This is a genomic window from Fusibacter sp. QWL-12 (assembly GCF_058683495.1).
Map to the genome: position 1 here is coordinate 2,706,788 of NZ_CM178745.1, position 57,671 is coordinate 2,764,458.

52 protein-coding genes and 1 other annotated feature (1 of these 53 cut by a window edge) are annotated in these 57,671 nt (G+C 37.7%); of the genes, 45 read left to right on the top strand and 7 right to left on the bottom strand.

Annotated features, from left to right (window positions below):
- The 19 genes from AC4PID_RS13010 to AC4PID_RS13100 form a co-directional block, all read left to right on the top strand.
- A protein-coding gene (locus tag AC4PID_RS13010) for a DUF5702 domain-containing protein (RefSeq protein WP_492132437.1) crosses the window boundary here: on the top strand, positions 1–377 show its end. Its footprint begins 1,603 nt before the window's first position; only the last 377 of its 1,980 coding nucleotides appear in the window; the start codon falls outside the window, past its left edge; it ends in the stop codon at positions 375–377.
- A 9-nt stretch (positions 378–386) separates the two neighbouring features.
- A complete protein-coding gene (locus AC4PID_RS13015) occupies positions 387–977 on the top strand; it encodes a hypothetical protein (protein ID WP_492132438.1) in 591 nt (196 codons plus the stop codon).
- A gap of 13 nt (positions 978–990) precedes the next feature.
- The gene (locus tag AC4PID_RS13020; protein ID WP_492132439.1) at positions 991–1,722 is read left to right on the top strand and encodes a protein kinase domain-containing protein; all 732 of its coding nucleotides are present in this window, start codon (positions 991–993) and stop codon (positions 1,720–1,722) included.
- Positions 1,723–1,790: 68 nt separating this feature from the next.
- Positions 1,791–1,946 carry a hypothetical protein gene (locus AC4PID_RS13025; protein WP_492132440.1) on the top strand — a complete coding sequence of 52 codons (156 nt, stop codon included), beginning with the start codon at positions 1,791–1,793 and terminating at the stop codon, positions 1,944–1,946.
- 343 nt (positions 1,947–2,289) lie between these two features.
- Entirely contained in the window at positions 2,290–3,168 is an 879-nt protein-coding gene (locus AC4PID_RS13030) for a Rossmann-like and DUF2520 domain-containing protein (RefSeq protein WP_492132441.1), read from the top strand.
- Positions 3,119–3,949 carry a 3-methyl-2-oxobutanoate hydroxymethyltransferase gene (gene panB / locus AC4PID_RS13035; protein ID WP_492132442.1) on the top strand — a complete coding sequence of 277 codons (831 nt, stop codon included), beginning with the start codon at positions 3,119–3,121 and terminating at the stop codon, positions 3,947–3,949. The genes AC4PID_RS13030 and panB overlap by 50 nt, the downstream gene beginning before the upstream one ends.
- A gap of 141 nt (positions 3,950–4,090) precedes the next feature.
- Positions 4,091–4,948 carry a pantoate--beta-alanine ligase gene (panC, locus tag AC4PID_RS13040; RefSeq protein ID WP_492132443.1) on the top strand — a complete coding sequence of 286 codons (858 nt, stop codon included), beginning with the start codon at positions 4,091–4,093 and terminating at the stop codon, positions 4,946–4,948.
- A 13-nt stretch (positions 4,949–4,961) separates the two neighbouring features.
- Positions 4,962–5,345 carry an aspartate 1-decarboxylase gene (gene panD / locus AC4PID_RS13045; protein WP_492132444.1) on the top strand — a complete coding sequence of 128 codons (384 nt, stop codon included), beginning with the start codon at positions 4,962–4,964 and terminating at the stop codon, positions 5,343–5,345.
- Between the two features lie 66 nt (positions 5,346–5,411).
- Positions 5,412–6,314 carry a UDP-N-acetylmuramate dehydrogenase gene (murB, locus tag AC4PID_RS13050; protein WP_492132445.1) on the top strand — a complete coding sequence of 301 codons (903 nt, stop codon included), beginning with the start codon at positions 5,412–5,414 and terminating at the stop codon, positions 6,312–6,314.
- 115 nt (positions 6,315–6,429) lie between these two features.
- Positions 6,430–7,152, top strand: coding sequence for a PHP domain-containing protein (locus tag AC4PID_RS13055; RefSeq protein WP_492132446.1), 723 nt, complete (start codon positions 6,430–6,432; stop codon positions 7,150–7,152).
- Between the two features lie 9 nt (positions 7,153–7,161).
- Positions 7,162–8,022 carry an RNase adapter RapZ gene (gene rapZ / locus AC4PID_RS13060; protein WP_492132447.1) on the top strand — a complete coding sequence of 287 codons (861 nt, stop codon included), beginning with the start codon at positions 7,162–7,164 and terminating at the stop codon, positions 8,020–8,022.
- A gap of 2 nt (positions 8,023–8,024) precedes the next feature.
- On the top strand, positions 8,025–9,005 hold the full coding sequence (locus tag AC4PID_RS13065) for a gluconeogenesis factor YvcK family protein (RefSeq protein ID WP_492132448.1): 981 nt from the start codon (positions 8,025–8,027) through the stop codon (positions 9,003–9,005).
- 149 nt (positions 9,006–9,154) lie between these two features.
- Entirely contained in the window at positions 9,155–9,577 is a 423-nt protein-coding gene (locus AC4PID_RS13070) for an NUDIX hydrolase (protein ID WP_492132449.1), read from the top strand.
- On the top strand, positions 9,577–10,524 hold the full coding sequence (gene whiA, locus AC4PID_RS13075) for a DNA-binding protein WhiA (RefSeq protein WP_492132450.1): 948 nt from the start codon (positions 9,577–9,579) through the stop codon (positions 10,522–10,524). Before AC4PID_RS13070 ends, whiA begins: the two co-directional genes overlap by 1 nt.
- Position 10,525: 1 nt before the next feature.
- Positions 10,526–11,755 carry an ABC transporter substrate-binding protein gene (locus AC4PID_RS13080; RefSeq protein WP_492132451.1) on the top strand — a complete coding sequence of 410 codons (1,230 nt, stop codon included), beginning with the start codon at positions 10,526–10,528 and terminating at the stop codon, positions 11,753–11,755.
- A 14-nt stretch (positions 11,756–11,769) separates the two neighbouring features.
- On the top strand, positions 11,770–15,252 hold the full coding sequence (locus AC4PID_RS13085; RefSeq protein ID WP_492132452.1) for a DNA polymerase III subunit alpha: 3,483 nt from the start codon (positions 11,770–11,772) through the stop codon (positions 15,250–15,252).
- Between the two features lie 18 nt (positions 15,253–15,270).
- Positions 15,271–16,230, top strand: a complete 960-nt coding sequence (pfkA, locus tag AC4PID_RS13090; RefSeq protein ID WP_492132453.1) for a 6-phosphofructokinase — start codon at positions 15,271–15,273, stop codon at positions 16,228–16,230.
- 43 nt (positions 16,231–16,273) lie between these two features.
- On the top strand, positions 16,274–18,034 hold the full coding sequence (gene pyk / locus AC4PID_RS13095) for a pyruvate kinase (protein ID WP_492132454.1): 1,761 nt from the start codon (positions 16,274–16,276) through the stop codon (positions 18,032–18,034).
- Positions 18,035–18,048: 14 nt separating this feature from the next.
- Positions 18,049–19,062 (top strand): aldo/keto reductase, encoded by a 1,014-nt coding sequence (locus tag AC4PID_RS13100; protein ID WP_492132455.1) that lies wholly within the window; start codon positions 18,049–18,051, stop codon positions 19,060–19,062.
- Between the two features lie 27 nt (positions 19,063–19,089).
- On the opposite strand, the gene AC4PID_RS13105 is transcribed toward AC4PID_RS13100, so the two are convergent.
- Together AC4PID_RS13105 and AC4PID_RS13110 are read right to left on the bottom strand one after the other, a co-directional pair.
- Positions 19,090–19,572, bottom strand: coding sequence for a DMT family transporter (locus AC4PID_RS13105; RefSeq protein ID WP_492132456.1), 483 nt, complete (start codon positions 19,570–19,572; stop codon positions 19,090–19,092).
- Between the two features lie 10 nt (positions 19,573–19,582).
- Positions 19,583–19,996 carry a DMT family transporter gene (locus AC4PID_RS13110; protein ID WP_492132457.1) on the bottom strand — a complete coding sequence of 138 codons (414 nt, stop codon included), beginning with the start codon at positions 19,994–19,996 and terminating at the stop codon, positions 19,583–19,585.
- 98 nt (positions 19,997–20,094) lie between these two features.
- Here AC4PID_RS13110 and AC4PID_RS13115 point away from each other — a divergent pair, with 98 nt between their 5' ends.
- Positions 20,095–20,817, top strand: coding sequence for a Crp/Fnr family transcriptional regulator (locus AC4PID_RS13115; protein WP_492132458.1), 723 nt, complete (start codon positions 20,095–20,097; stop codon positions 20,815–20,817).
- 70 nt (positions 20,818–20,887) lie between these two features.
- On the opposite strand, the gene AC4PID_RS13120 is transcribed toward AC4PID_RS13115, so the two are convergent.
- Positions 20,888–22,195, bottom strand: coding sequence for a GerMN domain-containing protein (locus tag AC4PID_RS13120; protein WP_492132459.1), 1,308 nt, complete (start codon positions 22,193–22,195; stop codon positions 20,888–20,890).
- Positions 22,196–22,352: 157 nt separating this feature from the next.
- Here AC4PID_RS13120 and AC4PID_RS13125 point away from each other — a divergent pair, with 157 nt between their 5' ends.
- From AC4PID_RS13125 to AC4PID_RS13135, 3 genes are read left to right on the top strand one after another with little or no spacing between them, the layout of a single operon-like run.
- On the top strand, positions 22,353–23,468 hold the full coding sequence (locus AC4PID_RS13125) for a coiled-coil domain-containing protein (protein ID WP_492132460.1): 1,116 nt from the start codon (positions 22,353–22,355) through the stop codon (positions 23,466–23,468).
- Positions 23,469–23,479: 11 nt separating this feature from the next.
- A complete protein-coding gene (locus AC4PID_RS13130; protein ID WP_492132461.1) occupies positions 23,480–24,154 on the top strand; it encodes a cell division ATP-binding protein FtsE in 675 nt (224 codons plus the stop codon).
- Complete coding sequence (locus AC4PID_RS13135) at positions 24,141–25,022, top strand: cell division protein FtsX (RefSeq protein WP_492132462.1); 882 nt, start codon at positions 24,141–24,143, stop codon at positions 25,020–25,022. Before AC4PID_RS13130 ends, AC4PID_RS13135 begins: the two co-directional genes overlap by 14 nt.
- Before the next feature lie 99 nt (positions 25,023–25,121).
- Here the strand turns inward: AC4PID_RS13135 and AC4PID_RS13140 are convergent, their stop codons facing one another.
- Positions 25,122–26,723 (bottom strand): peptide chain release factor 3, encoded by a 1,602-nt coding sequence (locus AC4PID_RS13140; RefSeq protein ID WP_492132463.1) that lies wholly within the window; start codon positions 26,721–26,723, stop codon positions 25,122–25,124.
- Between the two features lie 204 nt (positions 26,724–26,927).
- On the opposite strand from AC4PID_RS13140, the gene AC4PID_RS13145 reads away from it, so the two are divergent.
- Together AC4PID_RS13145 and AC4PID_RS13150 are read left to right on the top strand one after the other, a co-directional pair.
- Positions 26,928–27,704, top strand: coding sequence for a class I SAM-dependent methyltransferase (locus tag AC4PID_RS13145; RefSeq protein WP_492132464.1), 777 nt, complete (start codon positions 26,928–26,930; stop codon positions 27,702–27,704).
- A gap of 36 nt (positions 27,705–27,740) precedes the next feature.
- Complete coding sequence (locus AC4PID_RS13150; RefSeq protein ID WP_492132465.1) at positions 27,741–29,201, top strand: methyl-accepting chemotaxis protein; 1,461 nt, start codon at positions 27,741–27,743, stop codon at positions 29,199–29,201.
- Here the strand turns inward: AC4PID_RS13150 and AC4PID_RS13155 are convergent.
- Positions 29,187–31,076 (bottom strand): ABC-F family ATP-binding cassette domain-containing protein, encoded by a 1,890-nt coding sequence (locus AC4PID_RS13155; protein WP_492132466.1) that lies wholly within the window; start codon positions 31,074–31,076, stop codon positions 29,187–29,189. The genes AC4PID_RS13150 and AC4PID_RS13155 overlap by 15 nt on opposite strands.
- A 111-nt stretch (positions 31,077–31,187) precedes the next feature.
- Here AC4PID_RS13155 and AC4PID_RS13160 point away from each other — a divergent pair, with 111 nt between their 5' ends.
- The 5 genes from AC4PID_RS13160 to gatB all read left to right on the top strand — a co-directional run bounded on the left by AC4PID_RS13160 (position 31,188) and on the right by gatB (position 38,128).
- On the top strand, positions 31,188–32,423 hold the full coding sequence (locus AC4PID_RS13160; RefSeq protein ID WP_492132467.1) for an aminopeptidase P N-terminal domain-containing protein: 1,236 nt from the start codon (positions 31,188–31,190) through the stop codon (positions 32,421–32,423).
- Positions 32,423–32,680, top strand: coding sequence for a YkgJ family cysteine cluster protein (locus AC4PID_RS13165; protein WP_492132468.1), 258 nt, complete (start codon positions 32,423–32,425; stop codon positions 32,678–32,680). The genes AC4PID_RS13160 and AC4PID_RS13165 overlap by 1 nt, the downstream gene beginning before the upstream one ends.
- Positions 32,681–32,789: 109 nt before the next feature.
- Positions 32,790–33,035 (top strand) — a binding site (T-box leader).
- Positions 33,036–33,174: 139 nt separating this feature from the next.
- A complete protein-coding gene (aspS, locus tag AC4PID_RS13170; RefSeq protein WP_492132469.1) occupies positions 33,175–35,250 on the top strand; it encodes an aspartate--tRNA ligase in 2,076 nt (691 codons plus the stop codon).
- 8 nt (positions 35,251–35,258) lie between these two features.
- Entirely contained in the window at positions 35,259–36,716 is a 1,458-nt protein-coding gene (gene gatA, locus AC4PID_RS13175) for an Asp-tRNA(Asn)/Glu-tRNA(Gln) amidotransferase subunit GatA (RefSeq protein ID WP_492132470.1), read from the top strand.
- Positions 36,713–38,128 (top strand): Asp-tRNA(Asn)/Glu-tRNA(Gln) amidotransferase subunit GatB, encoded by a 1,416-nt coding sequence (gene gatB / locus AC4PID_RS13180; protein WP_492132471.1) that lies wholly within the window; start codon positions 36,713–36,715, stop codon positions 38,126–38,128. Before gatA ends, gatB begins: the two co-directional genes overlap by 4 nt.
- 299 nt (positions 38,129–38,427) lie before the next feature.
- Here the strand turns inward: gatB and hutG are convergent, their stop codons facing one another.
- Complete coding sequence (hutG, locus tag AC4PID_RS13185) at positions 38,428–39,420, bottom strand: formimidoylglutamase (RefSeq protein ID WP_492132472.1); 993 nt, start codon at positions 39,418–39,420, stop codon at positions 38,428–38,430.
- 203 nt (positions 39,421–39,623) lie between these two features.
- On the opposite strand from hutG, the gene AC4PID_RS13190 reads away from it, so the two are divergent.
- The 15 genes from AC4PID_RS13190 (at position 39,624) to mnmL (ending at position 56,187) form a co-directional block, all read left to right on the top strand.
- The gene (locus AC4PID_RS13190) at positions 39,624–41,078 is read left to right on the top strand and encodes a leucyl aminopeptidase (protein WP_492132473.1); all 1,455 of its coding nucleotides are present in this window, start codon (positions 39,624–39,626) and stop codon (positions 41,076–41,078) included.
- Between the two features lie 11 nt (positions 41,079–41,089).
- Positions 41,090–41,581, top strand: a complete 492-nt coding sequence (locus tag AC4PID_RS13195) for a ferritin family protein (RefSeq protein ID WP_492132474.1) — start codon at positions 41,090–41,092, stop codon at positions 41,579–41,581.
- A gap of 3 nt (positions 41,582–41,584) precedes the next feature.
- Positions 41,585–42,094 carry a GNAT family N-acetyltransferase gene (locus tag AC4PID_RS13200; RefSeq protein WP_492132475.1) on the top strand — a complete coding sequence of 170 codons (510 nt, stop codon included), beginning with the start codon at positions 41,585–41,587 and terminating at the stop codon, positions 42,092–42,094.
- A 118-nt stretch (positions 42,095–42,212) separates the two neighbouring features.
- Positions 42,213–42,938, top strand: coding sequence for a DUF2161 family putative PD-(D/E)XK-type phosphodiesterase (locus tag AC4PID_RS13205; RefSeq protein ID WP_492132476.1), 726 nt, complete (start codon positions 42,213–42,215; stop codon positions 42,936–42,938).
- Complete coding sequence (locus AC4PID_RS13210) at positions 42,931–44,202, top strand: ATP-binding protein (protein WP_492132477.1); 1,272 nt, start codon at positions 42,931–42,933, stop codon at positions 44,200–44,202. The genes AC4PID_RS13205 and AC4PID_RS13210 overlap by 8 nt, the downstream gene beginning before the upstream one ends.
- A gap of 15 nt (positions 44,203–44,217) precedes the next feature.
- A complete protein-coding gene (locus AC4PID_RS13215; RefSeq protein ID WP_492132478.1) occupies positions 44,218–45,075 on the top strand; it encodes a response regulator in 858 nt (285 codons plus the stop codon).
- A gap of 138 nt (positions 45,076–45,213) precedes the next feature.
- Positions 45,214–46,611, top strand: coding sequence for a Na+/H+ antiporter NhaC (gene nhaC, locus AC4PID_RS13220; RefSeq protein ID WP_492132479.1), 1,398 nt, complete (start codon positions 45,214–45,216; stop codon positions 46,609–46,611).
- Between the two features lie 153 nt (positions 46,612–46,764).
- The gene (locus AC4PID_RS13225) at positions 46,765–47,460 is read left to right on the top strand and encodes a Crp/Fnr family transcriptional regulator (protein ID WP_492132480.1); all 696 of its coding nucleotides are present in this window, start codon (positions 46,765–46,767) and stop codon (positions 47,458–47,460) included.
- Between the two features lie 18 nt (positions 47,461–47,478).
- Positions 47,479–48,636, top strand: a complete 1,158-nt coding sequence (alr, locus tag AC4PID_RS13230) for an alanine racemase (RefSeq protein ID WP_492132481.1) — start codon at positions 47,479–47,481, stop codon at positions 48,634–48,636.
- Entirely contained in the window at positions 48,617–49,837 is a 1,221-nt protein-coding gene (locus AC4PID_RS13235) for a M20 metallopeptidase family protein (protein WP_492132482.1), read from the top strand. The genes alr and AC4PID_RS13235 overlap by 20 nt, the downstream gene beginning before the upstream one ends.
- A 68-nt stretch (positions 49,838–49,905) precedes the next feature.
- The gene (locus AC4PID_RS13240; protein ID WP_492132483.1) at positions 49,906–52,008 is read left to right on the top strand and encodes a sensor domain-containing diguanylate cyclase; all 2,103 of its coding nucleotides are present in this window, start codon (positions 49,906–49,908) and stop codon (positions 52,006–52,008) included.
- 356 nt (positions 52,009–52,364) lie between these two features.
- Entirely contained in the window at positions 52,365–52,625 is a 261-nt protein-coding gene (locus AC4PID_RS13245; RefSeq protein ID WP_492132484.1) for a TM1266 family iron-only hydrogenase system putative regulator, read from the top strand.
- A 15-nt stretch (positions 52,626–52,640) separates the two neighbouring features.
- Entirely contained in the window at positions 52,641–54,056 is a 1,416-nt protein-coding gene (gene hydG, locus AC4PID_RS13250; protein ID WP_492132485.1) for a [FeFe] hydrogenase H-cluster radical SAM maturase HydG, read from the top strand.
- 10 nt (positions 54,057–54,066) lie between these two features.
- Positions 54,067–55,263 (top strand): [FeFe] hydrogenase H-cluster maturation GTPase HydF, encoded by a 1,197-nt coding sequence (hydF, locus tag AC4PID_RS13255; protein ID WP_492132486.1) that lies wholly within the window; start codon positions 54,067–54,069, stop codon positions 55,261–55,263.
- Positions 55,264–56,187 (top strand): tRNA modification radical SAM protein MnmL/YtqA, encoded by a 924-nt coding sequence (gene mnmL / locus AC4PID_RS13260; protein ID WP_492132487.1) that lies wholly within the window; start codon positions 55,264–55,266, stop codon positions 56,185–56,187.
- Between the two features lie 196 nt (positions 56,188–56,383).
- On the opposite strand, the gene AC4PID_RS13265 is transcribed toward mnmL, so the two are convergent.
- Positions 56,384–57,490 carry a PilZ domain-containing protein gene (locus AC4PID_RS13265; protein WP_492132488.1) on the bottom strand — a complete coding sequence of 369 codons (1,107 nt, stop codon included), beginning with the start codon at positions 57,488–57,490 and terminating at the stop codon, positions 56,384–56,386.
- Positions 57,491–57,671 lie beyond the last annotated feature (181 nt).

Below are 57,671 nucleotides of genomic sequence, written 5' to 3' on the forward strand. Positions count from 1 at the left end.
ATACAGACGTTAACGAATTGTTAAAAGGAAATGCCATCCCAATGATTAAGAGAAGTGAAGAATGGCATACGAGCTTAAATGGTTTATTGTCTCAAGACAGTGCCATAGATGACAAAAATACATCTGAAAGTCATAGTAAAACGCAATATGGTATTTATTATATGGATTACTTAAGATTGCTACTATATATGCAAGATGAATCTAAGACTGTTAATAGAGCTATGTCATTATTTGCACTTGAACTCTATGGATTGGAGAAAAAAAGTACTTTAGACGATTATTCTATAGGTCACCAACTTCAAATCGCTTGGGAAGATAATAGTGGATTTCATCATCAGATGAGACAGTATGTCCTTGTCAATCAGCTAACGGAATAAGAGGTGCTTGTGAAAAAATCTAAAGCGAGTGTGACCATTGAGGCGGCTCTTGTAATTACCATATCGATGATTCTCATAATTACATTGGTTGGATCAATTTTGAGTTTGTATATAGATGAACAGCTCGAGTTTGCATTTTTAAATGCTAAGAATGAACTAGAAGTTGCCAGTATGCCCTTTATTGGACACGAAAAAGTCATCCGAAGAACGATTAATGAAGCGATACTGTCCGAGATAGGCGCATGGCTCTATAATAGGGAATTAGAGAAGTTTGAAATCGATCAACTCATTCATAATTTAAAGGTGGAAGTTACTTTTGATGACCTGGGAATGGGACAATATAAGCTTGCCTACGATTATACATTGCCGACTTTTTTAGGTAGACATCAGTTTGCGCTTCCATTTTCACCAGCCGTTTATTCAGATGGTGATCAGAGAACAAACAAGACCGTATTTATCACCACCTATGGTGAAAGATTTCATAGATCAGAATGCCACTATCTTAGAAAGAGTAAGTTTGGGATCTCAATTGATAAAGCACGCGAGGAAGGCTATACGCCCTGTAAGGTTTGCTATCCTAACGAACCTATTGTTAATTAAAGGAGTAAATAGAATGCACAAAGATTTCTTAATTAAGTCTAAAATGAATGTGAAATCAAACACGAAATCAAAAGGTATTAATGCACTTTCCAATAATTGCTTTTCCAATATAAGAGTGGAGTCGAAAACAGGTTTGACTGTCATTGAAAAGTTTGTACACATCAATAGAGGACTAAATGAAATTTCTATTTTATCGAAGCTCAATCAAGCGATGTTCAATGGATTTCCTGTCATGTATGGCTATGAAATTATAGGAGATCTCATGAAAATTACCTGTCAGTACATTAAAGGAAAAACCCTGAGACAGTGGTTAGATATGCAAAATGAAAAACAAAAGCTGATTAATGCATTTGGTCTGGTTTTTGAAAATGCAACGAGAACCTTGTTTGCCTTGCATGATGCAGGTGTATTACATTTGGATATCAAGCCTGAAAACATTATTATAGATGATTACTATCATGTATACTTGATCGATTTTTCATTATCATCAACTTATGAAGATCGGCATCTTATAAAAGAATCATCAGGAACTTTTCATTATTTATCACCAGAAATGATGTTGCAATTTCAACGCATTGATTATGAGAGTGACTTTTTTAGTTTAGGAAAATCGCTTCTAGAAATCATACGTAAGAATGAAAGACGTATTTCAGATGAGCATTTGAAAGCGCTTTTAAAACTTTGCCAAATTGATCCAAATAAAAGAAAAAATAATATGAAGGATTTGAGAAAAACACTTGCATAAAATAGTATTATCGTATACAATTTAGATAAAGGATAATTGTATACAGTAATACGTTTTGGAGGTGGCTTATGAAGGAAGCAGTAAAAGAAAATCAATTTGACGTTACGTATTGTAAAAGATGTGGCGATGAAAAGAAAGTGAATAAGTTTGGTCTTTGTAAGTCTTGTGAATCAGAAGTGGATTATGAGTATGCAATGATGTATGAAACTAAAACTAAGGAATAGAAAAAGACTAGAGCAAAATAAAAAATGACTTGAACCTAAGGCACACCAATGGTGTGCTTTAATTTTTTTTTGATCCAAACATATTTAAAAATGCATCAACTGTTCTTTGAGCAACTCTTAATTTGATTTACAGAAAATACATAAAATTTTATTAATCTTAAGTAAGGAACTATGTTATAATGAACGTGATAGTACCCTTTGGGACTATACATGGATGTGTTATTTTTTACAATGAAAATCGGCTCTGAGCATTTGCCCGAGACTGAGAAGCATAATGAAATGGATGCTCTTTTTGTCTTGTGCAGAAAGAGTTTTTTGATTTTTTGTTACAGGAAGTGAAAAGATGAAGATCGCTTTTATTGGTGCAGGAAAAGTTGGACAATCATTGGCCATTTATTTAAAGAAACATCGATTTGAACTTGTGAGTTTTTATTCGAGAAACCCGAAGGCGTTGGAATTAGATGAGCGATTAGTAGATGCCTATGTCACAGATGATTTATATGGGGTAATTGGTAGTGCGGACATTATCGGTATAACCGTGTCAGATGACCAGATCAACTCAGTGATTACTCAAATCATGAATGAAGGTATAGCAACTGAAAATAAAGCATTTTTTCATACCAGTGGCGTACATTCTGTGGATGGTTTAAATCAGCTTTCGAATCATGTTTTTACGCTTCATCCACTGAGAGCATTTACCTCAATTGTGGAGAATACGGATGAACTGTCAAATGTCTATTATGGCATTGAAAATGAGTCGGTTATAAAAGCGTTTGGACTTGATTTGCTATTTCCACGACATATTAAAGTAGATAGCTCTAGTAAAGCACAATATCACGCTTCTGCTGTGATTGCATCGAATTATTTGGTAACCGTTGTAAATCTTGCCATCGACCAGTTAATGGCTCTCGGATATACGGCTGAGGTCGCTCAAAATGCATTATGGCCACTCATAACGAATACGATATCGAATATAGAAAAAGTTGGTGCTAAGTCGGCATTGACTGGTCCGATTGCTCGTGGAGACAGTGGCACAATAAAAATGCATTTAAACTCACTTTCACAGAAAGACCGTGAAACGTATATTGCCTTAGCCAGACAAACCGTTTCGCTTTCGAACCAATCAAAGGAAAAGAAAGACGAAATCATTTCTGTTCTTGAGGAGGATGATTATGACAAAGATCACAACATCAACTTTTTTAAACCACAAAATGAATCATGAGAAAATTACCGTGCTAACGGCTTATGATTATTCAATGGCAAGTCTTTTAGATGAGGCGGGAATTGAATGTCTGCTTGTAGGGGATTCATTGGGGATGACCATGCTCGGCTACGAGGATACGCTTGCAGTGACGATGGAAGATATGATCCATCATACAAAAGCGGTTAAAAGAGGGGCAAAATCTGCTATGGTTGTGGCAGATATGCCATTTATGAGCTATCATGTCAGCGATGAAGAAGCTGTAAGAAATGCAGCACGTTTTATAAAAGAAGCAGGTGCTCACGCGATTAAACTTGAAGGTGGCTTTAATGTAAAGACGCGTATAGAGGCAATTATCGCTGCACAAATCCCTGTAATGGGACACTTAGGATTAACACCACAATCGGTTAACGCCTTTGGTGGATTTAAAGTTCAAGGCAAATCGGAAGCGCAAGCAAAAAAGTTAATTGAAGAGGCAAAATTACTTGAATCCTTGGGTTGCTTTGCCATTGTATTAGAATGTATTCCAGCTAAATTAGCACAGTTGATCTCGAGTCAACTCAGCATACCAACCATTGGAATAGGTGCTGGAAGTGGCTGTGATGGGCAGGTTTTGGTCATTCAAGATCTGCTGGGCATGTACTCGGATTTAACACCGAAGTTTGTCAAACAGTATGCCAATCTAAAGCCAATCATAATTGACGCGGCAAAAGCATATGCAAGTGAAGTGAAAAGTGGCGATTTCCCAGAAGAAAAGCATACCTTCAAAATAGATGAGTCTGTTCTAGATAAACTTTATTAACGAAATATCGAAATGAAGTTAAAGAAGATAAGTTAAAGAAGATAAGTTAAAGAAGATAAGTTAAAGAAGATAAGTGAATCGTGTGAATCATATTGAAGTAATTTATAAAATAAATATTATAGATGAGATATGAGGTGAAGAATGAAAACAGTTAAAACCATATCTGAGGTAAGAGCTTTTGTAGATGAAAAGCGTAGAGCTGGAAATAGAATCGGTTTTGTACCCACAATGGGATTTCTACATGAAGGTCATGCCTCATTAATGAAGGCAGCTAAGGCAAAATGTGACGTTGTCATCGTCAGTATCTTTGTCAATCCAACTCAGTTTGGCCCGGGTGAAGACCTTGAAACATATCCACGTGATTTAGTAAGAGATCAAAATACCTGTGAAGCAGTTGGAGTGGATCTTATTTTTGCACCAGAGGCAACAGAAATGTATCCAGAAGGCTATTCAACTTATGTGGATTGTGAGGGTGAGATTACGAAGCAACTCTGTGGCGCGTCAAGACCAACACATTTTAAAGGTGTCACCTCTGTGGTTGCTAAACTTTTTAATATCGTTCAACCTGACTTTGCTTTCTTTGGTCAAAAGGATGCACAACAGGTAGCAGTCATCGAAAAGATGGTTAGAGATTTAAACATGACTGTAAAAATTGTACCGTGTCCAATCGTTAGAGAGTCTGATGGTCTTGCGATGAGTTCAAGAAATACGTATCTCTCTGCTGAACAGCGTAAGGAAGCGCTCGTTTTGAGTCAATCACTTGAAATGGCTAAATCAAAAATTCTAGAGGGTGAAAGAGACGCTGATAAAATCAAAGCAGCAATTGTGGATCACATTCAATCTTCACCACTTGCAGAGATAGATTATGTATCATTAGTTAACGTTAAGACTTTATTACCATTAGTTACTATAGAAGATGAATTCTTAATTGCACTTGCCGTTAAGTTTGGAAAAACACGTTTGATTGATAATTATAGAGGACAAGTGAATTTGTCATAGGAGGAAGCAAGGCATGTTATTAACTATGTTTAAAGGTAAAATTCACAGAGCAACTGTAACTGAAGCAAATTTAAACTATGTGGGCAGTATCACGATAGATGAGGATTTATTAGATGCTGCAGGTATTTTACCTGGTGAGAAAGTACAGATCGTCAATAATAATAATGGTGAAAGACTTGAAACTTATACCATCGCTGGTAAAAGAGGCAGTGGTGTCATCTGTTTAAATGGTGCAGCTGCAAGACGCGTTCAACCAGGTGATATCGTCATCATAATTGCCTATTGTTTAATCGATGCGGTTGAAGCTAAAGCGTTGGTTCCAAATGTTGTGGTTTTAGACGCTGATAACCACATCGTAGAAATCGATCATACTGAAAAACACGGCGATATAAAATAGTTTTTGTAACCGTTTGCATTTTATGTTAGAATGTTAAAGGTCAAATATACTATTGGAGTTTGAAGAATGCTTTTAGATGCACTTTATAAGATATATGAACCAACGCAGGTGTTGGTTGATGAATATATGTCAAATCACACATCGTTTAAAATTGGCGGAAAAGCTGATTTTATCGTCGTGCCTCATACAATTGAACAAATTGAAAAGACAATAGATTTGTGTAAAACGATGAATCAACCTTATTTTATTATGGGTAATGGATCGAATATCCTCGTAGAAGATACTGGCATTCGAGCGCTTATTATCAAGATTAGCGAAGGCTTTTCTGATATAAAAATCGAGGGGGATCTAGTTATTGCTGAAGCAGGTGTCCTTTTATCCAAATTGTCTAAAGTTGTATGGAAAGAAGCTTTACAAGGCTTTGAGTTTGCATCTGGCATTCCTGGAACACTAGGTGGTGCAGTCTACATGAACGCAGGCGCCTATGGCGGTGAGATGAAAGACGTCGTTGAATGGGTGGATGTACTGACGATGGAGGGTGTGATAAAGCGCATCGGTAAAGCAGATCTTGAGTTTGGCTATAGAACCAGTATTGTTAGAGATTTAAACTATATTGTATTAAGAGTTGGTATTAAATTGACTTTAGGCAATGTGGAAATTATAAAAGAAATAACCAATGAACTCACAAAAAAACGTGTTACTAAGCAACCACTAGAGTTACCGAGTGCAGGTAGTACTTTCAAAAGACCGCCAGGGCATTATGCGGGTCAGTTGATTGAAGAGGCGGGATTAAGAGGACTTAGACATGGCGATGCACAGGTCTCTGAAAAGCATTGCGGCTTTATTGTCAATCTTGGCAAAGCAACCTGTGAGGAAGTAATGGAGTTAATTTCTGTCGTTCAAAAGGTTGTATTTGATACTTTTGGTGTCACACTTGAACGTGAAGTAAGGTTATTTGGAAAAGAATAGTAAAATTTATGAAAACACTGTGAAAACAGTGTTTTTTATATATAACGAATTTGTCAAAATAAAATTAAAACTTGAAAAGAGTGGTATAATTAAATTGAGAAAGTGAGGTGTTAAGATGAGACTTATCGCTGATTATCATATGCATACGAAATATAGCGGAGACAGTAAAAATGAACTTGAGGCAATTGTCCGTAAAGCGATTGAGTTAAACCTTAAGGAAATCGCAATTACTGATCATGGCCCAGCACACTCGGGCTATGGAATTAAAAAAGAGAATTTCAAATCGTTAAGAAAAGAAATTGATGAAATGAACATAAAGTATCCTCAGATTCGAGTTTTACTTGGGCTTGAAGCAAATATACTTGGAAATGATGGCAGACTTGACATCGATGAAGAAATGCTCAGCATGTTGGATTGGATAAATGCAGGTTACCATTTTGGATCAAATTTAAAACACGATCTAGGCATTCACTTTGTGAATGTTATGAGTCGCTTTTTTAAGTCATATCAAAAAAAGGCAGTTGAAATTAATACAAAGGCTATGGTTGGGGCCATCCTCGGCAACAAAATCAATATGATTACCCATCCTGGCGCAAAAGGACCTATCGATGTGGCAGAGGTGGCAAAAGCGGCAGCCTCAAAAGGAACACTTTTAGAGATTAACAATTCTCATGGACATTTGACCGTTGAGGAAATTAAAATCGCAATGAACTATGACGTTAAGTTTGCCGTTTGCAGTGATGCACATGAGATTGAAAACATCGGTAAAGTAGATCATTCATTGGATAGAGCTTTTATTGCGGGTTTATCAAAGGAAAGAATTTTTAACATTGAATAGGAGATTGATGTGAATTTTATTATTCTATCTGGGCAGTCAGGGGCTGGTAAAAGCCAAGCAAAAAAAGTATTTGAAGATTTGGGGTATTATTGTATCGATAATTTACCACCATCGTTGATTCCAAGTTTTATTGAGTTGGTGGAACAAAACTCTGAGAATATTCAACATGTAGCACTCGTCATAGATATTAGAGGTGGCAAGTTCTTTAAAGATTTGGAAAACAATCTATACCTATTAAAGGATAAAGGATATACCTACCAAGTGTTTTACTTTGAGGCTGACGATCAGATTCTGTTAAAGCGTTTTAAGGAAACCAGAAGAACACATCCACTCGATCCGAATGGTCGAATAGAAGATGCCATTCAGTCTGAAAAGAAAATGCTTTCCGTGCTCAGAGAACAAGCTGACTTTGTTATTAATACCAATACGACGACACAAGCACAGCTTAAAAATACGATATCTAAGGCACTCTCTATTACTGAGCCACATGTCTCTATGCAAGTGACATTTGTATCCTTCGGATTTAAAAAAGGGCTTCCATTAGATGCAGATTATGTATTTGATGTGAGATTCCTACCAAATCCTTATTATATTGAGGCGTTGCGCTCATTGACGGGTAACGAGGCTGAAGTGCAAAATTATGTTATGAGCTTTGATGAGAGTCTTGCATTATTTGAACAAATGCGTCAGTTTTTAGATCTAATTATTCCAAGTATGGTCAAGGATGGTCGGGCACAGCTTGTGATTGCTATTGGTTGTACAGGTGGTCAGCATCGGTCTGTAACCTTTGCAAATAAACTTGCTGATCATTATAACACACAGGGATATTCGGCAAATGCGATCCACAGAGAGATTAGAAAGGACAATTAGTCATGATCAATATCGTTGCACTTGGAGGTGGAACTGGACTTTCGATTCTTTTAAGGGGTCTTAAAGAGGTTTCAAATCATATTACAGCAGTGGTTACAGTTGCAGATGATGGCGGTGGATCTGGTGTTCTACGAGAGGACCTTGGTATGCTACCACCTGGTGATGTAAGAAACTGCATTTTAGCTTTAGCAAATAAGGAGCCAATTCTACAGGACTTGTTTCACTATAGATTTAGTGAAGGGCGATTAAAGGGGCAAAACTTTGGTAATTTAATGATTGCGGCTATGGTGGGGATATCTGATAGTTTTGAAGAGGCAATAAAAAAAATATCAGATATTTTTGCGATAACAGGTGAAGTGTATCCAGTTTCAGAAGAGGACATCGTCCTTTATGCCAAGCTAACAGACGGTACTGTCGTCGCTGGCGAATCCAACATCCCACATGAGGCGATCAAAAGGAGTAAACCCATCGACAACATTTGGATTGACCCAAAGGATGCCAGAACCTCTGATGTGGTGATTAAACGTATACAGCAAGCAGAGATGATCGTCTTAGGGCCAGGAAGCTTGTTCACGAGCATAATTCCTAATTTATTAATCCAAGAGGTGTGCGAAGCGATTAACAAGGCGACTGCACCTGTATTCTATATTACTAACATTATGACACAGCCAGGAGAAACAGATGGTTTTTCTGTTTCTGATCACCTATTAGCGATTGAAAAGTATACGAAGCTTAAGAGAATTGATTACGTGGTAGTCAATAGTGGTGACATCGAGGCTGCAACGCTTGAAAAATATGAGAATGAAGGGGCTAAGCCCGTGTTACCAACAGATGAGGACTTGAGAATTTTAAGTGAGAGAAACATTAAGCTGATAAAAGGCAATTTTGTTGAAGAGAAGAAGGGTTATATCAGACACGATGCACCGCAGATCAGTAAAGAGTTGGTTAGAAATATTGAGCGCGTGTATAAGACAACGAATTAATAGCTTCGAGATTTTGGATCTAGCTTCATGAGTAAAGGTTATTCAAGGGGCTAGATTTTCACTTATTATTGCAAGATTTACAGCCAATTGTGTCATAAATAGCAGTCAATATGGTATACTAATATAAATGAAAAAACAAAGGTGAGTCTATGAAAAGGGTATATAGCTCAGGCGGCGTCGTTTATTTGGGAAACAGTATTTTGATGCTGCAAAAGATCAATGGCGATTGGGTATTGCCTAAAGGAAAAATTGAACAAAACGAGACCAGCGAACAGACGGCAGTGAGAGAAGTAAAAGAAGAAGCTGGTGTAAAAGCAGCGGTTTTGACGCCTATCGGTGAAACCGCTTACCGATTTAAAAATTATTGGTCCAATAATCATATCATCGAAAAAAAGGTGTTTTGGTACTTGATGAAAGCGATCAATTCAAGTGCGCATCCCCAGCGAGAGGAAGGCTTTATCAATGCCAAGTTTATCCATAGAGATAACGTTCTTGGGCTTGCAAAGTATGATGATGAAAGGGATATATTGGCCAAAGCGCTAGAAATAATTAAAACGTTTGAGGAAAACTAATGTCATTTTCATCTTTATCAAAAAATGAATTAACTAGGATTAGAACCGAGGGCAAATGCTGTAATCGAGCAGTTCTCTCTGGTATTATTAGAGTCAGTGGTTCGTTAGAATTTGGTGGCAGAAATGCGATGAATCTGCGAATAATCACTGAGAATCCAGCAGTTGCAAGGTTGATTATTATTTTACTTAAAAAAACATATCAGCTGCATACAGAGCTCATTATGAAAGAAAGCAAGGTGCTTAACAAACACCATACTTATGAGATTTTCATCGAAAAGGCAAATGAGATACTGACAGATCTTGAAATTATGCGATTTGATGGCGAAGCCTATTCACTTAATGATCATTTCCCGGAGCGTTTGACGGCAAAGAATTGTTGCAAAAAGGGCTATTTGAGAGGCATCTATCTAGGTGGTGGCTCGTTGAGTGCGCCAGAGAAAAGTTACCATCTTGAGCTTATTACACATAATGAACTGTTTGCGAGTGAACTTGTTGAGTTTATCAATGATATGTATGATTTGGGCACAAAGGTTACTATAAGAAAGAAGAATTTTATCGTTTATATAAAAGAAAGCGAGAAAATAGTCGACTTTCTCAATATCATAGGGGCGCATCAAACCTTACTTGAGTATGAGAACGTCAGAATTTTAAAACAAATGAGAAATAACGTCAATCGTGTGGTCAACTGTGAAACCGCTAATTTAACTAAAACGGCTGATGCTGCGTTTGAACACATCAAGGCGATTGAATATATTGAGGCAACGGTTGGTCTGGACTATTTAGAGGATCGACTGAGAGAAATCGCTGAGGTTAGAGTGGAAAACCCAGAGGCGACTTTGAAAGAACTAGGTGAGATGCTTTCACCAGCTATTGGTAAGTCAGGTGTCAACCATCGCTTGAAAAAGATAATAGAAATTGCAGAACAATTAAACAAGAGGAAGGGTTAATATGAGATTTAGATTGCTTATAGTAATAGTGATCATTTCCCTAGTGACGGGTTGTAGCCTTAATTTTGATGGCAATGATCAAGTGGTAAAACAGTGGCGATTAATGGAGGAGAGTGCATCGGATACAGTCGTTACCATCGCACTTGATCATAGTGATGACCAAGTTCTCGAGTGGTTAAAAGATACCTATGCAAGTTACCTAAAAACCAACTATAATATGACCTTGAAGGTTATCGAACAGCCTTTGGCAAAGACCTTCGATGGTCTTAAACAAGATAAAATAGGTGAAGTGGACCCTGGAGAGATCGATATCATTTTATTTGAAAGTGCCATCGATTTTAAAACGGCCTATCAATCGGGCTATCTATATGGCCCTTTTACAGACAAGCTTCCTGAGATTGGTTCAGATGTTGACTCTGGTGACCTGAATTTTATGTATCGCGCTGGTATTGCGACACAAGGCTATAATGTCCCTTATGGTACGAAGCAACTTTCATTTATTTATAACGAAGATGTCTTTTATGAAAAACCAGAAACTTATGATGCTTTAATTGAGACCATTGAAACTTATAAAGGACAGTTTACCTATCCGAATCCCAAAACCTCTGTTGAAGGCGCAGCATTTGTAGCGGGCTTTGTCGCTCAAAATGTCGATTTGGAACCTTTTCTGACTGGCACTTTAGATCGAACAAAGTTTACACAAGCGATTACACCAGGGCTAAATGCATTAAAAGCACTTTCACCTTATCTTTATAATGGTGGCGCAAGTTATCCTGCGTCAATCGAAGAACTTGATGATCTGTTCAATAATGGCGCGCTAATGATGAGCATGTCTATGGATTATAATTATGCGACCGATCGTCTTAAAGAATATGAATATCCTGAGAATGCGTCAACATTCGTTATACCGTCAGGTGTAGCAACCTATATAGAATCCGCTTCAATTGCATTTAACTCACCGAACAAATCAGGTGCTATCGTTGCTTTAAATGCGCTCTTATCTCCTGAAATGCAGGCGAGTAAACTAAATCCTAAGGATTGGGGGAGCCTATCTATTTATACTCCTGACTTCACGCCAAAAGAGAGCTTGGATCAATTGAAAGCAATTAAACTGAAAGCGACAACCGTAAAATACGATGATTTTATGACGGCTCAGATGCCAGAGTTTACGCCTGAGATGATGACGGTTCTCATCGAAGCATGGCAAACAATCGTTATGAATGGTCAATAAGAAAGAGGCTTTAAATGAGTGAAAGTGGCTTTGTACACTTACATTTGCATACTGAATATAGCTTACTAGATGGCTTTGCAAGAATAGACAAGCTGTTTAGTAAGGTTAAAGAACGCAATATGAACGCCGTGGCAATTACTGACCATGGCGTTATGTTTGGCGTGGTTGAGTTTTATAAACAAGCGGTTAAAAATGGGGTCAAGCCTATTATTGGGTGTGAAGTTTATGTTGCACCAAGAACGAGATTTGATAAGGATCCTATGTTTGATAAGCAAGCAGGACATCTTGTTTTATTGGTTAAAAATGAGGTAGGGTATCAGAACCTCATCAAATTGGTTTCGATGGGATATACTGAAGGCTTCTATTACCGACCGAGAATTGATTATGATCTGTTAGAGCAGCATACTGAGGGACTAATCTGTCTTTCAGCGTGTCTAGGTGGCGATGTACAGGACTTACTCCTAAAGGGTGATATTGAGGGTGCTGAGGCGCTTGCGCTTCGTTTAAAAGCAATGTTCGCGCCAGGCGATTTCTATCTGGAGTTACAAGATCATTTTATTCAAGAACAAAAAGTGGTCAATCGAAGACTGATTGCATTGTCGGATAAGATTAATGTACCACTGGTTGCGACAAATGATGTTCATTACTTAGATAAGGAAGATGAGTCCGTTCACGATATTCTACTCTGTATTCAAACGGGTAAAATCGTTTCAGATCGTGATCGAATGCGTTTTCCAACAAAAGAATTTTATTTGAAATCGCCTGATGAAATGGCGCACTTATTTAACTCTCGAATGGATGCACTTCAAAATACGGTTGCAATTGCAGATAAATGCGATTTTAAGTTTGATTTTTCCAAACAGCATCTTCCAATGTTTGGTCCGGATGCCACAATCGTAAAATCAGAACTGAAGCAACTTTGCTTAAATGGTCTCAGTAAGAAGTATGCAGATCCAATGCCACATATGGAACGTCTAGAGTATGAACTGGGTGTAATCGATCAGATGGGCTATAACGATTATTTTTTAATCGTTTGGGACTTTATACGCTTTGCAAAGTCAAAGGGTATAGCGGTTGGCCCAGGACGTGGGAGCTGTGGCGGTAGCTTAGTTGCTTATGTTTTAGACATTACAGAAGTTGATCCTATCAAGTACGATCTGATTTTTGAGCGGTTCTTAAATCCTGAGCGAATCACAATGCCGGATATTGATATTGACTTTGAAGACGACCGCAGAAGTGAAGTGATAGATTACGTCGTGGAAAAGTACGGCAAGGATCGTGTCGCACAAATTATCACTTTTGGTACCATGGCTGCAAGGGCGGCAGTAAGAGATGTCGGTCGCGTACTTGATATGCCCTATCAAGATGTAGACAAAATAGCAAAAGAAATTCCAATGGAACTTGGAATGACTTTAGAGAAAGCATTAAAAATAAATCCAAAACTTGTAGAGTTAGTGAATCAATCTGATGAGTCCAAGCACCTAATGGATGCAGCTCTAAAATTACAAGGCGTACCAAGACATGCATCCACGCATGCGGCTGGTGTAGTGATTTCTAAGAACTCTGTTGACAGTTATGTCCCGCTATATGTTCAGGAGGGCGGAATTTCAACCCAGTTCAATATGACCCTACTTGAAGAACTTGGAATGTTAAAAATGGATTTTTTAGGTCTTAGGACATTGACAGTTATCAAAAATGCATTAAAATTAATTGAGGAGGGACAAAATAAAAAACTCCTTCTCGATGCTATCCCACAAGATGATCCTGCAGTCTATGAAATGATCGGAAGAGGGGATACCTTGGGTCTATTTCAATTAGAGTCTACTGGTTTCAGGCGGTTTATGCGTGAGTTAAAGCCGACTGGGTTTGAGGATATCATTGCTGGGATATCTTTGTACCGACCGGGACCAATGGATTCTATTCCACTTTACATCCGTAATAAATATGCCAAAGATCAAATTGTCTATAAGGATGATAAGCTAAAACCAATTTTAGAGGTAACTTATGGTTGTCTGGTCTATCAAGAACAGGTTATGAGAATCGTAAGAGAGCTCGCTGGTTATAGCTATGGTCGAAGCGACCTCGTACGCAGAGCGATGAGTAAGAAAAAAATGGATGTCATGGAAAAGGAACGGGCGTATTTCATCTATGGAAAGTTGGATGAAAACGGTTCCATTGTACTGCCTGGATGTGTTCGAAGTGGTGTGCCTGCAGATGTGGCGAGTGAGATATTCGATGATATGGTGGACTTTGCCAAGTATGCGTTTAACAAGTCACATGCTGCAGGATATGCAATTATTGCTTATCAAACGGCCTATTTGAAGCGACATTTTCCACTTGAATTTATGGCAGCGCTTATGACAAGTGTTATGGGAAGCCAATCAAAGCTGGCTCAATATATACAAGATTGTAAGGATCATGGCATAAAGCTGCTACCACCAAGTGTCAATCATTCTTATTATGGTTTTTCTGTAGAAGACGGTGCCATAAGATATGGTCTTAATGCCATAAAGAATGTTGGAAGAGGCATTGTCGATGCAATTGTAATCGAGAGAAAACAATCCGTCTATAAAGGATTTTATGATTTTTGTGAACGTGTGAGTGCTTCAGAACTGAACAAAAAAGCAGTGGAAAGTATGATAAAGGCTGGTGCCTTTGATACATTAGGACATTATAGATCTCAACTTTTGGCCATCTATGAAAAAACCATTGATGGGGTCCACGCAATTAAAAGAAGAAGTTCTGAGGGACAATTCTCAATATTTAATATGGGACACGCAGATATTACATCTGAGGAAATGGGCAATAAAATTCCTGAAATACCAGAGCTTAAATCACAGACATTATTGCAGTTTGAAAAGGAAATGCTGGGTATATATTTGAGTGGACATCCTCTTGATCGCCACAAAGCTTTACTTGAGTCAGTTTCTACTATGAATCTTGCCGAGTTAAAAGAATCGGCGCAAGAAAATGATGCTTCAATTAAGGATAACATGTATTTTACTGCCGGTGGACTTGTGGTTGAAAAAATCGATAAAATCACCAAGAATAACAGCAAAATGGTATTTTTAACAATTGAAGATTTATACGATCAGCTTGAAGTGATTGTGTTTCCTAAGGTCTATGAAAAGGTTCAGGAATTGATGCACAAGGATCAGGAACTTTTGATCAGTGGTCGCATTCAGCTTAAGGAAGACGAAGCACCGAAGCTTATAGCAGATAAAATCGTGACTTTAGATCAAGCTGAAGGAAAATATAAACCTCAAAAGCTATTCGTTCGATTTGCGAATGAAGATGCAGCCGTTCTTGAAACCGTTCATAAGCTTTTAAAGCTTCATGAAAAAAGCGCTATGAACAGAGGCAAGAAACTATCGGTGGTCTATTATATTGAAGCGACAAAGCGAAAGCTCAACAGCAACTGCCAAATTGTCGTTACAGATGAGATCATCAGGAAAATTGAAGGCGTAGTCGGTCTTGGCAATGTCAAGATCGGGTAACGCAAAAGGAGTGATTAAATGAAGAAAATAGGCGTACTTACAAGCGGAGGCGATGCACCGGGTATGAATGCCGCTATCAGAGCGGTTGTACGAACTGCAATTTATCACGGATTTGAAGTAGCGGGGATTTACAGAGGCTATCAAGGACTGATTGAAGGCGATATTGAGAACTTGAATATCACTTCAGTTGGTGATATCATTCATAGAGGTGGCACCACGCTTAGAACCGCTAGATGTCTTGATTTTAAAACAGATGAAGGCTTTAACAAGGGACTGCAGATGCTTAAAATGTTCAAGGTGGATAGCTTGGTAGTCATCGGTGGTGATGGTTCGTTTAATGGTGCAAAAAGACTGGCAGAAGCTGGTTTTCCGACTATAGGCATACCGGGTACCATCGATAATGATCTCGCTTACACAGATTATACCTTAGGGTTTGATACGGCACTTACAACCGTGGTTAATGCAATCGGAAATATTAGAGATACTTCATCTTCTCATGGTACGGTCAATATCATAGAAGTAATGGGCCGCAATTGTGGTGATATCGCTCTATATGGTGGTTTAGCTGGTGGTGCTGAGGCGGTGATAATCCCTGAGCTCGATACAGACATCGATGAACTTTGTAGAACAATCATAAGAGGTAAAAAGCGCGGTAAGCTGCACAGCATTATTTTACTTGCTGAAGGTGTGGGTAAACCTTACGAACTCGCTGAGCAAATTAAAGCGAAGACGAGCTCGGATGTAAAAGTAAGTATAATCGGCTATCTGCAACGTGGTGGTACACCGACGCCTAACGATCGTATTTTGGGCTCAAGAATGGGCGCATATGCGGTTGAACTGCTCATGTCGGGACAATATGGCAAGGCAGTAGGCATCCAAGGCAATCAAATGATCGCATTGGATTTTGACGAAGCATTGGGCATGAAAAAGGATTACAATAAGAGTATTTACGAATTGGCCAGAATACTGGCGATTTAATTCATATGTAAATTAGGGCTAAAGGAATTATAGGAGGAATTATATGTTAAGAAAGACCAAAATCGTATGTACGATTGGACCTTCAAGTGAAAAGAAGGAAGTATTTAAAGAGTTAGTAAAAAGTGGTTTAAGCGTTGCACGTTTGAACTTTTCACATGGTAGCCACGAAGAGCATCTTGGTAGAATTGAGATGATCAAAGAAGTAAGAGAAGAACTGAACGTACCAGTTGCGATCCTTTTAGATACTAAAGGACCAGAAATCAGAACGGGTAAATTTAAAGAGCCTGTGTACACATTAGTTGAAGGTCAAGAATTTACGTTAACAACTGAAGAATATATTGGTGACCAAAACAAATGCCAAATTTCATATGTAGGTTTACCTCAAGATGTTGTAAAAGGCGATAAAGTTCTTATAGATGACGGTCTTATTGAACTTGAAGTTCTTGAAACGACAGCTACTGAGATTAAAACGCGCGTTTTAAACGGCGGTGATGTTAAAAACAATAAAGGGATTAACGTTCCTGGCGTTAAAATCAATCTTCCAGCGATTACACAGAAAGATATTGATGATATCGTATTCGGTATCAGAAATGGCATTGATTTTATTGCTGCTTCATTTATCCGTAAAGCGGCTGACGTTCTTGAAATCCGTAAAGTTTTAGAAGATAACTTCTCACATGAGATTCATATTATCTCTAAAATTGAAAACCAAGAGGGCGTTGATAATTTAGAAGAAATCCTTGAAGTATCTGACGGTTTAATGGTTGCTCGTGGTGACTTAGGGGTTGAAATTCCTACTGAGTTTGTCCCACTTGTTCAAAAGAGAATGATTGAAATGTGTAACCGTGAAGGCAAACCAGTTATCACTGCAACACAAATGTTAGATTCTATGATCAGAAATCCAAGACCTACTAGAGCTGAAGCAACTGACGTTGCAAATGCAATCTACGATGGTACAGACGCAGTTATGTTATCTGGTGAGACTGCAGCTGGAAGATATCCACTTGAAGCAGTTAGAACGATGGCGAGAATTGCACATGCAGCTGAGCAATCACTTAACTACAAAGAACTTCTTGAAAAACGCGTTGCATTAGCGGCTGAAAAAGGTGTTACTTCTGCAGTGAGCCACGCGACTGCAAATACAGCTTTAGAGCTTGAAGCGACTGCAATCATTACAGCGACTTCATCTGGATTTACTGCAAAACGCGTCTCTAAATTAAGACCTAAAGCACCAGTAATCGCATGTACAATCACTGAAGCATCTTGCAGAAGAATGAACTTAGTATGGGGCGTTTTCCCACTTGTGATCGGTGAAGCGACTTCAACAGATAAAATATTTGACATGTCTATAGAAAAATCTAAAGAACAAGGCTACATCAAAGATGGTGACTTAGTAGTTATCACAGCTGGTGTACCAGTTGGCGTATCTGGTGCAACAAACATCATGAAAGTTCAATTGGTTGGCGAAGTGCTTATTAAAGGTACTGGTCTTGTTAAAGACTTTATTAGAGGTAAAGCTTGTGTGGGTAGCACACCTGAAGAGTTAGAAGGTAAATTCAAACCAGGTGATATTCTTATTGCAACATCAACGGATAAAGACTTAATGCCATTTATCCAACAAGCATCAGGTTTAATCGTTGAAGAGGGTGGTTATACATCACACGGCGCTATTGTAGCTTTAAGCTTAAAGAAACCATGTGTTGTTGGCGCTACAAATGCGACTGAGCTTCTTAAAGATGGTGCTGATATCACTCTTGATTCTGCAAAAGGAATCGTATATGCTGGAAAGGCAAGAGTACTCTAATCTAAGGAGGCAATATGTATAGATCGTTAGGATTGACAGGACTTGAGATTTCTTCAGTTGGATTTGGTGGTATACCGATTCAAAGGTTGGATCAAAGTAGTGTAGATGCATTATTTGAGGCTTTGGTGGCATCAGGGATTAATTTTGTAGATACTGCAAGAGGCTATACCGTTAGCGAAGAGATGATTGGAAATGCAATCGAAAGATTAGACCGATCAAAGTTTATTCTCGCTACAAAATCAATGGCACGTAGCTATCAAGATATGAAAGCTGATATTGAGCTCAGTTTAGCCAATCTCAAGACAGATCACATCGATCTATATCAATGTCACTTGGTAAAAGACATTGAACAATACGCTTTAATTATGGCTGAGGACGGTGCTTATAAAGCGTTACTTGAAGCCAAAGCAGAGGGGAAAATTGGACACATTGGAATTACTTCTCATAGTGCGGATTTTATGATGTCAATTATCAAGGAAATGCCATTTGAAACGGTACAGTTCCCTTATAATATCGTGGAACGACAGGGTGAACCTTTTTTTAAACTCGCTGCTGAGAGAGGCATCGGCGTTATTGTCATGAAACCAATGGCAGGTGGCGCTATTCAAAAGGGTAAGTTGAGCTTAAAATTCATTTTATCCAATCCCGCAGTGTCAGTTGCAATACCAGGCATGGACCAACTCGCACAGGTTGCTGAGAACGCTTCTGTGATGCACGAAGCATTAGACTTTTCAGATGAAGAAATGGCTTTGTTAACAGAAGTGGTTTCTGAACTGGGAGAGAACTTTTGTAGAAGATGCGGCTATTGTTTACCTTGCCCACAAGGCATCGATATACCAACCCAGTTTTTAATGGAAGGGTATTTGACACGCTATCATTTAGCAGATTGGGCAATTAAAAGGTATAACGGACTAGCGGTTAAAGCAGATGCATGCGTCGCATGTGGTAGCTGTGAGCCTAAGTGTCCATATAACTTAAAAATCATCGAAAAACTTAAGGGTGTTGCAGATTTGTTTGCAAACGCTTAAGAATTAAATAAGGAAAAAGACCAGCTATCAGAGGTCAGTCGATAGCTGGTCTTTTTTATTTTGTAAGCCGTCTGTGAGAACGGTAGTGCTGGATAATTGAAGCGTTAGCCCGAATAAGACGATCAATAGTCCTATGAGCGTTTTGAACTCAAATTGATTGTAGATCATGTAATCTAGTAAAAGACCCATACTCATTTGTCCTAGAAATGGCAATATCGCAATATGAAAAGCAGTAATGCGCACCGCATAGTAATTCATACAGATGATGACGAGAGTGCCTAAGATACCACCAGAATAGTACCATAATGGCTGTGAGAAGAGTACCTTGGTATCCGTTTGTCCACCAAACATTAAAAGTGCAATTAGGCCAACCACAAAGGCAGAGGTAAAATGGAACCATGAGACCTTTAATGAGCCAAACTTTAGGGTATTTTGTCCATTTAAAATGGGCACGATTGTGACAAGTACACCAAGAACGATCGCTAAACCGTAAATGATTATGAGATTCATATCTGCTCCTTTATATAACCATGACTATTAAGCCTAGAATCATTACGAGTATACCCGAAAGCTGCTTTTTAGTGATCGTCAGTTTTGGTTTACCCAATAATCCGAGATAGTCGATGAGTAGTGAGGTTAAAACTTGACCAACAAGTGTAAAAGCCACCATAAGGGTTACGCCTATAGATTGCATGACGTAGTTATTCAGTAAAATGGTTATTGATCCTAATATGCCAGGAAGGAAATAAATCATTTTAACTTTATGTTCAACTTTTTTACCTATGATACTGACCATAGCCCCTAAAATAATAAAGCCAATCCCGTGATAGATCACATTACTAAAAAAGACATTGGTTGCGGTTCCTAAAAGCCCATTGATCGAGATCATGATCGATAAAACCAGCCCCGTCAGATAAGCAGTTAATTTTGCCATTTGGCCTCCCAAGTAGTTGTTTTATTTATTTATAGTTTATGATAAAATAGAACAAAAAAATATGACATATGTCATACTTTTATTAGGTTGGGGCAATTATGAAAATAATAACAGATCAAAAGAAAGTACAGAGTACCATTCAAAAGTATAAAGTAGATCAAATGTTACCAATAGAGATTATTAAGCAGGGAGAGTTGGTTGTTTTTAACAAGGACGAAACGATATTAACGGCGAATGAACCGATTCACTATTTTTATTTCTTTCTATTGGGAAAGCTAAAACTATTTAGAATCTATGAAAATGGAAAGACCTTCCTCGTTCAATTTTACAGTGAGTTTGACTCTTTAGGAGATGTAGAACTGGTAAACCCACAGCCGGCTTCGTGTTCGGTTACTGCTGTGGCAACTTCTTATTTAATGCGCTTTCCAATAGATATGATGCAACGCGAAGCGCTTGAGCATATTCCATTTTTAAAATACTTATCCCGATCTTTAGCGGACAAGCTTTTAGTAGCAGATATGCACCATTCCACAAATCTTATGTATCCTGTGGTAAATCGTCTTTCAAGTTATATACGTGCGCATGCCATGGATAGCAATAGATTAACTTTAAAAGATTCTTTAACGGATATTTCCGAATACTTAGGTACGACGTATCGACAGCTGCATCGTGCTTTCGATGAACTCGTTGAGAAAGGTATCATCAGTAGACAAGGAAAAACTTTAGAAATTTTGGATACAAAAGCACTGGGCGTCATTGCTGGTTCTATCTACGAGATTGATCATTATATCAAACAGAACTCAAAATCAGCTAATAAATAACAAAATTATAGCCTGTTTTCAAACGTATCATATTGCGTAAGAAAACAGGCTTTTTATTGTATATGAGATTTTATGGTTCTAAGTTAATGAACTTTTCAGCGGTAACAGGCGTATTAAAATCAAACTCGTCTGTAACAATCGGTTGATCATTTGCTTTAATCACGATTGTGGTAACACCGTCTAAAGAGCTCAAGCTCTGTACTAACGAATGAAACATTAAGGACTCATAGTTTGGATACTCTGCTAAAACCGTAGCGAGCTCAGCATTAAAATTGATATCCAATTGAGTGCCGTTAAGGGTATAGCCCTTGAGTTCAACTTCTTCAGGAAGTGTTTCAATATAACCTGTAGAAGGGTTCGTATGACCTTTTAGTACGCTGATTATTTCCTCTATTTGATCTGCTAAGACAGATTTAGTTAAGGTGATAGGCGCGAGCATAAAGTATTGATCAGATGAAGAAAAACCCATGTAGGCACTTGAAGGCTGTTTTTGTGTGAACGTTGTATTTAGATTCAAACCATCAATTGTTTTGTTGGCACTATCATCCACATATAATTTTACGCCATCCAGTGGACCAAGTGTCATAAAAGTTTTGGTGATGCCTTCTGCTATCATATCAAAATGTCCTTCAAAACCCTTTAGGTTGATACTGTACATATAAATGCTTGCGACGCCACTTGAAATTCTAATGTTTGGTGCGTACGGGTACGCCGTTTCACCAGAATATAACCCCAGTGATGCTTTTGGGCCGTTAACAAGTTCTGTGTAGACGCTTCTCCAGCGATTACTTGGAAGTGGCAAAATTCTTGAAACAGGTACTAAGTTTGCATAGTCACTGGTTGGATAATAAAATGTAACACCAAGCTGACCAGACGAAACTTGATTTGTACCATCAAGTAAGGATTTTGTGCTAGTGAGTGATGCAATGTAAAGATCATCTGAAATAAGCTGCTCATTATCATAAACTTTTAATGTATAATAACCATCGCCATATTCTTTAACGAGTTCTGTTTTATCTAACTCTAATAGTTGCTCGTTAGCGGATACACTTGTTACTTTAGATTCAAACTCTGATAAAGCATGTGTACTTATGAGCTGTCCTGCTTTGTAAATCTCAAGCTTATAGCCTTCAAGATAATCAACAGGAAACTGATTTGTATCACTTTTCATCTCAAATTTTATAGTTTTCTCAGAAATCGTACTTCTTTCAGAGGACAATGTGATCGATGCGGTAGGTTCGAGTTCAACAGTCTCAACGGGATTATCGACAATCTTTTGAGAGAGATCGATAGACAGTATATCTAAGCTAAGCGGAAATGCAGTCGCCAGAATAAATACGATTAGGATAAATAGAATATTTGGTAAAGCTCTTAGCAAGTGTTGACCTCCTTTCAATGTAAGCGTTCATCACTATTATATGCTATTTTATAGGTCTTTCCAACCAAATTTAAGAAATTCATTCTAACGATATAAAAATATGGTGTCCTAAAGAGGTTATTGGTAAAATAGGAGTATAAGTTTGAAAGAGGTACGTATGAAAGAACGATTAAAATATATAAAATGGCACTCTCTATTAATGGTCATAGTGTTAGCTTCGACATCATTTCTTAGTTATTCAGATGCAGTGCCAACAGATGATTCCGCAAATAATAAATTGAAGTCGATTTCAGAAGAGGAACAAACTGTCGTTCAGCAGTTGTTTGTATTAAATGCTGAAATAGAACTGCTTCAGACTGAAATTAATCAGATTGAAAGGAAAATCGAAAGCTATAATCAAGAGATTACAAATAAGGAGCAGGCCGTAGAAGATGCTATGCGAAAGCATGGCCATCTAAAATCGAGTCTGGGAGATGTTCTTAGATCACAACAAAAACTTGGCGCAGCTTCAAGCTTAGAAATTTTACTAAATGCAAGTTCAGTGAAGGACTTTATGAATCGGCTTAATCTCCTTAGAGATATAACTCGAAAAGTAGATCTGTTAATGAAAGAAACGACGGCGTTAAGTGAGCGTTTAAAGGAAGAACAAAAGCAGTTAGAAGTATTGCGCAATGAGCAAGAAGCAGAACTAGCTGCGAGGGAAGCTAAGCTTTCTGATCAAATTAAAGCGAAAACAGATCTAGAAAACTACTTGAATTCTTTATCTGAAGAGCGTATACATTATCAAAATTATCTTTTAGCAATTGAATCTGTTTGGAATGAACTAAAACCATTGTTCAGCAAAACGATAGAAACCTTTAATGAAATTATCAAAAGCGGTGATTTACCTGAGGATACAGTTGAAGTTAACTTATCTTTGTTTAATACAAAAGGCTATCTTTATGAAGATAAGTTTAATGAGGTACTGTCAAAACGTATAGATTTACCTAAGCTTGCCTTTGTTTTTAACGAAACAAATGTGATGCTTGAATTTCCAGAATATGAAATTTCTCTAAATGGCAATTTCGAGCTCATTGATGATCAAACCATTGCGTTCAATGTGGAAGGCGGCATATTTTATGGATTAAGTATGAGCCAAAGCGCAATTATGGATTTATTTAGTGAAGGTGATTTGATATTTGATCTTGAATCATTGTTAGGTAAAAACACAATAAAGAGAATAGAACTAAATGACGGCGTATTGGTACTGTATGTAACCATCAACTTATTTTAATTGAGGTAAATATGATAAATTCACAGAACTGTAGTCTAACTTATAAAGATGGAACTGATGCATTAAAGCCCTTTAATCTAAAGATTGATAAAGGGGAAGTGGTGGTAATCTTAGGCGCAAGTGGTTCAGGTAAAACGAGCTTTCTTAAGTTGCTTTTAGGAATTGAAAAGCCCACTTCCGGGTCGCTAGAGGTACTTGACCACCAAATGTCGACTTTGAATAATGTACAGGTGAGAAACCTTAGAAAGCAAATTGGTCCAATTTTTCAGGATTTCAGATTGATTGAAGGTAGAACCGTGTTAGATAATGTCATGTTAGGCATCCGATTTTTAGAGATTCCAAAACGTGATCGAAATGAACTAACGCTTGATTCAGTAGAAAGAGTTGGTATTATGCATAAATTGAATCAAGTGGTGGATAAGCTTTCATGGGGAGAAAGGCAAAGGGTAGCAATTGCAAGGGCACTTGCAAGAAAACCTAAACTGATCATTGCTGATGAGCCTACAGGAAATCTAGATCACGACAATGCAGTCAATGTTTTAAAATTGTTATCTAATCTTGCTGGTTCAGAAACCACAGTCATCATCACAACACATGCTGCTCACCTGATAGACGAAATACCTTACACACAAATGATAACCATTAAAGAGGGCACAATGGAGGTGAAAAAGAGTGATCGCAAATAACTTCACTTATTTTATTAAGGAAACTTTCACCATCTACAAAACCAATAAGCTCTCAAGTTTATTATCATTAATTAGTCTTTCGATGATTTTCTTTATATCAATTCTTATCATTTCTGGTTGGGGAATCAGTAGAGAATTTGTTAATTTATTAAAGGATGAAGCTGCAATTAGCGTCTATTACACGCCTAACCTTAATTCTTATTCACTTGATGAACTTAAAGACGCAGTACTCACAATAGATGGCGTAACAGATATCTCAGAAGTAAGTGCAGATGAATCATACAGTCAAATGGAAAGCATATTAGGTTCAGAGGCAAAAATATTAAATCAATTTGATGAAAACCCATTCGTTCCTTATATAGAAGTGTCTGTTCAACTTGATAAGGCAAAGACCGTGGGAACAAAGATTGGTGAACTGTCAAATGTTGATTATGTAAGAGACAATCAATCTGTACTTGACAAAATCGCACAAATTAGTTTGATTATTGGTTCTATTGGTCTTTTGATGACAGTTGCTGTAGTCGTTGCAACTGTGTTAATTACTTCTCATATCATAAGAGAAGGGGTTCATACGAACGAGGCTCAAATTAACACCTTACAATTATTAGGCGCGCCAGATTTGTTTATTCATTTACCATTTTGGATGAGTGGCGTTCTAATTTCGTTTAGCGCAGGTATTTTGGCACTGTTGATGACCTTTGTTGTTCAAATCAATCTTTCAGCTGGTGGTGATCGTATTTTACCGTTTTTACCGGAGATCACTCAGATTTTGTCTTTTGGTAAAATCGCTTTAAGTGTGATTTTATGTACTGTAGTCATTGGAGCTGCTTCTAGTGGGTTTGGGCTCAGAATGGTTAAGAAAAGATAATTTAAAAGGGTTGAGGCAACTGCCTCAACCCTTTTTATTTAACCACAATCTTACTTTTGGTAACATCTAAAGGCTCGATGCCTAAAGATTTTTATATGACTATCGAAGTGATATTTCAGCCAATTGTAAGCCTTTGTTACGATCTTCAATTTGACGAATTGACCAATCGTTTTGGAAGATTAAAACTGGACGTTCATCTTCATCGTTAACGAGCATTGTATCCATTGTCATAGAGAAATTATTTTTATCAAATTTTTCTGAAACAATCCATCTTACATAGCGATATGGCAATGATTCAACGATGACATCGACGCCATATTCATTTTTAAGTCGATATTCTAGAACCTCAAACTGAAGAACGCCAACAACGCCGATAATCAGTTCTTCTACGCCGATGTTTGGTCGTCTAAAGACTTGGATACTACCTTCTTCTGAAAGTTGCTCAATCCCTTTGATAAATTGCTTACGCTTCAATGAGTTTTTGGTATAAACCTTTGCAAAATGCTCAGGTGCGAAAACGGGTATACCTTCATATTTTACACCTGTACCATCTTCACAAAGTGTATCACCAATTCTAAAGATACCTGGATCGTGTATACCAATAATATCCCCAGGATATGCTGTTTCTACGACGACACGATCTTGTGCCATAAATTGTTGTGGCTGAGCAAGCCTTATTTTTTTGTTTTCTTGAACGTGGTTGACTTGCATTCCCTTGGTAAATTTACCTGAACAGATTCTTAAAAACGCAATCCTATCACGATGCGTTGGGTTCATGTTTGCCTGAATCTTGAAGATAAAACCAGAGAAGTTCTCTTGATTTGGATCAACTTCACCTATATTACTTGTTCTTGCTGCTGGTGGAGGCGTAAGATCTAAGAAAGTTCTTAAAAAAGGCTCAACGCCAAAGTTGGTTAATGCACTACCAAAGAAAACAGGTGTTAATTCACCAGCTAGAATTTTATCCAAATCGTATGGATCACCTGCATGATCTAAAAGTTCTAAATCTTCAAGGAGTTTATCATATCGGGCCTGGCCTAATAATTCGATAAACTTCGGCTCAGAAAGATCGCCTGAAACAACTTGTGAGATGTTCTGACCGTGATTGGAATCATTGAACAGTTCAATCTGACCTTTGGCACGATTGTAAACGCCTTTAAAGGATTTGTCTGAGCCAATCGGCCAGTTCATAGGATAAGAACGAATCCCAAGATTGTTTTCAATGTCCTCTAAGAGTTCAAATGGATCGCGGCCTTGTCGGTCCATTTTATTAATAAAAGTAAAAATTGGAATGCCGCGCATTTTACAGACTTTGAAAAGTTTTCTCGTTTGACTCTCGACCCCTTTTGAGGAATCGACAACCATTACAGCACTATCCGCTGCCATGAGTGTACGATAGGTATCTTCACTAAAGTCCTGGTGACCTGGCGTATCAAGGATGTTAATACAATGGTCATTATAATTGAACTGAAGTACAGAAGAAGTAACAGAAATACCTCTTTGTTTTTCAATCTCCATCCAGTCTGAAACAGCATGTTTTTGTGATTTTCTAGATTTTACGGTACCCGCTTCACGAATAGCACCTCCGTAAAGGAGTAACTTTTCTGTAAGAGTTGTCTTACCAGCATCCGGGTGAGAGATAATTGCAAAAGTTCTACGTTTTTGAACTTCTTGTGTTATTTCTTTTTTAATCTCGGACATATTATTTTCCTTTATTTTAAAATGATAGTATTGTGTTGACTTCATTGACTATATTTACAACCAATCAATTTTACCTTATATACACATTCAAGTCAATAGAAGACGATTCTATGTTCAGATATAAAAAATACGAAAATGCTAGAGTAACGGTCAATTTTGCTCTATAATAGTTAACATAAATTAATAGTGATAGGAATACTAAATATGGAAAATAACAATCAAAAAGCATGGGAACAGGAGCATCAATCTGCATGGCAAAGTCGTTTTGGCTCTGCTGAAAATTATGCTTTGAAATTAAAACAGAATCCCACAACACCAGTTCAAACCATTTTGAAGTATATGGGAGAGATTAAGGATAAAAGCATTCTTAACGTAATGGGCTCTCATGGTAATAAAGCTGTTGCCTTGGCTTTATTGGGTGCAAAGGTCGACGTCGTTGATTTCTCTGAGTCGAATAGACAGTATGCTTTGGCATTGGCTAAAGCCTCAAATGTGGAAATTGGTTATTATCTTTCAGACATACTAAAGTTTGAAAATACAACACAGTATGACATTGTCTTCGCAGAAATGGGCATTTTGCATTACTTCACTGACTTAAATCTATTTTATAAGAAGCTATATGGCTGTGTTGATTCTGGTGGGAGGTTAATCATTAGAGATTTTCACCCGATTAGTACAAAACTGATTAAATCAAAAGGCTCAACAGCCAAAGTCAGAAAACATAAAGTTGAAGGCGATTATTTTGAGTCGAGCTTGGTGGAAAAGAAGGTCGCTTATTCAAAATACTTAGATGAAAATGAAGAAGCAATGAATCAAACAGACGAAACTGTACTATTGAGATATTGGACTCTAGGTGAAATTGTAACCGAGGCAGCTGTAGTAGGTTTTAGAGTAGAGTCTTTGATTGAAGAACCCAATTTATCGAGTGATGTGTTTGACAAAGGCATTCCAAAAACGTTTACACTTGTTTTAAGCAAATAATATAAAAGTTAGGAGAACATCAGTATGGAGTATAATATGAATCGAGCAATCAGAGCCAATGTCGGTTTCGTTTGGGCATTTTCACTGATTTTATCTCTAACAGCCTTTATTAACGGTGGGGTTGATTACGGTATAAGAGCGACTGCATTAACCGTTTTGGCATCTATCATCTCTACAGTCATCAGTTTTTTGCCTTTAAATCGTATCCTTAAAGGCGAGGTGATTGTAATTGTGCCATTTGTCGCAGCGATTGGGATGTCCATAGTAAATGGTGGCATTGCAAGAATGTTTAATATTTACTTTCTTGCACTCATTATGCAATCTCTCTATTTTAATTTACGTTTAATGATTGCGTTTGGTGTGAGCTCTTCTGGTATACTGCTATTGTTATATGCAGTTAATCCTAGATTTTTATTGGAACCAGGCTTGGGGATTGGCGACTTCATTCCGAGATTAGGTGCGTATATCTGTGCTTTTTTAGTATTATTACTCCTTTCAAAATGGGGCCAAGAAACGATAAAAGAGGCAGGTGCAGAAGGGAGAAGAAGTAAGGAAGCTTTTGAACAACTCAATATTGTTTTTGAAAAAATTCAATCCGTGAGTAAGACAGTTAATCATTCATCAAACAATGCTTTAGAAATGACAAACGAGAACCTAAATAATATACAAAATATGAATCAACAATTGACTGGATTGACACATGACGTTTTTAAAACGTCCAACAATCTTAATAGAGCTCGAGAAAGTGTAACCGCGTCTAGTGGATCTGTAAAAGAAACGTTTGATTTGATGAAAGAGCTAGATACTTTATTTTCAGGATTAAGAACGAATGTGGAAGAAAATAGCGGTGTGGTTGTGAATATGGATCAACAATTGGCGACGATAGAAACAACGATCAAAGACAGCCATAGGATGATCGAGTCCTTGTCTGAAAAAATGAGTGAAATATATAGCTTTTTAGATGGGATTACAGGTATTTCAAATCAAACCAATCTTTTAGCATTAAACGCGTCAATCGAGGCCGCTAGAGCGGGTGAACATGGTAAGGGATTTGCAGTTGTCGCTGAGGAAATTAGAAAACTGTCAGAAGAAAGTGGTAGTTTTGCGGAAGGAATAAGAAAGATTACTGGCGAGTTTATTCAATCGACAGATAAAGCGCTTGAGCAGTCAAAACAAGGGCAAACGGCTATGATCTCTGGTAATACACAAATGGAAATTTTGGAGAAGAATTTCAACTTAATGCGCTCAAAATTTGATCAGGTAAATGATGAACTCACTAAAGAAAGCAAGCTGATTCGTCATATTTATGATACTTTTGACGAACTAGAAACCGTTATTCAAAACGCTGCGGATGAACTTGCACATAATCACCGTGAAATCGGCGATATGCAGACAACAATAAAGCGTCAAGTCGCACTTTCTGAAGAAAGCAATCGCGAAATGACGCATATTGATGAATTGATTTCAGATTTGGTCAATCTATCAATTGTCGAGTAATGCATTTTGTTTTTCAGTTAGTTGTTCTAATAATTCCATGGCATCAAGAAGCTCTAACTCTAGGGCTTCTTTTTTTTCACCCAGTTCAGTGAGTTTGGCAAAATCAGTCGAATGTTTCTCAAATTCTATCTCAAGAGCACCTAGCTTTTCTTCAAGAACTGCAATCTCGTCGGGTAATAATTCAAGTGCTCTAAGTTCTTTAAATGTGAGCTTCTCTTTTTTAATTTTTACGCGCTCAGGGGTTGCTTTTTTTACAGGTGCTTCTTTTTTCAACTCATTAAGTCGTAAGCTCTCTAAATAATCACTATAAGAGCTTGATACAAACCCCAACTGACCAGCTTCAATTGCTAAAAGTTTATCACAGGTACGATCTAAAAAGTAACGATCATGAGAAACGACCAGCATAACGCCTTCAAATGCATCAAGATACTGTTCGAAAACTTTTAAGGTATCTAAATCAAGGTTATTAGTCGGTTCATCTAACAGAAGAACATTTGGTGATTGAATCAACAAGCTCAATAGTTGGAGACGTCTTAGTTCACCTCCAGAAAGCTTACTAATCGGTGTCCATTGCAATTCAGAATCAAATAAAAAGGTTTCCATCAGTTCCGATGCGCTGATTTTGTAGCCACTTGGTGTCGTCACATATTCGGCAAATGAACGAATATAATCGATGGCACGCTGATTTTCATCAGAAAACCCTTCGAAGTCCTGCGTAAAATAGCCCAATACAACTGTACTGCCGACGTCTATCGTTCCAGTAGTAGGCAAAAGTCGTCCTGCTAAAAGGTTGAGAAGTGTCGTCTTACCAGCACCATTTAAACCGACGATTCCGATTCGATCACCTTTAGCGAGGTCATATTCAAAATTCGAAAATAATGTTTTTTGATCATATGACATGGATAAATTCTTAATTTCGATGATCTTATTTCCAAGACGACTAAAGCCCGCTTCAATTTCTATGCTACTGTCCTGGGCTGTGTGCAATGCATCCTGAAGCTCATGGAATCGTTGAATTCTCGATTTAGATTTTGTACCTCTGGCTTGTACACCGGCACGCATCCATGCCAATTCTTTGCGATAAAGATTTCTATTTTTTTGATTCGTACTCTGTGCTTGAAGCATTCTTTCAGCTTTTTTCTCGAGATAGTATTCATAGTTACCTTGATACTCATAAAGCTTGCCTCTACTTACCTCTATGGTTCTATTCACAATTCTATCGAGGAAATAACGATCATGTGTAATCATGATTAAACCACCTGAGCGTGCCTTTAAATAGCCTTCAAGCCACACGATTGACGCACTGTCCAAATGGTTGGTTGGTTCATCTAATATCAGTAAGTCGCATGGTCTCACTAATGCTTCCGCGAGTGCAAGTCTTTTTTTCTGTCCGCCTGAGAGCGTGCCAATTTTTACGTTGAGGTCATGAATGCCCAGTGCATTCAGAATACCTTTAATTTGAAATTCCAGATCAAACAGTTGTAGTGCTTGCATTTTCTCTGAAGCCTTATGAAAGGCATTTTGATAGTCGGTATTCTCTGGATTACTTTCAAGGGTTTTGACGCTCTGTTCATAATTTCTGATAGACTTCATTTCATCTGATTCACCCATAAAGAGTTGGTCGAGAATCATCAAATCATCATCATAGTATTGCTCCTGTAAAAGATGATTGATTTTTAAGTTTCGAATAGGAATGATCTCACCTGTATCAGGCGACATTATATCTGATATGATTTTCAAAAGCGTTGATTTTCCTGCACCATTTAGACCGATGAGCCCAATTTTGTCGGCATCGTCCACCGAAAAAGTGACATTATCTAAAATTTTAGTGGTTCCAAAAGATTTTGATACTTGATTACATTGCAAAAGATGCATATATATCTCCTTCAATAAGGTCTTTTTAGTTAAAAATTACTCTCTCTATTGTATCATAATATGTTAAACTGTATAGTAGCGAGACTCAATTTGGACTTAGGAGGACTGACAATGAAAGCGTTATATGAGAACCACAGACAGCAATTGGCATCTTTTATGGAAATAGGAGATATGGCAATTCTATTCTCAGGAAAAGCACCGAAAAGTACTGCAGATGCACATTATTCTTTTTTACCAAATAAGAATTTCTTTTACTTTACAGGTTGTACTCAAGAACATTTCGTTTTAGCGATGGTGAAGTCTGAAAAAGGATTAGAATCAACGCTGTTTATAGAAAAACCAGACTATGATATCGAAAAATGGGTGGGGCGTAAGCTAACAAAAGACGCAGCAGTAGAATTATCAGGAATTACAGATGTTCAATATGTCGATGGTTTTGTTAGTTGGATCGCAAGACAGGTTTATAATGGCAAAATAACACGCCTCTATTTGGACTTAGAAAAAATGAATTGGGATGAATTAGATAGCCCTGCTTCACAATTTGCAGGTGATTTCAGCAAGCGTTATCCATTTGTAAACATGAAGTCGCTTCACTTTATCCTATGTGAGCTACGTGTTCTAAAATCTGATGAAGAGCTTGAACAAATAAAACGTGCCATCGATTTAACTAAATTAGGAATTGAAGGCATTTTAAATACTTTAAAACCGAATGTATATGAATATCAATTAGAAGCGACCTTTGAATACCATATCAAGATGAATGGTGCTGAAAGATGTTCGTTTGAAACGATTGCCGCTTCAGGAGAAGATGGTGTTATTCTTCACTATATCGAGAATAGCAAGCCATTAAAAGACGGAGATTTAGTGCTCTTAGACTTAGGTGCTCAGTACAAACAGTACGCAGCAGATATATCAAGAACGTTCCCTGTTAACGGTAAGTTTACAGAGAGACAAAAACAAATATACAACATCGTTTTAAAAGCACAACAAGATGTTATTGATGCTATGAAACCGGGAATTCCTTTTGAGGAGCTCAATAAGGTGTGTCAAAAATCATTGGCAGATTCTCTGATTTCAATTGGATTAATTAAGGATTTCTCAGAGCTTTCAAAATATTATTATCACGGTGTTAGCCACTATCTAGGTCTTGACGTACATGACATCGGCTCTAGAAATGGCTTGCTTAAAGAGGGTATGGTATTAACCGTTGAACCTGGTCTTTATATTGCTGAGGAATCGATTGGTATTCGTATTGAAGATGATGTCCTAATAACTGAAACTGGAAATATCGTTTTATCAAGTCATCTTCCAAAATCAGTTGAAGAAATTGAAAGGTTGATGGCATAATGACGTGTCGAACGGGTTGCGGTGCTTGCTGCATTGTTCCTTCGATTACGACTAAAACGCCAAAATTACCCCATGGAAAACCAGCTGGCGTGCCTTGTCCACATTTGGATCATGATTTAAGATGCTCGATTTTTAGCGATCCAGATCGTCCAAAGGTCTGTGCAAGTTTACAACCATCAGTAGAAATGTGTGGTAATTCAAAAGAGGCTGCGATAGCCTACCTTAACTGGTTAGAAGATGAAACCGCTCCTAAATGACACGTATAATTCCAAACGAGAATTTGTCAGTCAAATTACTAAAAATTAATTTTTATGGCAAAAGGTATTGACACCGCCTTAAATTCTTTTTATAATCAGTTCAATATTAAAAAAGACTTTGACGAGAAGAGTATTTCTTAAAACAGACGTTACAGCGAGCCGATGGTGGTGTGAGTTCGGCACAGAGTTTGAGGAAGAAGAACATCTCCGAGTTGCCAACCGAAAGCATGCGAGTAGGCTTGGCCGTATCCGTAACGTTACAAACGGTAGATATCGACAGAAATGTCCGTATCGAAGAGCTGGGTGATAAACCAATATGGGTGGTACCGCGGAAGAGTAAGCTTTCGTCCCTATCGTTAACGATAGGGATGGGAGCTTTTTTTATTTAGCCACAATCTTGCTTGTGGTAAAAGCTGAGGACTCGATGTCCGAAGATTTTTTACTCAATAAAAAATAACCGATTGGCTCTCGATACAAATGGAAAGGAGAAAAAAATGGAAAAAAGAACGCATTTATGTGGCGAACTAAGAGCTTTGCATGTTGGAGAGAGAGCGATTCTTAAAGGTTGGGTTCAAAGAAGACGAGACTTAGGTGGCGTCATCTTCATCGATTTGAGAGACAAAACAGGGATCAGTCAGGTTGTACTGGATGCAACAAATCTTTCAGAAGCGGATTTTGAGTTAGCTGAAAGTCTCAGAAATGAGTTTGTTATCGAGGTTACGGGTCAGATAGAGCTGAGAAGTGCAGATACTATAAACCCTTCCATTCCAACTGGAGAAGTAGATTTGCGAGCAAGTCAGTTAAAAATATACTCAAAGGCAAAGAATACGCCTTTTAGAATCAATGAATCAGAAACCGTAAAAGAGGATTTGAGAATTAAATACAGATACCTTGACCTCAGAAGTCAAAGTGCCTATAAAAATCTACTGCTAAGACAAACTGTGACGCAAGCAGTGAGAAGTTATTTGATGTCATTAGGGTGTCTGGAAGTGGAAACTCCTATATTAACGAAAAGTACACCAGAAGGTGCAAGAGACTTTTTAGTACCAAGCAGGATGAACAAAGGTAGCTTTTATGCACTGCCTCAATCACCACAAATCTATAAGCAACTTTTAATGGTTGGTGGTATCGATCGCTATTTCCAAGTGGCGAAATGCTTTAGAGATGAAGATCTTAGAGCCGATCGACAATTAGAGTTTACCCAGGTTGATATGGAATTTTCGTTTGTGGATGCAGAAGATGTTATTGAAATTCTTGAAGGGCTCTTTGCTATGGTAATGGAAATGACGCTTGGGTTAAAAATACAGACACCTTTTAGACGAATGACCTATCATGAGGCAATGGAATCCTATGGCTCTGATAAGCCAGATGTAAGATTTGGAATGCCAATGGTCGATTTAACGGACTTAATGAAGACATGCGATTTTTCAGTATTTCGCAAGGTAGTCGATCAAGGGGGTATCGTTAAAGCCATTACGGTTAAAGGTGGTCAGAAGTTAACACGAACACAAATTGAGTATTTGACAAAGCGCGTCATTGAATTGGGTGGTAGTGGCATGGCTTGGATTGCACTTGACAGTAGTGGAGAGATTCAATCCATCCTCACGAAGTATTTCAGCGAAGCTCAGATGCAGGCAATAATAGAGCAAACAGAAGCACAGCCAGAAGATTTGATTATCTTTTGTGCAGAACCTGGTAAGCTGGCAAGAACGATCTTCGGTGCACTTAGGCTTGAAATTGGCGATTTACTCGGGCTTAGAAAAAAGGATGAGTTTGCATTTTTAGTTGTAACGGACTTCCCATTATTTGAATACGACGAAGAAGCCAAAAGGTATGTTGCCATGCACCATCCATTTACCCATCCGGTGGATGAAGATATTGATCTCTTTGATACCGAGCCGGACAAGATGCGTGCAAAGGCCTATGACATCGTTTTAAACGGTATAGAGCTGGGCAGTGGTAGTATAAGAATTTCAACACCTGAACTACAGGCAAAAATGTTTGAAATGCTTGGGTTTAGCAAAACAGAAGTAGAGGATCGCTTTGGCTTCATGCTGAGTGCCTTTGAATATGGTGTACCGCCTCATGGCGGATTTGCCTTCGGTCTTGATCGATTGGTTATGATGCTTGTCGGTGCGAGCAGTATAAGAGAGGTCATCGCCTTTCCAAAAATCAGAGATGGCTCTTGCCCTATGATGCTTGCACCTTCAGAAGTAGATGTGAAACAGTTGGATGAGTTATCGCTTTACCTCAATCAAGCGATGGCTCTTGAAAGAGAAAAAGGGTCACTGGATTTATCTATGATCGAGTACGTATCTGATTTGGCTAAGATAGAGCTAAATGAGCACGAAAAGCAGCAGTATGCAAAAGACCTTAACGACATTGTCGCATTTGCAGATGAGCTTTCCAAATATGATGTATCGGAGCTAGCACCGCTTTATTTTATAGGTGAAGCAGCTAACGTATTGAGAGAAGATGAATGTGAAAGATCCCTATCTGTAGAAAAAGCATTAGAAAATGCGCCAAGTCAACGTGAAGCGTGTTTCTTTGTACCTAAAACAGTGGAATAGGAGGCTATATGAAATCAATCGTTTATGAAACTATAACTAAGCAAGCAGCACTCCTTAGATCTGGAGAAATGACAAGTGAAGCGCTGACATTGGCATATCTAGAAGAAATAGAAAGACAAGAAAAAGAAATTGGCGCATTCCTTTATATCGATAGAGAAGGTGCCCTAAAAAAGGCAAGGGAAGTAGATGAAAAGCTGAGCCGAGGTGAAAGCTGCCACCCACTAGCGGGCATTCCAATGGCAATTAAAGATAACATTTGTACAACCGATATGCCCACTACCTGCGCTTCGAAGATGCTAGAAGGTTATCGCTCACCTTTTGATGCAGGTGTCGTTAACTGTCTAAGAGAAGTAGATGCGGTCGTTCTAGGTAAGCTCAACATGGACGAGTTTGCAATGGGCGCTTCAACTGAGAACTCTTATTTTAAGAAAACAAAAAATCCAGTTGATTTAGAACGTGTTCCAGGTGGCAGTTCCGGTGGCTCTGCTGCAGCGGTTGCTGCACATATGGCTGCATACACACTTGGATCTGATACAGGAGGCTCAATCAGACAACCAGCAAGCTTTTGTGGTATCGTTGGTTTAAAACCAACCTATGGGCGATTATCAAGAAATGGTCTGATTGCTTTTGCTTCTTCACTGGATCAAATTGGTCCTATGGGGAAAACCGTATCAGATGTAGCGATGGTTTACAAAGCGTTAGCCAAACACGATGAGAAGGATTCAACCAGTGGTGAATCGGAGTCTTTTACTGTAGAACAACTACTAGAAAAGTCAGTAAAGGGAATGAAGGTCGCTCTTCCGATGAACTTTTTAAGTGAAGGGATAGATGCAGATGTGAAGGAAACCGTTCTTTATGCGGCTAAAGTATTCGCTTCGTTAGGAGCAATCATTGAAACAGTAGATTTTAACGGTATTGATGCAGCACTGCCTGCTTATTATTTGCTTTCATCTGCAGAAGCCTCATCCAACCTAGCGAGATTTGACGGTGTAAAGTATGGTTATCGTACTGAGACCTTTACTACCCTTGAGGAGCTTTATAAAAAGACCAGAGGTGAAGGCTTTGGGAGCGAGGTTAAAAGACGTATTCTACTTGGCACCTACGCACTGAGCTCAGGCTATTATGATGCCTACTATCAAAAAGCACTCAAAATTAGGACGATGATTGCAAAGACGTATGATGCACTTTTTGAAAAATACGACTTTATCTTATCTCCAGTTGCACCTTCAACTGCCTATCGATTTGGAGAACATTCCAAGAATCCAGTTGAGATGTATTTGGGGGATATTTATACCGTACCGATTAACATCGCAGGTTTACCAGCAATATCTATTAATGCTGGATACGATCGTCAACATTTACCCGTGGGGATTCAGTTGATCGGTAAAGCCTATGATGAAAGAACGATATTATCAGCTGCAAATGCCTTTGAAGCTTCTAAAAAGATATGGAGGGCAGAACAATGAGCTATGAATGTGTGATCGGACTTGAAGTCCATGTTGAATTAAATACAAAATCAAAGATCTTTTGTGGCTGTCCAACCACCTTTGGCGCAGCACCAAACACTCAGGTGTGTCCAGTTTGTTTGGGATTACCAGGTGCATTGCCGGTTTTGAATAAAGAGGTGGTAGAATCAGCTTTAAAGGCAGGCTTAGCATTGAACTGTGCAATTACTGAAGACGGTAAACAGGATCGTAAAAATTACTTTTATCCGGATTTACCAAAAGCCTACCAAATTTCACAAAGTGAAAAACCCATCGCATTTGGTGGCCATTTGTCGATACAAACGGAAGAGGGGGCCAAGCTAATTGGCATCACAAGGGTTCATATTGAAGAAGATGCAGGAAAACTTGTACATGAAGTGAGTGGCGGTACATTGATCGACTATAACAGAGGTGGTGTACCTTTAATCGAAATCGTTTCAGAGCCAGATATGAGATCTGCAGCGGAGGCAAAAGCTTATCTTCAAAAATTGAGAGCGACGATGCAATTTTTAGGGATCTCTTCTTGTAAAATGAATGAAGGTGCATTTAGATGTGACGTCAACTTATCTGTGAGAAAGGTTGGCAGTGAACAACTTGGCACACGTACTGAAATGAAGAACCTCAACTCATTTGCCTATGTGGTAAAAGCCATTGAAAGTGAAATGAAGCGACAAATAGAGGTTATCGAAGCAGGCGGACAAATCAAACAGGAAACCAGAAGATGGGACCCTGCAAAAGGTCAATCCTTCGCCATGCGTTCTAAGGAAGACGCGCATGATTATCGTTATTTTCCCGATCCGGATCTAATGCCAATCTTGTTGTCAAAAGAAAAAATTGCGGACGCGAAAGCAAGCTTACCAAAGCTACCGGCGGATTACATTCATTCATTTATCGATCAAGATCAGCTCCGAGTAGATATGGCGGAGCAACTGGTCAAAGATAAGGTTATCGCGGAATTTTATGAAAAAACAGCGCAAATGGTGACGGATAAAGAAACACTCGCCAACCTAATCATAGGTGAGCTTATGAAAACGGTAGAAGAAACAGAAGAAAGTCTAAAGGTGAGTGAAAAAGAGATGGCAGTATTAGTCGATCTTCTTGCCGAAGATAAGATCAATCTCTCCATCGCTAAAAAAGTACTATCAATGATCCCCAATACAGAAGCATCAGTTATGGCAATTATTGATCAGCACGATCTATGGCCGATTACAGATACGGTAACCTTAACTCAGCTAGCAGAAGAAATTCTTGAACAAATGCCTCAGATCGTAAGTGATTATAAAGCTGGTAAAACAAAGGCACTGGGTGCTTTTATAGGACAAATGATGCGAAGAACCAGTGGAAAGGCTGATCCTACTATCTGTGAAGCCATCTTCAAGGAAATAGTTGGCTAGAGGATGTAGAGCAAAGTGTGATATAAAATAGAAATAGTAGCGATATAAATAGATATAAAATGAGATATTGAACAAGAAAAAAATTAGTTTAAAATTGATCTAGGAGTTAAGAGCTCTAAGTGTAGAACTACAAGAAAAGAACTACAAGAAAAGAGCTACAAGAAAAAAGCTACAAGTAAAGATTAGAGTTAATAGATTTTAGTTAGAGTTAAAAGCTAAATTATTAAAGGATAGATGACCATTTTTTCGATGGCACATCTATCCTTTTTAATCGCACAAAAATATATTTCCAATATTAATTAAACTGCCAAATGGTGTTGATGTGCGAGCGAATTAATGGCTGAGAAGATAAAAGTTGCCGCTAGATTGGCAGTGATGTTATCGTTATCAAATCTTGGCGATACCTCTGCGATATCAAACAGGACGACCTTACCGGTTCTAAAGATATGCTTAAAAAACTTTAGAATTCGCTCTGGATGAAGTCCTAAAGGTTGCGTTGCACTTACACCCGGTGCAAATGCTGATGAGAAGACATCGGTACAAATGGTTAGGTAGATTTCATCTTGTCTCGAAAGATAAGTATCGAGCTTAGACATGGCATCGGTTAGCTCACCCTCACCGATATCCTTTGCCATTAAGTACTCTACACCCATTGCTTCAGCGGTTTTAAAGAGATCAACCGTATTGCCTCTTTTCTGAATACCGATGGCAAAGTAGTTAAACGCTTGATCCAGTTGATTTAAATCATCGTAAATTTGTCGAAACATGGTGCCAGATGTGCCGTATTCTGGATATGGCCTTATGTCAAAATGTGCATCAAAGTTGATAATACCAGGATAAGTGCCCATTTTCATTAGACCTTTATAATCGCCATAAGCCACCTCGTGTCCACCACCGATGACAATAGGAAATAAACCGAGTGCTTTGATACGTGATACCGCCATACTCAAGGCTTCTTGGCTCGTCTCAAGGTTACCATCGTCACAATGGATGTTTCCCGCATCAAACAATCTAAATGCCTGTGTAAAGCAACATGGCAATCCACAGAGCTCCTTGCGAATGCTATTCGGCCCCTTAGCAGCCCCAGTTCGACCTAGATTGCGCCTAACGCCCTCGTCGCTACTAAAACCTAAAATGGCAACTCCTGCCTTAAATTCAGGTAGCTCAATTACTGGTGCATTTAAATCCAATGCTAAAATCCATTGATGCCATCTAAACGCATCATAGTTTGTCGTAGAATCTATTCTACCCGTCCACGCCATAAGATCTGGCGCAATATATTTTTCAATCATTAGTGTGCCTCGATTCAAAATAAAGATTATAAAACTTTTAATTAATTATACCATTATACAGTATACCTAATAACAGACTATTTTACGTCATACAAACATAACATTTTCTTAAAAAAATGACTAAACTGTTATAGGCACATAAAAATTGGTATGATAATATAGTAATATAAATAATTCGGGTGTCAAAATTTTAGGAGGCAGATATGCAATTAAAGTTAGTAGACAAGCTAAAGGCGGAAGCGCTCGATGCCCTCATCATCGGGGTAACTGAAAATCAAGAAACCATAGAAAACAGTGAACTCAACTTGAGTCTATTAAAAGAAAAACAATTGTTTGAGGGAAAAACGGGCGAAAGCTTTACAGCGACAGTATTAAAAGACGGTAGCATTCATCATTTGATCTTACTTGGCTTAGGTTCTGAAGAGTCGTTTAATTTGACCAAGGTGATTAAGACTTTGGCAACACTTATTAAGGATCAAAAAAAGAAAAAAGTAGCTACGATTGGTATAGATGTATCGATGCTTGCAAAAGTAACAGAAGTAGGGAATAAACTACAAAGACAGCTCTTTAGTGGCATTGCAATGTGTGATTATGAGTTTAACGACTATAAAACAGATGCAAAGCCATCGACACTTGAAACGATTGAAATATTAAATCAAGCATTTAACGCACAGGCATTTGAAGAAGCCGTATTATTAGGTGAAACCAATGTGTTTTCAAGAATGTTAACCAATATGCCAGCTAACATTATGACACCTGAGAAGCTTGCTGAACTAGCAGTAACTTATGCTGAAGGGTCACATTTAGAAATTGAAATAAAGGAACAAAATGAAATAGAAGCTTTAGGAATGAAGTCGTACTTAGCGGTAGCGAAAGGCTCTTCAAACCCACCAAAACTCATCGTTATGAGACACAAAGGGGATCCAGATTCTGATAAAATCTTTGGTTTTGTTGGCAAAGGATTAACTTATGATTCAGGCGGTTTATCCATCAAACCAACTGCATCCATGGTGAATATGAAGGATGATATGGGAGGTGCCAGTGCAGTAATAGCGGCAATGGGTGCCATCTCTAAGCTAGGTTTAAAAGTAAATGTAGTTGGCGTCGTTGCTGCATGTGAAAATATGATTTCAGGCATCAGCTATAAACCAGGTGACATTATTGAGTCCATGGGTGGCAAAACCATATATATCGGTAATACAGATGCTGAAGGTCGCTTGACATTAATTGACGCTGTGACCTATGTTCAAAAAATTGAGGGCGCAACACATGTCGTTGACATTGCAACGTTGACTGGTGCTGCAATCCATTGTCTTGGCTCAGAGGCAGCACCTGTGGTTACAAATAATGAAGATTTTTACTTTGCAGTAGAAAAAGCATTTGATAAAGCGAATGAGAAAATATGGTTGATGCCTGTATTCGATGAATATAAAGAGCTTGTGAAACACGATCAAGCAGATTTAACGAATACAGCGGGTTCACCAGGGACCATTACGGCAGGTTTATTTATTGGAGAGTTTGCAAAGGATATACCTTGGGTACACATAGATATAGCAGGTACTGCATTTAAGGACAAAGCCGAAGGCATTTATTCTAAAGGTGGTACGGGCTCAGGTGCAATTCCATTGGTTTATTTAGCAAAAAAAATGAGTAAATAGTGAGGTTAATTATGTTAAAGAGAGATGTGGAAGTATTCAAACAGGCTATTCTTAACGAGGTAGAAGGCTATGAGTTTTACAAAATGGCTGCATATAACACCCCTGAAGAAGAAGTGAAAAAGGCATTTTTGAATTTAGCAAACGAAGAACTTAAGCACATCGATTGGTTGAAGGATGCATTTAAAAAATTAAGTGGCAACCCTGAAGATCAAACAACATTAGCTCTAATTGAAAATCCACCAAGTCCTCAAATTTTCAAATGGGACAATCTACAAAATAAAAATGCCAATCTTTCGGTTTCTGTCTTCGGTATTGGTATCGAAATGGAGAGAGCTTCGGTTAACTTTTATGAAAAAGCAAAAGCTGAAACCCCTTATGATGTTGCGAAACAGCTTTTTGATGTTTTAGCAAAATGGGAAAAAGTACATTTGGATCAATTTACAGCAGTATATGAAGACTTGATTAAAGAATGGTGGTCAGATCAAGGCTTTGAACCATTTTAGTGTATGACAGAGCTTGAGACGGATCGACTTAGAATCGTATCCTTGGACTTGGATCTTTTTAAACTTTATCTGGAGGATTATGGTAAAGTTCAAGAAAAGCTTGGTGTCAAAATCACCATGCCCGTTCAAGATAGCGAAACACAGTCTTTGTTCGCCAATGCTTATTTCGCAGCAGAGGCATATCCACAATTGATTCATTGGCTCACCAGCTGGGAAATTATTTCAAAAGCGAATAATGAAATCATTGGTAGTATCTGTTTTAAAGGACCACCCAATATGGAAGGCTCTGTAGAAATTGGTTACGAGATTTTTGAGCCATTTCAATCAAAGGGATACGCCAAGGAAGCGGTTAATGCAGTTGTATTATGGGCATTGACTATGCCTGATGTGACAAGGGTATTGGCCAGTGTTTCAGAGAAAAATATCGCATCTATTAAGGTGCTGAGAGCACTCTCATTTAATTACTTTGATTTTGACAAAGAAATTCAATGGTGGGAGCGTTGCTCAAGTTAAGGTTTAAAACCTACCTCGTGTGTCTCACATGGCGGTAGGTTTTTTTACTGTTCATAGCTCTATAGACATCTGAACTGATATTTATTAAAATAGAGACATGAATCTCGGAGGTGAGTAAATGCTTAAGGAAACAGACTTGCATGTCCCAGTTAAAGAATGGCTTGAGGGGCAAGGCTGTAAAGTTAGATCAGAAGTTAAATCGATCGATATGGTCGGACTATATGATGATTCAACTTTAATCGCCGTTGAGATGAAGCTAAAGTTAAATTTGGAAGTCATCAACCAAGCGGTTGAAAGACAGGGATATGTTGATGCAGTTTATATAGCGGTTGTACATGATTTTAAAGCGATAGCGAGCAAGCGGTTTAATGCTACTTTACTAACTTTAAGAAGACTCAATATTGGGTTACTTGTGGTCAACTTTAGATCCACAGAGCCGTATTGCTACGAAGTATTAAAACCTGAAAGCTTTGATTTTGAAAGAAGTCGTAAAGCAAAGAAAAATAGGCGCGCTTTACTCGTAAAAGAGTTTAACAAAAGAAGTGGTGATTTTAATGTTGCAGGAACGAAAAATGAGAAATTAATGACTGCCTATCGAGAAGAATGCTTGTTGATGGCCTATTATATGTCTAAAGAAGGCTTTAGTCGTTCAAATGAGTTTCAATTTCTTGGCATGAAAACCCAAAAAGCAAGTGGCATTTTGAATAAAAATTTTCACGGCTGGTTTGAAAAGGTTGAAAAAGGCGTATATAAGGTTTCTCAACTAGGGGAAGAAGCATTAGTTACACATAAGGGAATTGTCGAATTCATACTTTCAGAAAGAGAAGGTCATTCTCATGATTGATTCACATCAATATTCTAGAGTTCAAATTACCAAAATGCTATTGATTGCATTTGTAGATGCGGTTGTGTCTGGGTTCTATCTTAAAATTTTTCCATTTGATTATACGATTAATTTAGCTGTGGTGATTCTGCCAATCTATTACTATTTGGATAGAAGACTTTTACCTGCGGCTACAGCAGTTTTCATTGCAGCCTTCGGTCTTTTTTTTAGAACCATGACTGGCTTTTATTATTATGGTAGCTTTGCAAATGCCTTTTGGGCAGATTTTAACTTTATGTATTTTGATATTACTTATGGGATCATCTTTACACTTTTATACTATTTAAATGATCAAAAGTCGCTCTATACTTTTTTTCTAGCGGCTTTAGCAAGTGACTTTCTAGGCAATGCTGCTGAGTTTATCTCTAGATTTGGTATAGAGGAGTATTTTTCTGGATCTGTTATGGCAACTTTGATGTTTGTTGCAGTTACAAGGGCATCCATTGCAATTCTCTTGATTAGCGCAATTAAATATTACAATTCTTTTTTAAGAAAAGAAGAGCATGATGAGCGGTATCGCATGCAAATAAATCTATTATCTGAGCTAAGAGGTGAAATTTATTTTCTAAAAAACAACACAGAGCATGTTGAATCTGTAATGGATGAAGCCTTCGGTTTATATAGAGAATACGATCAACTCTCACAAGAAGCACAGAAAAACAAGGCACTCAATATAGCAAAGAACGTACATGAGATAAAAAAGAACTATTTTAAAGTAATAGATGGTATCGATGAAATTATTCTCAATGAAACTCCATTTGATCGACTGAACTTAAGCGATCTCGTTAAAATGCTTTATATGAGTACGCTCAGAGAAGTTGAAAACGAGAAAAAACATGTGATATTGTATTTTGATGTCCATAGTAGAGCACCTATACATGAACACAGCATGTTAATGTCGGTTCTTAGGAATCTAATTAACAATGCGGTAGAGGCGATTAAATCAGAAGGCGAGGTCAGACTTACCCATAATGAGGATGATACGAAGCATTACTTTACCATAAGTGATAATGGCTGTGGGATCAGTGAGGAGTTAATCGATTATATTTTTAAACCTGGCTATTCAACAAAGTATAATGATGAAACTGGACATTCGAACAGAGGGATTGGCTTGTCGCTTGTTTTAGATATCGTTGAGAAGTACTTTGAAGGTGAGATTGAAGTAACCTCAAACCTTGGTATAGGCACTCAGTTTAGAATCGTATTACCTAAAAATAAAGTCTAAGAAACGGGGCATTTAATGAAAATATACATTGTAGACGATGATGTAAGCATCATCAAGATGGTTGAAGAAATCATTTTAGATAGTGAATTAGGCGAAATTATCGGGACTTGCAATTCAAGTCTTACGGCTCTGGATGAAATCTGTCTTCTAAAACCGGATATTTTAATTGTGGATTTATTGATGCCTGAACTTGATGGCATATCGCTAGTCGAAAGATTCAAGCGCGTTTGCCCTGATAGTAAGTGCATCATGGTTTCGCAAGTATCTTCAAAAAAAATTGTCGGGGATGCCTATGAAAAAGGTATTACATTTTTTATCAGCAAGCCTGTGAATAAAAAAGAAATTCGCCAAGTTATCAAAAACCTAACAGATCAAATTATTTTAGAAACTAATTTTAAGAAAATCAAACAAGTGCTATCACTTGAGGAGCAACCTATTAGAAATAAAATCAGTCATCATAGCTCACATTTAGGTCAGGATCTTGAAAAGAAGTTTAGAATGGTATTCTCTAGGTTAGGCATTTTAGGTGAAGTTGGGTGTGATGATATTTTGAAACTTTGCCTGCACATGATCGATACAAATGGTCAGGGAAGCAGTTTAAAGCTGAAAGATCTATCTGAGCAATTGTCCGAGAATCCAAAGGCTATGGAACAACGGATTCGAAGAACCGTAAACAAAGGGCTAAGTAATATTGCCAACCTCGGTATAGAAGACTATCTCAATGAAACATACGTCAAATATAGCAATACCCTTTTTGATTTTGACCAAGTTAGATTAGAGATGGAATCCATTAGAGGCAAAAAAGGAACTGGTGGAAAAATCAATATCAAGAAATTTTTGGATAATCTTATCTTGATTGTTGAGGAAATGTAAAAAAAGTTTACAATTTTCAGAAAGTGAAATGTATTTTTTTGAATTATTTTAATTTTTTCAGAAACAATTAAATATAATTAACATAATGATAAGGGGAACAGTTCTCTATCAAATGAAAAAAGGGGGAAAATTTTCATTATGGAAAAACGTAGAGTATCACCATGGATTGCACTTATTCCAGTAATATTTGTTATCGCATCACTCATGTACGCAATTCGAGTAGTAGATGCATCACCACACATTCCTTTATTCACTTCAGCTATCTTTGCAGCTATCATTGGTATGACTGTATTAAAGATGAAATGGTCTGAAATTGAAGAAGGTATCGTAGAAACAATTAAGATGTCTATGGGTGCAATTATTATCCTTATGATTATCGGTATGGTAATCGGAACTTGGATCCTTTCTGGGGTTGTACCAACAATGATTTATTATGGACTTAAAGTTTTATCTCCTAAAATTTTCTTATTTGCAACATTAATTATGTGTTCTGTTGTATCACTAGCAACTGGTTCTTCATGGACAACTGCTGGTACAGTAGGTATCGCACTTATGGGTATTGGTATGAGCTTAAACATTCCTGCTCACGTAATCGGTGGTGCGATTATTTCAGGTGCTTACTTTGGTGATAAAATGTCACCTCTGTCAGATACGACAAATCTTGCACCAGCTATGGCAGGCGCAAAATTATTCGATCATATTAAGCATATGATTTATACAACAGGTCCTTCGTACATCATCGCTTCGATCTTATTTATCATCGTAGGCTTTGGTTATTCTGCAGATGGTCTTGATATGACAGTAATCAACGAAATCAATCAAGGTCTTCAAGCTAACTTTACAATCAATCCTTTACTTTTATTAGTACCTGTTCTTGTTATCGGTATCGTAGTTGCTAAAGTTCCAGCTATTCCTGGATTATTTGGCGGCGCTTTACTTGGTGGTATTGCTGCTATGGCAATTCAAGGTGCTTCTTTAGGCGATGTTATCAATGCACTTCACTATGGCTATGAATCTTCAACTGGTGTTGCAGTTATCGATGATTTACTAACTCGTGGTGGTCTTGATAGCATGATGTGGACAATTTCTTTAATCCTTTGTGCGATGACATTTGGTGGGGTTATGGAAAAAACAGGTATGCTTGAATCTTTAGCAAGCGTTATCTTAAAATTTGCTAAATCTACAGGTTTATTGGTAACTTCAGTAATCGTTACTGCAATCGGTATGAACGTATTAGCTGGTGATCAATACCTTTCAATCGTTATCCCTGGTAGAATGTTCAAACAAGCATTTGATGACAGAGGACTTGCTCCTAAAAACTTATCAAGATGTCTTGAAGACTCTGGTACGCTCAGTTCACCACTTATTCCTTGGAATACATGCGGTGCCTTTATGATCGCTACATTAGGTTTAACACCTTGGACTTATGTGCCTTACTGCTTCTTGAACTTAATTAACCCATTCGTATCTATTTTCTATGGTTTCACAGGTATTACTATGGAAAAAGCAGCGAAAGTTGAAAATGTAGAAGCTTAATTATGAGTAAATCTATAGTAAACATAAAACTGTATCAAAGCATTGCTTTGATACAGTTTTTTTATTTATTTTATCTGTCTCAATTTTCTGAATTCGCTTTTATTATATAAGTAAAAATGCTATGCTTGAGTATATACACATTAGGAGAGACATATGAAAATTCAAGATAAAGTTGTGGATTGTTTGGTTACAACCTCACTGTTTAAGGGCGTTGAAAAACATGAGTTGGCAAATATGCTGAATTGTTTGAATCCAAGAATTACACAGTTTAAGAAAGGCGAGAGCATCGCAATTAGTGGCAACCCTTTTTCTGGCCTCGGTATTGTTATCGAGGGTGAAGCCGTTATAGCAAAGGAAAACATTGCAGGGATTAGAGCCATTTTAACGGTGCTGCATTCCGGAGATATGTTTGGTGAGATGATTAGTTTTTCTGACCGTAAATTCTGGCCAGTCAATGTAACGGCTCAAATGGATTGTGAAGTTATATTTATTTCACCTGAAAATATCATTAAAAACTGTGAAAAAATGTGCGACGCACATCAAACGGTTATTTATAACATGCTGAGAATTATGTCTAGAAAAGCACTCATGCTGACGCGCAAGGTGGACTATTTATCCATTAGAAGCTTAAGAGGTAGATTGTGTGCTTATTTGATTGAACAATGGAAAGAACAAAATACGCCGATTTTCACATTACCGATGAACAGAGATGCTCTTGCTGATTTTTTTAATGTTGCACGACCATCAATCTCAAGAGAACTAAGTAAAATGAAAGAGGATGGTTATATTGATTTTCATAAATCATCTTTTAAGATACTCGATTTAGAAGCGATGAAAGCAGAAATATAGGTTGACAGGAGAAATAGAATGATTGGTACACGTGCCACAATAGATCTCGACGCTCTCACACATAATTATAGTTCAATGCGTCAGATCATCGCACCCAATGTAAAAATTACAGGTGTCGTAAAAGCAAATGCTTATGGACACGATCTGATTACCATAGGCAAACACCTTGAAGCTTTGGGCGTAGACTACTTAGGTGTCGCTAATGTAAGAGAAGGGAAAGCCCTCAGAAAAAGTGGCATTAAATGTCCTATTTTGGTAATGGGATATACCTTTGAGAAGGATTACGACATAGCTGTTAAGCATGACATAACTCTTACCCTTTTCAGTATCGACGAAGCTAGAAAACTCAACTTAAATGCTTCTTACGATGACAAAAAAGCGAAAATCCACTTAAAGTTTGACACTGGATTTAATCGATTGGGTTATAAGGACCCAAGTGAATTGATAGAAGCTCTTGAAGCTTGTTTGACCTATGAATTTCTCATTGTAGAGGGTGTTTTTACACATTTGGCATTGGACTCAATTGAATCAGATGAGGCGCAGTTTGCGAAATTTGATGCATTGATCAAACAGCTACGAGAGCGTCATATTTCAATACCAATTAAACATGCCTGTGATAGTATCGCCACGATTGCATATCCAGATAAACATTATGATATGGTTCGATTAGGGGCAATCCTCTATGGTTACTGTAGTAGAAAAACACCGTTTACACTTAGACCAGTTATGTCTTTAAAGACAAATGTGACACAAGTCAAAACGCTAGAAATTGGTGAGGCAGTTAGTTATGATCGACTGTTTATAGCTGAAAGACAAACTAAAATTGCTGTTCTTCCGATTGGCTATGCAGATGGATTGCCAAGGCATCTATCTGGAAAGGGTAAAGTAATGGTTAACGGACATCTTGCACCTATCGTCGGTCTGATGTGCATGGATCAATGTATGATAGATGTTACTGATGTTGAAGAAGTAAGCTTGGGAACGGAAGTTATTTTATTTGATGATGTTTCACCACAGCTACTTGAACTTGCGAAAATGGCAGAAACCAATAGAAATGAGTTGCTTTCACGGATTGCTATGCGCGTTCCGAGAGAGATCGTAGAGAATGGTAAGGAGACCTTTATAATCAATTATTTAGATGAGATGGAGAACAAATATGGCATTACATCAATATGATACATTAGACAATCAGCCTTATCTTGATGATCCTATTTATAAAAAAATAGTGGCAGATAGAGAGTGGTTAATAGAAGTGAGGCGTTCATTTCATCAAGAACCAGAGTTAAGTGAATTAGAGTATAAAACACAAGAAAAAATCATTGCTCATTTAAATACAATGAATATCAATAATTACCCAAGTGCATCAACGGGTGTGTGTGGTGTACTGCTTAAGGAAGAGATGAAAAAAACAATTGGTCTTCGAGCAGATATCGATGCATTGCCTATTCAAGAAGAACTTGATGTGCCATATAAGTCTCGCGTGAATCAAGTGATGCATGCATGTGGTCATGACGCGCACACGACGATCCAATTGGGCGTTGCAAAGTTTTTTTCTGAAAATGAATCTCTGCTTCCTTGCAATTTAAAATTTTTCTTTCAGCCTGCTGAGGAGACTATAGGTGGTGCAATGCGTATGGTTTCAGAGGGTGTAATGAAATCACCAGACGTCGATTGCATTTTAGGATTACATGTCATGCCGTACTTGCCAGTAGGTGCAGTTGAAATTAGAGAAGGAAAGCTCAACGCTGCTTCTGATTTATTTGAAGTTAGAATTATGGGAAAGGCTGCGCATGGTGCCTATCCAACTAAAGGAATCGACGCCATTGTGATCGCTGCATCCATAATAAATGACATACAGACATTGGTCAGCAGATATGTTTCACCTTTAGATCAAGCGGTAATCACCATAGGAAAGATCCATGGTGGTGCTAAAGACAATATTATTTGTGACGAAGTGGTGTTTTCAGGCGGTATGAGAACGACAGATGAAACAACTCGTCAGCTTTTAAAAGAAAAGCTGACGAGCTTAGTTAAATCGGTTTGTGCTTGGTCAGGGGCAAAAGCTGAGATAAAATTCGAGGAAGGCTATAAAGCACTGATTAATGATGTTGATACAACGAGAGTACTAAGAAAGGTATTTCAAAGTGAACTCGGTGAAGCGAATGTATATGAAAAAGAGTTACCGTCATTGGGCGTAGAGGATTTTTCATATTTTTTAGACGAAGCGAAGGGTTCATTTTATCACTTAGGGTGTGGTTTTCAGGATCGACTAGATGGTGCACTACACACGCATGACTTTTTTCTTGATGAAGAATCCCTCATCTTAGGAACCTATTTACAAGTTAAAGCAATTATGGCATGTGCATTGGATTTATAGATTAAAAGGGAAATACATTTGGTATGAATTTAAAATGCAAATAAAGATTTAGGCAAGTAGGTGAATGAATGGAGATAAGCTTAATCAATCAGTTAAATGATCGGTATGAAAATGATGAAACAATGACAAGTATAGAACGAAAAAAGCTAATCGATGATATTTACAGATATAGTTCTGATACAAACGAGCCAAATACGATAGCGAGGTCTCTAGTAAATTTAGCTAATTTTCAACTGAGTAATGGTGATGTAGAACTTGCTCTTCAGAATGCAAACCAAGCATTTGAGCTTTCTAAAAAGCATCACCTCGACAATGTTCAAAGACGTGTATGTAATCTTCTTGGTAACATACAAAGCTATTACGGTCGATATGGAATCGCACTTGATTTTTATCACCAATCCTTGAGAATTGCTCAACACCTTGATATGAAAGGTTCTATCGCTGCAATTTTAAATAATATTGCCACTTTGTATGAAGCTTTTAATATGGGAGAACAAGCAGTAAAGTATTATATTTCAGCACAAACTGCTGCAAAAAGCGAACATAACTATAAGCTAGCGATAATGATTACACACAATATAATCAACCATTATTTTGCAAAAAGAAATGTTGAAATGGTCAGGCAGCAGCTAGAAACTATGGGTGAACTATTGATCCATAAATCAGATGTGTCTGAATACAATGCATTATTTTTAATTAACTCAAGTCGCTATCTGTATTTACAAGAGGCGTATGAGGCAGCTCTTAAATCTTCGGATGAAGCATGGGCAATATTTGAAACAGTCGATGATGCCATAGGCATTAGAGAATGCCAAATGATGAATGGTAGAATCTACGATGCAATCGGTGAGGTAGAAAAAGCATATGAAATTGCAACTGAACTCGCTGTATCCTCTGAAGAAATAGGCGACTTTGATGCCGAGCGTGAAGCGCGTCTTTTCATCCATCAGTTAACCGATAAAATTGCTTATCGAGAGAATCTTTTAGAGAACTACAAACGTCTTATTTCACTTGATGAGTTATTGCTCAATAACCTTTACGAAATGAGCCTATATCAGTTAGAAGGAAAAATTGATGCAGATCTACAAGATCAGCTTAAAAGAGATTCTGAGCGCTTAATGGAAAATATGAGTTTTATTAATGAAGTGGCAAAGGACTTAGCAAAAGAGCTTGATTACGATACTTTGGTAAAACTGATTATTACAAAGATGGCGAGTTTTGTTGAGTTTGATGCTTTGGTATTAGGACTCTACGATGAAGACAAAGAGCTATTATACAGCAGAATGACCTATGAAAATGGAGAAATAAAAGAAAGCTATGATGTCCCTCTTTCCAATAAGAGCAGTATGGGGACATGGGTTATTCGCCATCGAACGGAGTACTATACTGGCTATTTAAGTCATCTGGTTCTAGATGATTTTGAGCCATTATATAAAAATTTCCAAGACATCAATGTGCCTTATGAGACCATATACTATTCTCCACTTATAGTAGACGAGAAAGTCATTGGTGTGTTTTCGCTTCAAAGATATACGATCAATGGTTATGATCATGCTCAGATTGAAATGATGCGCGCTTTAAGCTCTTATATTGCTATAGCCATCGCCAATGCGCTTAAAACGGCTCAAATGAAAGAGCTTAATGATCGATTAAAAACCATTTCAAAGCGCGATGGACTCAGTGGACTTCTCAATCGATACGCATTAAACGAAGATGTCGGTATTATCTTAGAAGCTTTCAACAGTGAGAATAGAAGTCTATCTACTTTGATGTGTGATATTGACTTTTTCAAAGAGTACAATGACTTCTATGGGCATTTGGAAGGTGACAAGGTTATCAAAACCATAGCACAGGTATTAAAAGATACCTGTGAACAATCGACATCCTTTATCTACCGATATGGTGGCGATGAGTTTATGGTTGTATTTTTAGACAGCAATGAAGATGAAGTTGCAGCGATTGCCCAAGAGATATTAAAAACAGTTTCAGATACTGATATGCCACATATCGAAAAAGGGATCAACGAAAAAGTATCTGTTAGTATTGGCCTCGCGTATTTTGAAATGAACAAAGAAGCACTCAATGAAGATGATTTACTCAGAAGTGCTGATATATCCCTATATATTTCAAAAAGAAAAGGTAGAAATCAAGCGAGAAGCATGAAATTTTAAATCTTTGTTTAATTCTTGACAAAATGCGTATTGTTTGATAAACTATTAACAAGTTCATAGCTTTGAGGTTTGCCTTAAGGTTGTGATGTTTTATATTCCACCTAACGAATAAGAGAAATCTGAAGCGAAAGGCAGGAGCTATAGTGAATCTCAGTGTTGAGATTATTTTGCGACTTTAGCCTTCTCCTTTGAGAAGGCTTTTTAATTAAGCAGCAAAGAAATTGATGTAAAATCTGAGGACTCGATGTCCGAAGATTTTTATTAAGCCACAATCTCGCTTGTGGTAAAATCTGAAGGCTTTATGCCTGAAGATTTTTATAAAATTAATACTATACGAATGCTATTTCGGAGGCGTTATGGAGAAGAAAATTGCAGTGGTAAGTGCGATTTTAGAAGAACCTCAAGAAGTTCAACAAAGGTTTAATGAAATCATAGCAGAATTTAGAGGCATTGTTAGAGGGAGAACGGGGATTCCGTTTGATCAGTATGGCATCTCAGTTGTCACGATTATTATTTTAGCAACTGTGGATGAAATCAATAGTTTTACAGGTAAGTTAGGTAACTTAAAACACATTTCAGTAAAGACCTCGATATCTAAAAAGACAATCGAAGAGTAAACTTGGAGGTAGAGTATGGCTAAGTACGGCGATGACAATTACATGGAAGCATCTTATATCGATCATCAGTTAATTGAATCAATCTTAGAAAAGACTAAAAATGTTACAGATGAGGCAATTGATGCAGTTATTGAGAAAGCAAAGTTTAAAAATGGCTTGGATCTTGAGGAAATAGCGACTTTATTACAAGCGCACACACCAAGTCAAATGAAGAAAATTTATGACATTGCTGCTGCAATTAAGCAATCGATCTATGGCAATCGCGTCGTTTTATTTGCACCACTCTACGTAAGCAACTACTGTGTAAATAACTGTGTTTACTGTGGCTACAAAAGAGAAAATCAATTTGGTAGAAGAAAACTAACTGAAGCTGAAATTAGAGAAGAAGTTAGAATTCTTGAAAGAATGGGACACAAACGTTTGGCATTAGAAGCAGGAGAAGATCCAGTAAACTGCACCATTGACTATATTGTGGATACGCTTCGCATCATCTACGATGAAGCAAGCGAAAAAAGCAATATTCGTCGTGTCAATGTCAACATTGCTTCGACGACGATTGAAAACTATAAAAAATTAAAAGAAGCTGAAATTGGCACCTATATATTGTTCCAAGAAACCTATCATAAGCCAACCTATCTCGAGATGCATCCAAAATCATTAAAGGGTAATTATGAGTATCATTTAACTGCCTTTGATAGAGCGCAGCAAGGTGGTGTGGATGATGTTGGAGCTGGTGTATTATTTGGTCTGTATGACCATCGTTTTGAAGTGTTGGCACTCATGCTTCATAACAAACACCTCGAAGATAATTATGGCGTCGGTTTCCATACCATTTCAGTACCTAGAATTAAGAAAGCTGAAGGCATGGAGCTAGATCAATTCGGATATACGATCGATGATGAAACCTTCAAAAAAATAGTAGCGATTTTAAGAATTGCAGTGCCATTTACAGGTCTAATTCTATCTACTAGAGAGTCTCAGGAAATGCGTAAAGAACTAATCCATTACGGTGTTTCACAGCTAAGTGCTGGCTCATGTACGGGTGTTGGTGGCTATAAGGAAAGTGAAGAAGGTCCTCAAGAAGTGGCTCAATTTAAAGTTTCAGATGAACGTTCTCCTATGGAAGTTATCTCAGGGCTGATCGAAGATGGGTTTATTCCAAGCTACTGTACATCATGCTATAGAATGGGAAGAACTGGCGATCGTTTTATGAAGCTCGCTAAATCAGGCCAAATTCAACATGTTTGTCAGCCAAATGCATTAATGACACTTAAGGAATACGCACTTGATTTTGGCGACGAAGCATTTAACAAACAAGTTGACGCATTTATTGAAAAAGAAATTGAACGTGTCAAAGACGAAAATACGAAGGCAACTGTTATCAAGGGCATTGAAGACCTAAACAGTGGTAAAAGAGATATATTTTTATAAGTGAGGTCATATGAATAAAACACCAAATGCAAATCGGGTTCACATAGGTATATACGGCAATCGTAATGCAGGTAAATCTTCTCTCTTTAATGCGATTATTGGGCAGGATATTGCAGTCGTATCGACTTTCGAAGGTACGACGACAGACCCAGTTATTAAAGCAATGGAATTAATTCCATTTGGTCCGGTTGTTTTTATAGATACAGCTGGACTTGATGATGAAGGTATCTTGGGCTCTTTGAGAGTAGAAAAAACGAAACAGATGTTGAATAGAACGGATTTTGGTATCTACGTTATGGATGGCTCAAATCCAGATATAGAAGGCTATTTGCATATGACGGATGTCTTTAAACGATTTAATATTCCACATATGTTAGTTGTCAATAAGAAGGATTTATTAAAAAGTGAAGATCAGATTAAAATAGACGCTCTAAATCGACCATACGAGCTTATAACGACTTCTAATCTCGAAGAGGTTCATCGTCTTAACGATGAAATGATGAAGCAGTTAAAATCGATTGGTGAGGAAGCGCCATTAGTGGGCGATTTGCTTCCTTATGGCAGTACGGTCGTATTGGTAGTTCCGATTGACTCTGAAGCACCAAAAGGTAGGATTATTTTACCTCAAGTTCAAATTATTAGAGATTGTTTGGACCACGGAATAAAGTGTCATGTTGTAAGAGATACAGAACTTGCTGAAACGCTAGAAGAACTCAATAAGGTTGATTTGGTCATAACTGACTCACAGGCGTTTGCTGCAGTGAGTCAAATCGTACCAAAAGATATTCCACTCACCGGCTTTTCAATTTTGTTTTCAAGACAAAAAGGTGACATTAATAAACTTTTAAATGGGATTGAAGCACTTAAAACCCTAAAAGCAGGTGATAAGGTATTGATCTCTGAAAACTGTACGCACAACCATTCTCATGAAGATATTGGTAGAGTAAAAATACCCAAATTACTACACACTAAAGTAGATGCTGACATTCAAATCGAGTTCGCCATGGGACATGATTTTCCACAGGATTTAAGTCAATACAAAGCGGTGATCCATTGTGGGGCATGTATGGTAAATCGAAAAACCATGTTGACTAGAATTGACATAGCAGAAACTGCTGAGGTTCCAATGACCAATTACGGATTGACGCTTGCTTATTTTTCAGGCATACTTGATAGAAGTATAGAGATATTAAGAGGCAGGATTTAAATGAGTCGTTATTATGGACTTAGTGATTATTTAAAATTAAAGTATGGACGTAAGCTTGTAAAACTATCAATCGATGGTGGTTTTACATGCCCAAATAGAGACGGAACCCTTTCTACAAAGGGTTGCGTCTTTTGTTCGCTTGAAGGTTCGGGTGATTTTGCCGGCGAGATCAGTTGTGGTGTCAAACAGACGAATGGAGAGATTCAGTCTCAAATTGATTCTCAAAAGGAACTCTTGTCAGATAAGTGGTCCAACGTAGGCTATATCGCTTATTTTCAAAATTATTCTAACACCTATAAACCTATAAACGAGCTCGAACAGCTTTATAAAAGTGCGTTAACTTGTGAAGGGGTAGAAGGACTCGCTATAGCTACTCGACCGGATTGCATTGAGGCTTCACATATAGAGTTGTTCCAGTCCAGCAAAGTCTTATGGGTGGAATTGGGATTGCAGAGTATTCATGATGATCAGAACAAATGGTTGAACCGTCATTATGGACTTGAGGACGTAGTAAGAAGCACAAAACTGCTACAAGAAGCAGGAATACCTGTCGTTCTTCATTTGATTGCTGGCTTGCCTGGTGAAACTTTTGAAGATTTCATGGCTTCTGTAGATTTTATCTCACAGTTAAAACCCTTTGGTGTTAAGATTCATATGCTGCACATTGTTAAGAACACCGCTCTTGCACAAATCTACGAGGTAAAACCTTTTGAATTGCTAGATGAAGCTTCTTATATAAAGTGGGTATGTGAAGGGATTGGACGATTGGATCCGGAGATTGTGATTCACCGTATGACCGGTGATGGAAAAAAATCTGAAGTACTTGCACCGGCATGGACCTTTAATAAGCGACATGTTTTAAATGGTATTCAAAAGTATTTAGCAGAACATAACATCGTTCAAGGCTGTAATAGAGTTAGATAAAATAAGCCCCTTAAATCAGCTGATTTAGGGGGCTTTGATTAAGCCGCAATCTTGCTTATGGTAAAATCTGAAGGCTCGATGCCTGAAGATTTTTATTAAGCCACAATCTCGCTTGTGGTAAAATCTGAAGGCTCGATGCCTGAAGATTTTTATTATATTACTTGTGATGAAAAAAGGTCATCATTAAATTTATGAATTAGAGTAAAGTCAACTCATTTATGGTCGTTATCACCACCACGAAAATAATCATAGCAAGCGCAATCATCATCGTTAGTATCAATGGCCAGTGGATGGTCGTATTTCGTTTTCTTAACTCTGAGATGTTAAGTCCTAAACCAATTAGGTCAATTATTATGGTTATAACCGATAGCACTAAGGTTGCTAGAAGATATTCTTTTCGCCAAAATTGAGGGCGATAGAAATTGAAAAAATAATCCAATACGTATTTCTTGATGGGTCTTGAAACCATTAATGTGATCATGCCGAAGAATAATGTTAACGTGCTGAGTAAGCCTAAAATTTGAAGCCTTTTGTATTCCTTTGAGCTTGTATCTGCAACGTCATCTAATTCGTGTTCAAAGTAACTTGAGATTTTTTGACTATTTTCAGGATTAGAATGAATAATCTCAGATTGTTTTGAGTAAAGATACTGAGTAATCAGCTGTGACTGGCTTTCTTTTAATCCTACAAATTGAATTCTATTTAGGTATCGCCTAATTTCGACTTGAGGCATGGAATCCAATACTTTACATCTAATTGTAAAGATCTTGTCTTCTTGATAGTCATAATCCAATGCATCTCTTGATTTGAGGTTGGCATCGAATTCGATATCAAACGTTGTATTTGATGGAAGTTGTATGGTTGATAAGGCAAGCATGCCTGTCGAGCTTAGATCTTTAGATACCAATTGGTAATCTAATCCGCGATATTTAAAATCGTAATTGTTAAAGACGTTAACTCTGAAGGCTTGCCTTCTTTGAACTTTTACAGGTTCACTATTAATCATAAGTGTCAATGATGAAATGCCATTTTCAAAGTGGCGATCCTTTACTACGGTATCAATTTCAAACAAATCTTTACCTTCTTGTTCTGGCGCTGTAAAAACGACGTTAAGATGGTCACCAATGTGAAAATTGTAAATTTTCCCGTGATAAATTGGTGCGATAATTCGAAATTGATTTCCTATTATTCCCCGTTCTATAACGGTTTTAAAACTGATGACAAATGCCTTGTTTTGCTCGTCACGAGAGGTTATTGATATTTCAATTGAGTGAGAAGGTAGTAGATATTTTGTTAGATCCATAGGATACCTCCAACAGAATTTATTGTTTATTTTCACACTATATTGGGTATTAAGTCAATATAACAAACCGAAAGGTTGTTGAGATAGGGAACGTCGGGACGTCATAAAGGACAGTGGTCCTAAAGTTTTTAAATGAGTATTTCCCATGTGTAACTTTTTAACTTGAGTTTTTACTTTTTAA

Coding starts and splice junctions, on each gene's coding strand:
- hutG (WP_492132472.1), bottom strand. CDS start 39,420: ATGATTGAAAAATATATTGCGCCAGATCTTATGGCGTGGACGGGTAGA.
- AC4PID_RS13245 (WP_492132484.1), top strand. CDS start 52,365: ATGGAGAAGAAAATTGCAGTGGTAAGTGCGATTTTAGAAGAACCTCAA.
- murB (WP_492132445.1), top strand. CDS start 5,412: ATGCTTTTAGATGCACTTTATAAGATATATGAACCAACGCAGGTGTTG.
- AC4PID_RS13155 (WP_492132466.1), bottom strand. CDS start 31,076: ATGCATCTTTTGCAATGTAATCAAGTATCAAAATCTTTTGGAACCACT.
- hydF (WP_492132486.1), top strand. CDS start 54,067: ATGAATAAAACACCAAATGCAAATCGGGTTCACATAGGTATATACGGC.
- AC4PID_RS13065 (WP_492132448.1), top strand. CDS start 8,025: ATGATCAATATCGTTGCACTTGGAGGTGGAACTGGACTTTCGATTCTT.
- AC4PID_RS13020 (WP_492132439.1), top strand. CDS start 991: ATGCACAAAGATTTCTTAATTAAGTCTAAAATGAATGTGAAATCAAAC.
- aspS (WP_492132469.1), top strand. CDS start 33,175: ATGGAAAAAAGAACGCATTTATGTGGCGAACTAAGAGCTTTGCATGTT.
- AC4PID_RS13025 (WP_492132440.1), top strand. CDS start 1,791: ATGAAGGAAGCAGTAAAAGAAAATCAATTTGACGTTACGTATTGTAAA.
- AC4PID_RS13125 (WP_492132460.1), top strand. CDS start 22,353: ATGAAAGAACGATTAAAATATATAAAATGGCACTCTCTATTAATGGTC.
- AC4PID_RS13105 (WP_492132456.1), bottom strand. CDS start 19,572: ATGAATCTCATAATCATTTACGGTTTAGCGATCGTTCTTGGTGTACTT.
- pfkA (WP_492132453.1), top strand. CDS start 15,271: ATGAAGAAAATAGGCGTACTTACAAGCGGAGGCGATGCACCGGGTATG.
- panB (WP_492132442.1), top strand. CDS start 3,119: ATGACAAAGATCACAACATCAACTTTTTTAAACCACAAAATGAATCAT.
- AC4PID_RS13235 (WP_492132482.1), top strand. CDS start 48,617: ATGGCATTACATCAATATGATACATTAGACAATCAGCCTTATCTTGAT.
- gatB (WP_492132471.1), top strand. CDS start 36,713: ATGAGCTATGAATGTGTGATCGGACTTGAAGTCCATGTTGAATTAAAT.
- panD (WP_492132444.1), top strand. CDS start 4,962: ATGTTATTAACTATGTTTAAAGGTAAAATTCACAGAGCAACTGTAACT.
- AC4PID_RS13215 (WP_492132478.1), top strand. CDS start 44,218: ATGAAAATATACATTGTAGACGATGATGTAAGCATCATCAAGATGGTT.
- nhaC (WP_492132479.1), top strand. CDS start 45,214: ATGGAAAAACGTAGAGTATCACCATGGATTGCACTTATTCCAGTAATA.
- AC4PID_RS13130 (WP_492132461.1), top strand. CDS start 23,480: ATGATAAATTCACAGAACTGTAGTCTAACTTATAAAGATGGAACTGAT.
- panC (WP_492132443.1), top strand. CDS start 4,091: ATGAAAACAGTTAAAACCATATCTGAGGTAAGAGCTTTTGTAGATGAA.
- AC4PID_RS13210 (WP_492132477.1), top strand. CDS start 42,931: ATGATTGATTCACATCAATATTCTAGAGTTCAAATTACCAAAATGCTA.
- AC4PID_RS13145 (WP_492132464.1), top strand. CDS start 26,928: ATGGAAAATAACAATCAAAAAGCATGGGAACAGGAGCATCAATCTGCA.
- AC4PID_RS13140 (WP_492132463.1), bottom strand. CDS start 26,723: ATGTCCGAGATTAAAAAAGAAATAACACAAGAAGTTCAAAAACGTAGA.
- hydG (WP_492132485.1), top strand. CDS start 52,641: ATGGCTAAGTACGGCGATGACAATTACATGGAAGCATCTTATATCGAT.
- AC4PID_RS13195 (WP_492132474.1), top strand. CDS start 41,090: ATGTTAAAGAGAGATGTGGAAGTATTCAAACAGGCTATTCTTAACGAG.
- AC4PID_RS13205 (WP_492132476.1), top strand. CDS start 42,213: ATGCTTAAGGAAACAGACTTGCATGTCCCAGTTAAAGAATGGCTTGAG.
- AC4PID_RS13100 (WP_492132455.1), top strand. CDS start 18,049: ATGTATAGATCGTTAGGATTGACAGGACTTGAGATTTCTTCAGTTGGA.
- AC4PID_RS13240 (WP_492132483.1), top strand. CDS start 49,906: ATGGAGATAAGCTTAATCAATCAGTTAAATGATCGGTATGAAAATGAT.
- AC4PID_RS13200 (WP_492132475.1), top strand. CDS start 41,585: ATGACAGAGCTTGAGACGGATCGACTTAGAATCGTATCCTTGGACTTG.
- AC4PID_RS13165 (WP_492132468.1), top strand. CDS start 32,423: ATGACGTGTCGAACGGGTTGCGGTGCTTGCTGCATTGTTCCTTCGATT.
- AC4PID_RS13225 (WP_492132480.1), top strand. CDS start 46,765: ATGAAAATTCAAGATAAAGTTGTGGATTGTTTGGTTACAACCTCACTG.
- AC4PID_RS13070 (WP_492132449.1), top strand. CDS start 9,155: ATGAAAAGGGTATATAGCTCAGGCGGCGTCGTTTATTTGGGAAACAGT.
- AC4PID_RS13115 (WP_492132458.1), top strand. CDS start 20,095: ATGAAAATAATAACAGATCAAAAGAAAGTACAGAGTACCATTCAAAAG.
- AC4PID_RS13055 (WP_492132446.1), top strand. CDS start 6,430: ATGAGACTTATCGCTGATTATCATATGCATACGAAATATAGCGGAGAC.
- AC4PID_RS13085 (WP_492132452.1), top strand. CDS start 11,770: ATGAGTGAAAGTGGCTTTGTACACTTACATTTGCATACTGAATATAGC.
- AC4PID_RS13265 (WP_492132488.1), bottom strand. CDS start 57,490: ATGGATCTAACAAAATATCTACTACCTTCTCACTCAATTGAAATATCA.
- whiA (WP_492132450.1), top strand. CDS start 9,577: ATGTCATTTTCATCTTTATCAAAAAATGAATTAACTAGGATTAGAACC.
- gatA (WP_492132470.1), top strand. CDS start 35,259: ATGAAATCAATCGTTTATGAAACTATAACTAAGCAAGCAGCACTCCTT.
- AC4PID_RS13030 (WP_492132441.1), top strand. CDS start 2,290: ATGAAGATCGCTTTTATTGGTGCAGGAAAAGTTGGACAATCATTGGCC.
- pyk (WP_492132454.1), top strand. CDS start 16,274: ATGTTAAGAAAGACCAAAATCGTATGTACGATTGGACCTTCAAGTGAA.
- AC4PID_RS13190 (WP_492132473.1), top strand. CDS start 39,624: ATGCAATTAAAGTTAGTAGACAAGCTAAAGGCGGAAGCGCTCGATGCC.
- AC4PID_RS13150 (WP_492132465.1), top strand. CDS start 27,741: ATGAATCGAGCAATCAGAGCCAATGTCGGTTTCGTTTGGGCATTTTCA.
- alr (WP_492132481.1), top strand. CDS start 47,479: ATGATTGGTACACGTGCCACAATAGATCTCGACGCTCTCACACATAAT.
- AC4PID_RS13160 (WP_492132467.1), top strand. CDS start 31,188: ATGAAAGCGTTATATGAGAACCACAGACAGCAATTGGCATCTTTTATG.
- AC4PID_RS13080 (WP_492132451.1), top strand. CDS start 10,526: ATGAGATTTAGATTGCTTATAGTAATAGTGATCATTTCCCTAGTGACG.
- mnmL (WP_492132487.1), top strand. CDS start 55,264: ATGAGTCGTTATTATGGACTTAGTGATTATTTAAAATTAAAGTATGGA.
- AC4PID_RS13110 (WP_492132457.1), bottom strand. CDS start 19,996: ATGGCAAAATTAACTGCTTATCTGACGGGGCTGGTTTTATCGATCATG.